General features: G+C 48.8%; 57 protein-coding genes and 1 pseudogene (2 of these 58 only partly in view). 33 read left to right on the top strand and 25 right to left on the bottom strand.

Annotation, left to right across the window (positions count from 1 at the left end; all coding sequences use genetic code 11):
• The 7 genes from H5336_RS05195 to H5336_RS05165 form a co-directional block, all read right to left on the bottom strand.
• Window positions 1-616, bottom strand: the start of a protein-coding gene (locus H5336_RS05195; protein WP_185232060.1) for a hypothetical protein. Its footprint begins 716 nt before the window's first position; 616 of the gene's 1332 nt are visible here — the first part of the coding sequence; its start codon is at window positions 614-616; its stop codon lies off the left edge, out of view.
• A 79-nt stretch (window positions 617-695) separates the two neighbouring features.
• Window positions 696-1271 (bottom strand): bactofilin family protein, encoded by a 576-nt coding sequence (locus H5336_RS05190; protein ID WP_185232058.1) that lies wholly within the window; start codon window positions 1269-1271, stop codon window positions 696-698.
• Between the two features lie 669 nt (window positions 1272-1940).
• Window positions 1941-2615 carry a flagellar brake protein gene (locus H5336_RS05185; RefSeq protein WP_185232056.1) on the bottom strand — a complete coding sequence of 225 codons (675 nt, stop codon included), beginning with the start codon at window positions 2613-2615 and terminating at the stop codon, window positions 1941-1943.
• A 166-nt stretch (window positions 2616-2781) separates the two neighbouring features.
• Window positions 2782-5424 (bottom strand): cellulase family glycosylhydrolase, encoded by a 2643-nt coding sequence (locus tag H5336_RS05180; protein ID WP_185232054.1) that lies wholly within the window; start codon window positions 5422-5424, stop codon window positions 2782-2784.
• Between the two features lie 36 nt (window positions 5425-5460).
• A complete protein-coding gene (locus tag H5336_RS05175) occupies window positions 5461-8622 on the bottom strand; it encodes a TonB-dependent receptor (protein ID WP_221627986.1) in 3162 nt (1053 codons plus the stop codon).
• Window positions 8623-9567: 945 nt separating this feature from the next.
• Window positions 9568-10029 (bottom strand): bacteriohemerythrin, encoded by a 462-nt coding sequence (locus H5336_RS05170; protein WP_185232050.1) that lies wholly within the window; start codon window positions 10027-10029, stop codon window positions 9568-9570.
• Between the two features lie 338 nt (window positions 10030-10367).
• The gene (locus tag H5336_RS05165; RefSeq protein ID WP_185232048.1) at window positions 10368-10625 is read right to left on the bottom strand and encodes a hemerythrin domain-containing protein; all 258 of its coding nucleotides are present in this window, start codon (window positions 10623-10625) and stop codon (window positions 10368-10370) included.
• Between the two features lie 247 nt (window positions 10626-10872).
• Between H5336_RS05165 and H5336_RS05160 the strand changes: the two genes are divergently transcribed.
• The 4 genes from H5336_RS05160 to H5336_RS05145 are packed head-to-tail and all read left to right on the top strand — an operon-like array spanning window position 10873 to window position 15162.
• Window positions 10873-12165, top strand: coding sequence for a hypothetical protein (locus H5336_RS05160; RefSeq protein WP_221627985.1), 1293 nt, complete (start codon window positions 10873-10875; stop codon window positions 12163-12165).
• A complete protein-coding gene (locus H5336_RS05155; RefSeq protein ID WP_185232044.1) occupies window positions 12162-13115 on the top strand; it encodes an HlyD family secretion protein in 954 nt (317 codons plus the stop codon). The genes H5336_RS05160 and H5336_RS05155 overlap by 4 nt, the downstream gene beginning before the upstream one ends.
• Window positions 13115-14056 (top strand): ABC transporter ATP-binding protein, encoded by a 942-nt coding sequence (locus tag H5336_RS23370; RefSeq protein ID WP_313556291.1) that lies wholly within the window; start codon window positions 13115-13117, stop codon window positions 14054-14056. The genes H5336_RS05155 and H5336_RS23370 overlap by 1 nt, the downstream gene beginning before the upstream one ends.
• Window positions 14056-15162, top strand: a complete 1107-nt coding sequence (locus H5336_RS05145) for an ABC transporter permease (protein ID WP_185232042.1) — start codon at window positions 14056-14058, stop codon at window positions 15160-15162. The genes H5336_RS23370 and H5336_RS05145 overlap by 1 nt, the downstream gene beginning before the upstream one ends.
• A gap of 23 nt (window positions 15163-15185) precedes the next feature.
• Here the strand turns inward: H5336_RS05145 and H5336_RS05140 are convergent, their stop codons facing one another.
• The 6 genes from H5336_RS05140 to H5336_RS05115 all read right to left on the bottom strand — a co-directional run bounded on the left by H5336_RS05140 (window position 15186) and on the right by H5336_RS05115 (window position 19520).
• Window positions 15186-15434, bottom strand: a complete 249-nt coding sequence (locus H5336_RS05140) for a hypothetical protein (protein ID WP_185232040.1) — start codon at window positions 15432-15434, stop codon at window positions 15186-15188.
• Window positions 15435-15529: 95 nt separating this feature from the next.
• Window positions 15530-16063 carry a DUF2058 domain-containing protein gene (locus tag H5336_RS05135; protein ID WP_185232038.1) on the bottom strand — a complete coding sequence of 178 codons (534 nt, stop codon included), beginning with the start codon at window positions 16061-16063 and terminating at the stop codon, window positions 15530-15532.
• Window positions 16064-16090: 27 nt separating this feature from the next.
• Entirely contained in the window at window positions 16091-16930 is an 840-nt protein-coding gene (locus H5336_RS05130; RefSeq protein WP_185232036.1) for a CPBP family intramembrane glutamic endopeptidase, read from the bottom strand.
• Window positions 16927-17694: a sulfite exporter TauE/SafE family protein gene (locus tag H5336_RS05125; protein WP_185232034.1), complete on the bottom strand. Its 768-nt coding sequence runs from the start codon at window positions 17692-17694 to the stop codon at window positions 16927-16929. The genes H5336_RS05130 and H5336_RS05125 overlap by 4 nt, the downstream gene beginning before the upstream one ends.
• On the bottom strand, window positions 17691-18923 hold the full coding sequence (locus H5336_RS05120) for a glycosyltransferase family 2 protein (RefSeq protein ID WP_185232033.1): 1233 nt from the start codon (window positions 18921-18923) through the stop codon (window positions 17691-17693). The genes H5336_RS05125 and H5336_RS05120 overlap by 4 nt, the downstream gene beginning before the upstream one ends.
• Window positions 18924-18947: 24 nt before the next feature.
• Window positions 18948-19520 (bottom strand): MiaE family protein, encoded by a 573-nt coding sequence (locus tag H5336_RS05115; protein WP_185232031.1) that lies wholly within the window; start codon window positions 19518-19520, stop codon window positions 18948-18950.
• Window positions 19521-19632: 112 nt separating this feature from the next.
• On the opposite strand from H5336_RS05115, the gene fabV reads away from it, so the two are divergent.
• The 6 genes from fabV to H5336_RS05085 all read left to right on the top strand — a co-directional run bounded on the left by fabV (window position 19633) and on the right by H5336_RS05085 (window position 25651).
• On the top strand, window positions 19633-20823 hold the full coding sequence (gene fabV / locus H5336_RS05110) for an enoyl-ACP reductase FabV (protein WP_185232029.1): 1191 nt from the start codon (window positions 19633-19635) through the stop codon (window positions 20821-20823).
• Between the two features lie 29 nt (window positions 20824-20852).
• Entirely contained in the window at window positions 20853-21890 is a 1038-nt protein-coding gene (locus tag H5336_RS05105; RefSeq protein ID WP_185232027.1) for an NADP(H)-dependent aldo-keto reductase, read from the top strand.
• A gap of 96 nt (window positions 21891-21986) precedes the next feature.
• Window positions 21987-22871, top strand: a complete 885-nt coding sequence (gene dapA, locus H5336_RS05100; RefSeq protein WP_185232025.1) for a 4-hydroxy-tetrahydrodipicolinate synthase — start codon at window positions 21987-21989, stop codon at window positions 22869-22871.
• A gap of 22 nt (window positions 22872-22893) precedes the next feature.
• Window positions 22894-24099: an NlpB/DapX family lipoprotein gene (locus H5336_RS05095; protein WP_246439035.1), complete on the top strand. Its 1206-nt coding sequence runs from the start codon at window positions 22894-22896 to the stop codon at window positions 24097-24099.
• A gap of 9 nt (window positions 24100-24108) precedes the next feature.
• Window positions 24109-24873 carry an MBL fold metallo-hydrolase gene (locus H5336_RS05090; RefSeq protein WP_185232023.1) on the top strand — a complete coding sequence of 255 codons (765 nt, stop codon included), beginning with the start codon at window positions 24109-24111 and terminating at the stop codon, window positions 24871-24873.
• A 511-nt stretch (window positions 24874-25384) separates the two neighbouring features.
• Window positions 25385-25651, top strand: coding sequence for a PilZ domain-containing protein (locus tag H5336_RS05085; protein ID WP_185232020.1), 267 nt, complete (start codon window positions 25385-25387; stop codon window positions 25649-25651).
• Window positions 25652-25755: 104 nt separating this feature from the next.
• Here H5336_RS05085 and H5336_RS05080 read toward each other — a convergent pair whose 3' ends face one another.
• Window positions 25756-26298, bottom strand: coding sequence for a leucine-rich repeat domain-containing protein (locus tag H5336_RS05080; protein WP_185232018.1), 543 nt, complete (start codon window positions 26296-26298; stop codon window positions 25756-25758).
• A gap of 88 nt (window positions 26299-26386) precedes the next feature.
• Between H5336_RS05080 and H5336_RS05075 the strand changes: the two genes are divergently transcribed.
• The 10 genes and pseudogenes from H5336_RS05075 to H5336_RS05030 all read left to right on the top strand — a co-directional run bounded on the left by H5336_RS05075 (window position 26387) and on the right by H5336_RS05030 (window position 34706).
• Window positions 26387-27037, top strand: coding sequence for a YiaD family glycine zipper/OmpA-like lipoprotein (locus H5336_RS05075; protein ID WP_185232015.1), 651 nt, complete (start codon window positions 26387-26389; stop codon window positions 27035-27037).
• 31 nt (window positions 27038-27068) lie between these two features.
• Window positions 27069-27380: a hypothetical protein gene (locus tag H5336_RS05070; RefSeq protein WP_185232013.1), complete on the top strand. Its 312-nt coding sequence runs from the start codon at window positions 27069-27071 to the stop codon at window positions 27378-27380.
• Between the two features lie 340 nt (window positions 27381-27720).
• On the top strand, window positions 27721-28254 hold the full coding sequence (locus H5336_RS05065; RefSeq protein ID WP_185232011.1) for a DUF805 domain-containing protein: 534 nt from the start codon (window positions 27721-27723) through the stop codon (window positions 28252-28254).
• 438 nt (window positions 28255-28692) lie between these two features.
• Window positions 28693-30026: pseudogene (locus H5336_RS23725) on the top strand (glycoside hydrolase family 3 protein).
• A gap of 127 nt (window positions 30027-30153) precedes the next feature.
• Window positions 30154-30453, top strand: a complete 300-nt coding sequence (locus H5336_RS05055) for a hypothetical protein (RefSeq protein WP_185232009.1) — start codon at window positions 30154-30156, stop codon at window positions 30451-30453.
• A 172-nt stretch (window positions 30454-30625) separates the two neighbouring features.
• Complete coding sequence (locus tag H5336_RS05050) at window positions 30626-31027, top strand: BlaI/MecI/CopY family transcriptional regulator (protein ID WP_185232007.1); 402 nt, start codon at window positions 30626-30628, stop codon at window positions 31025-31027.
• 2 nt (window positions 31028-31029) lie between these two features.
• Complete coding sequence (locus H5336_RS05045) at window positions 31030-32607, top strand: M56 family metallopeptidase (RefSeq protein ID WP_185232005.1); 1578 nt, start codon at window positions 31030-31032, stop codon at window positions 32605-32607.
• Between the two features lie 48 nt (window positions 32608-32655).
• Entirely contained in the window at window positions 32656-33312 is a 657-nt protein-coding gene (locus tag H5336_RS05040; RefSeq protein ID WP_185232003.1) for an energy transducer TonB, read from the top strand.
• A 201-nt stretch (window positions 33313-33513) separates the two neighbouring features.
• Entirely contained in the window at window positions 33514-33915 is a 402-nt protein-coding gene (locus H5336_RS05035; RefSeq protein WP_185232001.1) for an ExbD/TolR family protein, read from the top strand.
• Window positions 33916-33920: 5 nt separating this feature from the next.
• Window positions 33921-34706 (top strand): class I SAM-dependent methyltransferase, encoded by a 786-nt coding sequence (locus tag H5336_RS05030; protein WP_185231999.1) that lies wholly within the window; start codon window positions 33921-33923, stop codon window positions 34704-34706.
• 3 nt (window positions 34707-34709) lie between these two features.
• Here H5336_RS05030 and H5336_RS05025 read toward each other — a convergent pair whose 3' ends face one another.
• From H5336_RS05025 to map, 11 genes are all read right to left on the bottom strand, one after another.
• A complete protein-coding gene (locus H5336_RS05025) occupies window positions 34710-34988 on the bottom strand; it encodes a hypothetical protein (RefSeq protein WP_313556276.1) in 279 nt (92 codons plus the stop codon).
• Between the two features lie 4 nt (window positions 34989-34992).
• On the bottom strand, window positions 34993-35442 hold the full coding sequence (locus tag H5336_RS05020; RefSeq protein ID WP_185231997.1) for a molybdenum cofactor biosynthesis protein MoaE: 450 nt from the start codon (window positions 35440-35442) through the stop codon (window positions 34993-34995).
• 1 nt (window position 35443) lies between these two features.
• Entirely contained in the window at window positions 35444-35713 is a 270-nt protein-coding gene (gene moaD / locus H5336_RS05015; protein WP_185231995.1) for a molybdopterin converting factor subunit 1, read from the bottom strand.
• The gene (gene moaC, locus H5336_RS05010; RefSeq protein WP_185231993.1) at window positions 35706-36185 is read right to left on the bottom strand and encodes a cyclic pyranopterin monophosphate synthase MoaC; all 480 of its coding nucleotides are present in this window, start codon (window positions 36183-36185) and stop codon (window positions 35706-35708) included. The genes moaD and moaC overlap by 8 nt, the downstream gene beginning before the upstream one ends.
• Before the next feature lie 6 nt (window positions 36186-36191).
• On the bottom strand, window positions 36192-37322 hold the full coding sequence (dapE, locus tag H5336_RS05005) for a succinyl-diaminopimelate desuccinylase (RefSeq protein ID WP_185231991.1): 1131 nt from the start codon (window positions 37320-37322) through the stop codon (window positions 36192-36194).
• A gap of 126 nt (window positions 37323-37448) precedes the next feature.
• Window positions 37449-38483, bottom strand: a complete 1035-nt coding sequence (gene dapD, locus H5336_RS05000; protein WP_185231989.1) for a 2,3,4,5-tetrahydropyridine-2,6-dicarboxylate N-succinyltransferase — start codon at window positions 38481-38483, stop codon at window positions 37449-37451.
• A gap of 54 nt (window positions 38484-38537) precedes the next feature.
• Entirely contained in the window at window positions 38538-38888 is a 351-nt protein-coding gene (locus tag H5336_RS04995) for an ArsC family reductase (protein ID WP_185231987.1), read from the bottom strand.
• Window positions 38889-38988: 100 nt separating this feature from the next.
• Window positions 38989-39642, bottom strand: coding sequence for an endonuclease III (gene nth, locus H5336_RS04990; RefSeq protein WP_185231985.1), 654 nt, complete (start codon window positions 39640-39642; stop codon window positions 38989-38991).
• 4 nt (window positions 39643-39646) lie between these two features.
• The gene (dapC, locus tag H5336_RS04985; RefSeq protein ID WP_185231983.1) at window positions 39647-40846 is read right to left on the bottom strand and encodes a succinyldiaminopimelate transaminase; all 1200 of its coding nucleotides are present in this window, start codon (window positions 40844-40846) and stop codon (window positions 39647-39649) included.
• A 34-nt stretch (window positions 40847-40880) separates the two neighbouring features.
• A complete protein-coding gene (locus tag H5336_RS04980) occupies window positions 40881-43598 on the bottom strand; it encodes a [protein-PII] uridylyltransferase (protein WP_185231981.1) in 2718 nt (905 codons plus the stop codon).
• Window positions 43599-43600: 2 nt separating this feature from the next.
• Window positions 43601-44371 (bottom strand): type I methionyl aminopeptidase, encoded by a 771-nt coding sequence (map, locus tag H5336_RS04975; RefSeq protein ID WP_185231979.1) that lies wholly within the window; start codon window positions 44369-44371, stop codon window positions 43601-43603.
• A gap of 369 nt (window positions 44372-44740) precedes the next feature.
• Between map and rpsB the strand changes: the two genes are divergently transcribed.
• The 13 genes from rpsB to lpxA form a co-directional block, all read left to right on the top strand.
• Window positions 44741-45508 carry a 30S ribosomal protein S2 gene (gene rpsB / locus H5336_RS04970; protein WP_185231977.1) on the top strand — a complete coding sequence of 256 codons (768 nt, stop codon included), beginning with the start codon at window positions 44741-44743 and terminating at the stop codon, window positions 45506-45508.
• 111 nt (window positions 45509-45619) lie between these two features.
• Window positions 45620-46495, top strand: coding sequence for a translation elongation factor Ts (gene tsf / locus H5336_RS04965; protein ID WP_185231975.1), 876 nt, complete (start codon window positions 45620-45622; stop codon window positions 46493-46495).
• A 214-nt stretch (window positions 46496-46709) separates the two neighbouring features.
• Window positions 46710-47453 carry a UMP kinase gene (pyrH, locus tag H5336_RS04960; protein ID WP_185231974.1) on the top strand — a complete coding sequence of 248 codons (744 nt, stop codon included), beginning with the start codon at window positions 46710-46712 and terminating at the stop codon, window positions 47451-47453.
• 3 nt (window positions 47454-47456) lie between these two features.
• The gene (gene frr, locus H5336_RS04955; RefSeq protein WP_185231972.1) at window positions 47457-48014 is read left to right on the top strand and encodes a ribosome recycling factor; all 558 of its coding nucleotides are present in this window, start codon (window positions 47457-47459) and stop codon (window positions 48012-48014) included.
• Between the two features lie 41 nt (window positions 48015-48055).
• Entirely contained in the window at window positions 48056-48808 is a 753-nt protein-coding gene (gene uppS, locus H5336_RS04950; RefSeq protein ID WP_185231970.1) for a polyprenyl diphosphate synthase, read from the top strand.
• Window positions 48801-49634, top strand: coding sequence for a phosphatidate cytidylyltransferase (locus H5336_RS04945; RefSeq protein WP_185231967.1), 834 nt, complete (start codon window positions 48801-48803; stop codon window positions 49632-49634). The genes uppS and H5336_RS04945 overlap by 8 nt, the downstream gene beginning before the upstream one ends.
• A gap of 11 nt (window positions 49635-49645) precedes the next feature.
• Window positions 49646-50815 carry a 1-deoxy-D-xylulose-5-phosphate reductoisomerase gene (gene ispC, locus H5336_RS04940; protein WP_221628130.1) on the top strand — a complete coding sequence of 390 codons (1170 nt, stop codon included), beginning with the start codon at window positions 49646-49648 and terminating at the stop codon, window positions 50813-50815.
• Between the two features lie 38 nt (window positions 50816-50853).
• On the top strand, window positions 50854-52233 hold the full coding sequence (gene rseP, locus H5336_RS04935) for an RIP metalloprotease RseP (RefSeq protein WP_221627984.1): 1380 nt from the start codon (window positions 50854-50856) through the stop codon (window positions 52231-52233).
• A 54-nt stretch (window positions 52234-52287) separates the two neighbouring features.
• Window positions 52288-54933 carry an outer membrane protein assembly factor BamA gene (bamA, locus tag H5336_RS04930; protein ID WP_185231963.1) on the top strand — a complete coding sequence of 882 codons (2646 nt, stop codon included), beginning with the start codon at window positions 52288-52290 and terminating at the stop codon, window positions 54931-54933.
• A 21-nt stretch (window positions 54934-54954) separates the two neighbouring features.
• The gene (locus H5336_RS04925; protein ID WP_185231961.1) at window positions 54955-55461 is read left to right on the top strand and encodes an OmpH/Skp family outer membrane protein; all 507 of its coding nucleotides are present in this window, start codon (window positions 54955-54957) and stop codon (window positions 55459-55461) included.
• A gap of 46 nt (window positions 55462-55507) precedes the next feature.
• Complete coding sequence (gene lpxD / locus H5336_RS04920) at window positions 55508-56530, top strand: UDP-3-O-(3-hydroxymyristoyl)glucosamine N-acyltransferase (RefSeq protein WP_185231959.1); 1023 nt, start codon at window positions 55508-55510, stop codon at window positions 56528-56530.
• A gap of 83 nt (window positions 56531-56613) precedes the next feature.
• Window positions 56614-57054 (top strand): 3-hydroxyacyl-ACP dehydratase FabZ, encoded by a 441-nt coding sequence (fabZ, locus tag H5336_RS04915; protein WP_185231957.1) that lies wholly within the window; start codon window positions 56614-56616, stop codon window positions 57052-57054.
• A gap of 38 nt (window positions 57055-57092) precedes the next feature.
• Window positions 57093-57671: the 5' portion of an acyl-ACP--UDP-N-acetylglucosamine O-acyltransferase gene (gene lpxA / locus H5336_RS04910; protein ID WP_185231955.1), read on the top strand. 204 nt of this gene lie beyond the right edge of the window; only the first 579 of its 783 coding nucleotides appear in the window; it begins with the start codon at window positions 57093-57095; its stop codon lies off the right edge, out of view.

Below are 57671 nucleotides of genomic sequence, written 5' to 3'. Positions count from 1 at the left end.
TTCCTGTGCTGGAAATGTATTGCTTTCGTTGAGATTTTTCGGGCATATAGCGCAAAACCTGTTCGCCTATACCGGTCTCCATTCCAGCTTCGTTCATTAGGTTGTTGTGCAAAAAATACTGCGGTATATGCTTCAATAATGCAGCGGTTTTATGCAAAGGAAAACGCCTAGCGGTTATTGGGTAAGCGCTAATTTGGATATGGTACTGATCAATGATTTCAAATACGGCCGGCTGGCTAGAAATGTTGCTGTTTAAATATCGAACGGTGTGCAGCAGGGTGTTGGGGTGGCACCAATTATTAAGCTTGCCGAAGAGAGATTCGATTACCTCGACGGGAAGGTAATTCAACAAATCCCAGGCGAGTATTACATCAAATTTCTCTTCTGGCTCGTGTGATAACAAGAATTTGTTAAGCTTGAAAATAAGGTTGCCTGTAGACAATCTTGCATTATCTTCGACGAATTCATTCAGGTTTTCAAAGTGGATTTTACAGCTCAGCGAAGAAAAAAAATTGAAGTTGGAAACAGCCATAGAGCCGAGATCCAATATGCGGTTTCGTTTAGATTTTTTAATTTCGTTGTAAATGGCTGTTAGGCCTGGAGATCTGTGTAGCATTGTGTTTTTTGTCTCTTCTTCTACCACAGGTTTGTAGTAGAAGAGGAGAAGCTCCAGCCTGCGTCAGACACCCTAATAATTAGGCGTTTTGTGGGTCGGTTGATTTCGACTTGGTTTCCACGGTAGTGGGGGCCGAGGTTTTTGTTGGGCTAGGTACGGAGTTGCTAGTGAATTTTTGGAATTGATCTTTATGGGATTCTACATCCATATCAATAGAGCCGCGGAACTTGGCACCGTCTTCTAAGGTGACACGTTCGGCAACGATATTGCCTTTTACATTACTACTGGCCAGTATGGAGATTCGCTCCTGGCCAAATAAGTCACCTTCTACTGTACCTTCGATGGTTACTGTTTTTGCAAGTACATTGGCTCTTACTACACCCTGTTCACCAATGGTGAGGGTATGGTTTTTCAAATCGATGGTGCCATCGACCTGGCCCTGTATCAGTAGGTCTTCTTCACCCACCAATTCGCCTTTGAAACGAATTTTTGGGCCGATAATAGCGCTGGGAGTAGAGGTAGGTTTGATGGGCTCGGGCGTTGTGTTGCCAAAAGGGGGAGTAACGGGTACTTGCACTTTTTGGGTTGAACTCATGGTGTCACCTGCAAAATTGTCAGTGGAAGGTTTACTGTCACTGCTTTTAAATCCACGCATTAAAAATTTTCTCCTGTGTCAGGACTGGCAACTGGGGGAATCCCGATTCTTATCCGTGATTGCGAATGGGATGCAACCCAACCTATGCCAGCCTTGGCGAGAGGAATGTTTCCAGGTGTTTGGAATCCAGCTTTTGCCCTAACGAAACCTACAAATGTTGGTTAGTTGTGTGAAGCCTTTGTATACGTTGCTGCATACGTTTGTGCGCACCCATATGGGGGCATTTAACGCCCTAGTCGGTGGGCGGTTAAGTACAATAGTAATTCATTCGAGCAGAAATATGACAGGAAACTCAATTCAAAGTGCAAAAGTACGAACCAATTAACAACTCACTGTTAATTTTTATGGGTCGGACTCAATTAAATAGCAAAGTCATCCTAAGGGTTTAACTTTTAGATTGGCGCAGGGGCTTAGTGGGGGGGGCTTATAACAAATGTATTTTGTCGGGTGGCGCTTAAATCTCTATGCTGGGGTGGGGTCACATGCCATAAAGTTAACATGTTTGTTAATTTACTCTTGGTGAGGTATGCGTTTTAGTCGAGGGGCATGTGGTTTGGCTAGACTTCACTGGGTTCGGCGAATAGAGGTATACGGTGCGGAGGTGATCGATCTAAGGTGCCTATAGCACAATTATATTACGGGCTCTTAAGTGATAGGGCGTTCGATTGGCTATTGAATGATTTTGGCTTCGCCTACCGCCATGGCATTAAAAATATAGCCAAATAGAACAAGCAGCTTTTCTTCGTCGCGTTCGTCAAACTCCACACCGCAGCGGAACTTGCCATCGGGAAGGGCTTTCTTCATACGAATAACGGCCATAATTTTGGTGATGCGCTTAATATTGCCTACTTCGAATTTGCCTTTTATTTCGATGATGTCGCCTTTTGCGCCGCCATCCTTTTCTATTTCAATTTGAGCGCCACCCAAGCTTATATCAAGAATTTTTCCGGCGAGTGTGCCTTTGCCCGGTTGGGTTTGGTTGTGCAGTAGTACAGGCATGGCCACATCTACGCGGCTTGCGGTTCGGATCATGCGAAATTTTATGGATTTTGGAAAATCTAGAAAAACCAGATAGAGGGGTTCTTCGCTGATAAATAACACAACGGAAGGAAAAATCGCAACGCCATTGGCGCTCATTACCCGAATCGCGATTACATCGCCCTCCTTCAGCTGAGGAAACCGCCCAGAGGTGGGGGAGGTGATAATAACGGTTTCACCGGGAAGGCCGCCGACAAGTACGCAATCATAACGCTTGTCGCTATCTGCTGGGTCTGGGTGTATTTGGATCACCTGGCCCATTTTCAGATTGAGTTGGTCGAGAGTCAGTAGTTGCGCTTCAGCCATGGTGCAGTGGTTCTATGTCTCAAAGAATACTTCTCTATTGAGGTTAGACTAGGCGACAGATTCTTGCTGATTTTACCTACGGGTTAGACTCAAAAGCGGGGCGCATAAAAAAGCCGGTACAGTGGGAGCTGTACCGGCTTACGTTGGTCAAAAAGTGAGGTAGGGCTTAGTTTCCTTTGAGGCCACCTTTACCGTTAACGATATCTTCACCGCGCTCGGTGAGTGCTTCGGGGTCGTCGATGGTGAGGGTCATATCCCAATCCATTTCTTCCTGAATGTTACCGTACCAAGACCAAGCGATCCACGAGTAGGGTGCGCTGCGCTGCTCAGCGGCGAGGAATGTTTCCTGCAGGGTATCGGCATCGAGTGAGCCTTCCACATAGTCGATCATGAGGTTTTCGAAGTGGCTTAGGTAGAAGAAATCGATTTGGTCGAGGATAACTTCTACTTTTTCAACGGGTACCAGGCCTTCAACGATGAAGTAGTCTAGGAGTATGGGGTCAACGGTGCCCATCGGTGTTGTGCCATCGGTTAAGCAGTCGGCGTCGGAGCAGAAATCGAAACCGAAGTGCTGGGGTGTGCCGCCGGCAAAGGCGTCAGGCAGTGCTGCTCTGGCGTCGATTTCAATATCCATCCATTCGCCAAACAAAAAGTCTCCTTCCGAGGCGTTGAGGGTGAGAATATTGGTATGGTTGCCCCAACCGCTGTCTTGCATGAATACCTGAAATAGCATATCGGTGAGGCCAGCATAGCTTTCTGGGATCATCATGCGCATTTTGATCACGAATGGGTCAGATGTTACATCCAAGAGTGGAACTTGATTCCAGGTGGTTTTGGATATGGTCAGGCGACTGTCGGTAGCCGTCGTGAGGGCCATGGTCAGGTTGCCACTGTCGGCCACTACGTTACCCGAGTTACCCCAGCTAAGAACACCCCAGCCATCTTCGCCATCGTTGAAATCACCGTTGTACTGAATGCCTTCGACATAGTCGTTCAGTACTATCCCGGAGATCATGAAGTTATCGATCAGTACGGGGGCGTTAGAACCGCTGAGTCCACCCAATTGAATGCCCACCGAGGATGCAGAGGTAGGGAAAGATTTGTCTTCATTTTCATCGGGGGTAGCGGGGTCGTCTTCTGTATAAACCGGTGTGGTTAGTGTTATTTCCGACCATTCACCGGCGGTAAACTGGTCTGCACCAACATAGGCAGTCGATTTCCACTCACCTTCGTTACTGAAGAAGGTGAAATAAGCGTTGCTGCTGTCATAGTCGGCTGGGATTAGCACGCTAACAGTAATAGGCGTTTCAGGTGTAAACCCTTTCAGGTCGCCGAGACTATTTAGCTGTAGTACAAACTCAGCCCCGTTTGGAGTAACGGCGAGCGCACCTGCACCAGCATCATGAGTGATAGTGGCATCACCCCAGGGCACAACCCAATCGTTAATGTCGTCGGTGAAGTCGTCGTTAACCAATTCAACCGGCCCGGTGCCTTCAATAATTTTGAACCCATCAATAGCAATGGCGCCAGCGACTTCTAAAGGCTTGCCGTTTGCAACTAGCTCAATACCGATAGTGGCCACCTGGGTGATGTCGAATGCATCGGAAGCCCAGCCGAAATCTGCTTTGCTGTTAACCGTGTGTTTAATGGTATTCCACTTTTCTTTCTCAAACGACCATGCACCCAGCCAGGCGAGGTTAGCGTATTCATCGTTTACATCGCGCAGGTACACCTGAACGCCCAAGGTGCCATCGTCTACGTAGGCGTCATCAACTTTAATGTCGAAGAAGATATCGGTATTGGTAACATCCACCGGCGCATTCTCCAGCGCAATGTTGATGGCCGCTTTGTCGGCATCGCTACCCCAAGGAATAGTGAGGTTAGCGGCATAGTCGCCAGCACCTTTTTCGATAAGCTCTTTATGGCGCACGGGGAATTCACCTATACCAGAGCCTCCGAACTCACTCATGACGACAGGCACGTCTTGTGCGGTGAGCTGTTCGATTGCGGCAACGGCGTCGGTGCCTCTTTTCCAGTGGTTACCGTAGCCGTGAACGGAGAGAATTAAATTCTTTTCTTCGTCGGCCGCCATTAGTTCCAGCGCGCGACCACTCACAAAGGCATGGTAGTCGGCACCGCAACCCGGTGCATCAATAACCAATGGCACGCGGAACCCGGCTTTACGGAAAGCGCGAATTGCGGTTTTGTAGTTATCGATATAGGTGCGGTAGCCAGTGCTGTAGCCATCGAAAATCATTTCGGGGCCCCAGCCATCGGCAATGTTAATCATGATGAAGGGCTGAAAGCGATCCTGCGCGATGACGTTGAGAAATTCATTTAGCCAAATATCGTTAACGGCATCGAGGAAGGCTTCGCCATCGTCGGAGCACTCAAGTGAGTCGTCGTGGAGGCTCAGTACCGCCGCCATATCGTTTTCGACGATTTTGTTCAGTGCGGCCTCTAGGTTGGCCGGCGCTGTGTCGAGGAACAGCTGCAGGCGAACCACATTCGCGCCCGTGGCGGCAATCGCGTCAATTGCGTCGATCTGGGTGAGTGGGTCTTCTGCGAACTGCACGTTAATGCCGCGTAGAAGTAATTGATTGCCTTGGGGTGTATAGATACCGGTACCTTCCGTGTAAGCAAAGGGGGCACTTTCGGAAGGGCGTGACTTTGTAAGGTCTTCGGTGACGACATCGGGGGTGAGCTTGTAGTCTTCGGCATCAGAGGTGCCGAGCATGCTACCGCCGCCACAGCCTTGAAGAATTGCTGCTCCGGTGAGCAGCGCGATCGTGTGTAATGTATTTTTCATTTTAAACTCCACAATTTCGTTTCTTTTGCACTGCACTTAGAAGGAAAGGTTTACGCCAAGGGTGTAGCGCGCTTCTTGAACCCAAAGCGAATGGAACTGGTCTTCGAACTGGGTGTAGCTTTTGCGGCTTTCCTCGGTGAGGTTGGTACCGTTGAGGAAGACACTGACGTAATCGTTGAACCAGTAGCTGGTAGAAATATCCAGGTAACCGGTGGATTCCGCCCATTGTCCAAGTTCCAGTACGGCGGCGTTGGAGTTAACCGCTGCACGGCCAACGTACTCTTCGCTACGCCAGTTGTAGGCGACACGCACGTTAAAGCCCGCGTTGTCGTACCACAGAATAAGGTTGGACTGATGCTCGGAGTTGGAAGGGAGTGGGAAGGCATTGCCTTGAATATCTTCGCTGCCGGAATCGCTCTGCGAGTAGGTGTAGTTAAATTCAACACCGGTAGAACTTAGGAAGGCGCCGGGTAGCATGGTGAAGGGTTGCTTGTAGCCCAGCTCCATACCATAAAGGTCGGAAGCGCCTGCGTTGCGGGTTGTCCAGATATTGGCGTAACGGTTACGGTTAATACCGTCCATATCGGAGAAGTTACGCTGTTCCTGCAGCTCTTCGACTGATGAGTCTACTTGAATCAGGAAAATGCCAAGGCCAAGGATGGCGTTATCGGCAAAGTACCATTCCGCCGAGGTGTTATACACGTTGGCGATCCAAGGTTTGATGTCGGGCACACCGCGGTCGTCACCGCCGCCGACACAACCAACGGTATCTTGTACAGATTGTGATGTTGCCGGGTTAAGTACCATCACGGGGTCGCCATTGGCATCGGTTTTCGGGCATTGACTAACCCATAGGCTCAAGCTGGCGCCTACATTTTCCAGATCGTTACGGGTCATGGTGCGGCTGGCGCCAAAGCGTACCACCACATCATCGTGCGGGAAGAGGTTTAGGTTGGCCGACGGTAGATACTCTGTGTCGCTGTTCTTAATAGTGTCTACGTCTGATACATAAGCGATTTTTTGCCAGTCGTCGTAGCCGAGGGAGTTAAAGGAATCTAATACCTCGGGCACAATACTCTTTTCCACCGTACGGTCGGTTATAACCGCCTGTAAGCCGACATTGGCGCGGAAGGGTATACCGAATAAGCCCTGTTCATCATTACTAAAGTTCAACTGCGCGTAGACATTAGTGGATGCTTCTTCAACACCGTAGGTGTAGCCGGGGTCGTTCACCGTGCGGGTGCCGGGATAAAGGCTGTTCATAAATGCGTAGGGGTTGTCCCACTTTTTGGGGTCGAGAGAGGCAACGCCGTTCTCAAAGCCTTTTATCGGGCCAAAGTCAGAGAACGCGACGGTATCAGCGGCGGAAAAGCCGTTATCCCGCAGACCGCCTACATCGATCAGGCTGGAATTGGTTTCACTGTAATCAAATTTCAGCCAGTTGGGGAATTTTTGCCAAACTAGGTTGCCTGGTAGCAGCTGGTAGCGCTTGTCGGCGGGTACGCGAGGGTCTTCCCAGTCGGTGTATCGGCCTGTGGGGCTGACATAGAAAAACTTGTTGTAATCGGCTGAGCGCACACCGTAACGAACGCCGCCTTCAATTGAGCTGACATAGTTGTGTTCAAAATCGAACTTGATGTCGGCACGAATGGCGCTGAGGTCGGCCTCGGTATTGGCTCCCTCAGCAAAGCCCTGATACTGCTTCAGTAGGTTGGCGTCAGACAGGTCATCGGTGTAGTTGAACGACGGATAGTCGCCGGTGTAGTCCACGGAGACCCTGTAGCCATCAACCGGGTCTTTACCTGGGGTACCATTTTCGTCCACCCATAACCACGCGGGTGTTCCCTGCTGAAAGGTCGCTTTACGATATTGTTTTTCGGCGTTGGCGTGAATAACGCGGAAGCTGGCTTCGAGGTTGTCGTTGTTGGTGTAAGTGAGCTCGATATTGCTGTTAATGGCGGCTGTTTTATTGATTTCGTTACTGGAGGTGGTTTGGAAGTCTGCCGCCCAAATATTGGCGACTTGCAGCGTGTGTAGCTCGGGTGACTGGGTATTGCCGTCGGCATCGGTGTAGGTGATGGTTGTACCTGGCCCTACTCTGGAGCCTGGTTGCAGGGTGTCGTAGAGACCGCTTGCGCGAGGTGGATTGGGTTCACCATCCTCTACATCGTCACGGGCGAAGGACAACGGTGTTTCCTTGGAGTTAAACGCCGCTTTCACACCCCGGTCATACTGTTCCATTTCGTTGTAGAACACATCACCCCGAATGGCCCAGTTGTCGTTGAAATCAAATTTGGCACTTATCGAACCGCCCATGCGGTCGCGTTCCATAAAGTTACTGCCAGCACCGTATTGCTCGGGCACCATATACCAGTCGTTTATCAGGTCGCCGTCACCGTCTAGGTCTAGCGGGTCGGTTGGGGTTTCGCCGGGTTCGTCGAGGAACGCCAGTCTTTGGTTGTCCCACATGGAGTAATTTGCGGCGTAGGTATTGGAGACATAGGCGCTGCCTACAACGGCGAAGTTCTCATTATTGTTAAAGCCCGCGACTGCGGAGAGATTGAGGTCGGGGTCGCGGCGAGAGGTCGATCCGTCGGCATTCACTTCTTCGTTAGAGAGTGAGCCCATACCCAACTCGGCGCGTAAGCGGCCGGTAAAGCCGACATCAAGGCTGGTAGGGTCGAGGGTTTTAAGGTCGACAACCCCAGAAATACCACCCGCTAATGTATTGGCCGACTGAGATTTGTACACATCGACACCGCTAATCATACCCGCGGGTACGTCGGAAAAATTGGCTTGAACTTCGGTAATAGACCAGGGGCTAAGGAACTGCTCACCGTTGAGGGTGGTCAGCACCTGTGGCATGCCACGTACGTTGAGAGAGGTGCCTTCACCGGCTACGCGAGTGATTTGTACACCCGTTACCCGCTGTAGTGAGTCGGTAATAGTGGTATCGGGCAGCTTGCCAATGTCTTCCGCAACAATGGAGTCCACCATGTTGTCGGATTGGCGCTTGATATCAATGGATTTTGCCTGAGAGGCTCGAACACCGGTAACAATAACCTCTTCTTCGAGGATAGCGTTTTCGATCTCGGTATTGGGTGTGTCCTGGGCGTAGGCACCTGAGCCGCTAATAGCGCACCCTATGGCGAACGCCAGCGCGCTCTTTCTCGCTGTGAATTTGCTGGGTCTGGTCATATCGAGCATCCTCGTGTTGTTATCGTTGTGTAGATCTTGCAGCTCTTGTGCTGTTAGGGGCGATAATCCCTGGGCGGTGGTAAGTGCTGCTGGGGCCGTATACCGGGGTTTACAGCCTAATATTGTTATATGTATGCCCGGTAACCGGTTACATCTTTGGTGACGCCTCTTTTGAGATGTTATTGTCGAGGAGGCTATACCGAAATTTTGTAACAATGTGAGCGGGATTTCAGCCGATTGTAACCGGTTACTTTGCGTTTTGCACAGTAAAAATGGCACGTAAGCATACAAATATGTTCTGTTATGGCGCAGGGGGGTGGTTAAGGCTGTAGATGGCAGGGTAGGGGGCGTTGAAATCTTGTCGTCAGGTCGGGGATCGAGGGAAGGGAGAGCCCGGGCGCTCCCCTATATGTGGAATTTATTACGTGGCTCTGCGACTTCTGTTGTCGAGCAGTTGAGCGTACATAGATCGGTTGTTTTATCCATGTTGCGCCGGGGAAGGCTTGGCTGTCCTTCTAGGGGAGTCAACGACCTAATGCAGTTTGCTAGGCCGTACCTTTCTGGCAATGTGTGCGATTTGTGGACGTCGTTTAAATTTCCCGCCAAGCCACCAGTATGCCTGTACATTTTGCCGTGCACATGAACCACACACAAAGCCAAGGGCAAATAGCGATTAATAGAGGTGCCTCTTAGTAGGCGTCAGACCAATTGTTGTTGGAGTTGCACATTTATAGCGAAATTACGATGGCATTGGTGCCGGATGATTTGAATGATTCTTAGTGTGTTGATTTAGTTACACACTTAAACAGCGGTATTTGCTATATCTGAGCAAATATGACGCATGCGTGAGGTTGTGCCGGTTTGTACAATAAATATTGTAGGGCTGGCGGCATGGTAGGCGTTGTATCAAAACGACAACCGTAAATAGCCTCCAGCCCAGAAAAATTACCAGCGTTTAAAGTAGCGTTCTGTCGCGTTTTTAACCCAATTTTGGTGAACCTGTGGCGGGCGCTCCAAAATGTTGTGCTTAACGCAATCGGCGTAACTGGAATCGTCCTCTTTAATGTGTTCCAGTAGCCAGTTCAGCAGCATTTCTGACAGCAGTTTTGCGATATCTTCGCCGTTGTTAAAAAGTTGTTGCAGGTGATCGAGTTCTTTCTTAAAAAGGAGATGACTTTTTTTATGTGCTTCTATTGCCGGGTAGTCAGCTTCTTCCATTAATTCTTCTTCAAATTCAAAGTGAGAAAGGGTGTAATCCACCAATAAATTTAATATTTCTGATATTTGCTGATTGCTTTTGTCGCTGTCATCCAGCGTTTTAAGAAGGTTAATGTATTCGACGATCCGTTTGTGTTGACCGTCAATGACAGGAATGCCAATTTCATATTTTTCAGACCAAGTGATCATAGTCGTTACCTTTTATTTATTTTAATTTTGATAGCTCTGACGGCCTGTCTCTACACTTTACTCTGCGGTTTTTCGTGGCGTTTGCCGTAATAACAGGTTGGCAAAAGCGTTCTACCTGCAACAACAGGGGTTGGTTAAAAGCAATAAGTAGCCTTAGCTAAATAACCGGGAAAACCAGCCGTATTTCTGATTCATAATTTTTCGTGTAACATTTAATAATGTTGGCGCGAGCGATGTTGTCATGGTCGCGATCATTGTATTTGTCTGCCAAGTTTTGCGAATAATTAAACGTTCTTTTGTAATATTATCGTCGTATTGGGCTCTCTGCTAAAAATCACTCACCCAGCGAGTAAATAGCTACCCATTTTCTTGTGTCCATGGGTGAGGGGGTGCCGGGCATTTTCCATAAGACTTTGTTTAAACGCAAATTGCGAGAGCGAGTACTCCCTCCGGCCGTCGAGAGCGCTGGGAATATCGTCATTATTGTGCTCTTGTTGGGCATGAGCGACTGCGTTAATGTGTTCAATACTGCGCTGATGCGGGGAGCCAATAACCGGTATTCCCAGTTCAAATACTGAGCTGCGCCTTACCGCCATTGATGTTTCTCCCGAATCAGGTTGGAGTTCCTTGCGAATAGACTAGAGGCCGGTTGTTGGTACTGCTTAGATACAGATCAATTATTGCCCGTTTAAAATGCGTCGGTGTACCTCAAAGGGTAGAGGGTGGCGGCTGTTTTATTTTTTGGTTTGGAATGCAGTTTGCCCCCGGCGGGTTTGATAGGGGTACAATTTGGCTTCATATATAAAATAACCCTTTTTTTCAAAGCAGGGTGGTTCCGATTTGATGCGAATAAGACATTATGCAGTCTTGCTTCTAACGCCGTTTTTTTGTTGTTGCGCGATACATGCCGAGACTAAACCGCTAGCGGAGCCTTTGCAGTATGCGCTTGAGTATCGTTTTAAGCCCCGGCCTGAAGAGAAAAGTATCGACGTCACGCTTTCGGTCGAGCACGCCGAATTAGTTCGGAAGCTGGATTTCAATCTTAAGAATAGCCGCTGTTATGATTTCCGCAGCCAGGCAGGGTTGACGCGAGTAGGTGATCGGTTGGCTTGGCTGCCCGAGGGGTCCACGGCGGTGCTTAAGTATCGTTGTTCGGTGAATAGCGAGCGAGAATCGAATGGCGGCTCTAAAGCCTATGACGCCATCATTACGCCAAATTACACGCTGTTTCGTGGTGATGATATGGTTCCTTCGGTACGCAGTTTCACTCGAAAAGGGGCTAAGTCCAGCGCGACACTTGTGTTTGACCTGCCCGAGGGGTGGTCAGTAAATACCGGTTGGACGCGGACAAAGCCCACTGACAAGGGCGGGAAAGCGCCCACCTTTAAAATTGAGAATGGCGAGCGCAATTTTGATCGCCCCACAGGGTGGATGCTTGCAGGTAAAATTGCCACACGGCGTGAAGTTATTCTGCTTTCCGGAGACCGTCGTTCTCGTGTAGCGGTGAGTGCCCCCGAGGGGTCTGGCATGCGACGTATGGATATTCTGGTGTATGCTCAAATTCTTTGGCCGAAAATGGAGGCTGCTTTTGGCCGCATGCCTGAAAAAGTGCTAATTGTAGGGGGCGATGACCCACTATGGCGTGGAGGACTTTCTGCGCCCAATTCTTTCTACATGCACGCAGCGCGACCCATTGTCAGTGAAAATGGCACTAGCGCGCTGGCGCACGAATTTGTCCATATGGTGACCCGGATCCGTGGCAAGAAAAACTTTGATTGGATTGCCGAGGGTATTGCCGAGTTCTATTCTGTTGAGTTGTTGTACCGTGCAGGGGGTATCAGCAGTAACCGACGTGAACGTATCCTAGAGGCACAAAAAAAACGCGCGGCCCATATCCGCACGTTAAGTGCTCACGAATCTTCAGGCGCTAACACTGCTGCCGCATACGTCCTGTTTTATACGTTAGATGCTGAAGTTCGGGCCGTAAGCCAAGGCAAATATACGCTTGACGATATTGTCCGCGAATTAATGGTGCGACGTAAAGTGGATACCAGAGACTTAGTTAACACGTTTACATTCATTACCGGGGGAGTTTCGAAAGTGCTTCAGAGCGAACGGGTGCGAGGGTCAGAATGAAATTAACCAGACGGCTATTTAAACTCTCGCTATTACTGCTGTTAAGTGCCTGTGACCGTAGTGGTGAACTGAGCGCATTGGGAACTATTGAGCGAGATCGCATTATTCATAAAGCAACCGCTGCGGAAATTATTCTTGAGCAGCCGGTGAAAGAAGGCCGTTATGTTCAGCAGGGCACGTTGCTGGTGAAGCTGGATAACCGGCGTCAGCTTGCGCGAACAGCCAAAGCCGAGGCGGATGTTGCTCGAATGGCCGCGATATGGGAGAAATTGCGCAATGGCGCACGAGTCGAAGATATCGACGTTGCAAAAGCTCAGGTGAATGGTGCTATGGCGGCACTGACGGTGGCCGAAAAAAATTACCAACGTGCACGTGAATTAAGCCTTAAAAAATTAAATACACAGGCGCAGATGGATGCCGCCGTCGCACGGCGAGATTCCGCCGAAGCAGAGCTGGAGAGTGCGCGTAAGCATCTGTTGGTGCTAACGAACGGTACACGTAAGGAAGACCTAGAAGAGGCCGAAGCGACCTATAAATCGGCGCAGGCACAGTTGACCCTAGAACAAATTCAACTCGGTGAGTTAAACGTTGTTGCTACCAGAGATGGGCTACTGGATAGCTTGCCGTGGAATACTGGTGAGCGAGTAGCCGCGGGTTCAGCTGTGGCTATTGTGCTTGCGGGCGACGCGCCTTACGCTCGGGTGTATGTGCCTGAACCGGCGCGTGCCAGCTTAAAGGTTGGCGCTAAGCGCTCAGTGATTATTGACGGTATGGAAGAAACGTTTGAAGGCCAGCTGAGGTGGATCTCTTCCGACCCAGCCTTTACGCCTTATTATGCGATGAATGAGCGTGATCGTTCTCGGTTGGTCTACCTAGCGGAATTTGAGCTACCAACAGGTACTGATCTCGCTTCTGGTGTACCAGCTGAAGTTTTATTGAAGGCACCATAGTGGTAAGCGAATCTTCACCCAATGCCATCGCCATTGAGGCCAATCAGCTCACCCGACGCTTTGGTGAATTTGTGGCCGTAGACCGGCTTAGCTTAAGGGTGCCTCGCGCTTCCATATATGGCTTTTTAGGCCCCAACGGTTGTGGCAAATCTACCACAATTCGCATGCTATGCGGGTTGCTTTCTCCCAGCGAGGGTAGTGTTAACGTGCTTGGGTTGGAGGTGCCAAAACAGGCTGAAGCATTGCGTTTACGTATTGGCTATATGACCCAAAAGTTTTCGTTATATGAAGATTTAACCGCAGCCGAAAATTTAAAATTCATGGGCAAAATTTATCGCCTGCCAAAAAAGCAATTGCAAGCAAGGATTCAGTGGTTGCTCGAGCGTTATTCTCTTCTCGACATAGCTAAGCAGCGAACGGGGAGCATGAGTGGCGGCCAGCGACAGCGGTTAGCGTTGGCAGCAGCAACTTTACATGAGCCGGATTTACTTTTTTTAGATGAGCCAACATCGGCGGTAGATCCTGAAAACCGTCGGAATTTTTGGGAAATGCTATTCGACCTATGTGATGCGGGAACCACTATTTTAGTCTCAACCCACTACATGGACGAAGCCGAGCGTTGCCATCGGCTTGCTATTTTGGATGAGGGGCGCCTTTGTGCTGAGGGTTCACCGCAAGCACTTATGAATGAAATCGGTGCAACGGTTGTTGAGGTAGAAGCCACTAATTTACGCGAACTCAAAGCAAAACTTGTGGCCCTGCCGGATGTTAAATCGGTGGCTCAACAGGGGGTTAGGCTTAGGGTTTTAGTTGCTGATTCTATTGCACAACCAATTCCCTACCTGAAAACCACATTGGAAAATGATTCGTTGGTGTGCACTAAAGTCTATCCAAGTCTGGAGGATGTTTTTGTAACCGTCACCGGGGGGCCAACGGCATAATGCTTTCGCAGCGAAGAATTTTGGCGGTAATCTTTAAGGAGTTTGTTCAGCTGCGTCGAGATCGTATGACGTTTGGCATGGTTGTTATGATCCCGCTGGTACAGCTATTACTTTTTGGTTACGCCATTAATACCGATGTACGGCATATCCCTATAGGCGTTGTTGACCTGAGTGGTAGTGGTGCCGCTCGCATCATTGAACAGGCGGTGAAGGCTACCCAAGTGGTAAGGGTCCACCAGCGCTTTAACACACCGCAGGAAGCAGAAGAAGCGATTGTGCGAGGTGATATTCGTGCGGCAATGATCTTCCCTGCGGATTTGACCGCGCGCATTGTGCGTGAAGATATATTGGCGCAATGGCTGGTGGATGCATCGGATACTATGGTGAGTTCCGCGTTGTTGCAGTTGCGGCAAATGTCGCTGGACCAACTTATAGTTGAGCCGAATTTAAAGCGTGCTGTTCATAAGCCTACATTTGAGGTCGCGCTTTTCTTTAATCCTACGCGTCGATCTGCGGTCAATATTGTACCGGGGCTTACCGCCGTGATCTTAACCATGACCATGATTTTGTTTACCTCAACGGCCATTGTGCGTGAACGTGAGCGTGGCAACTTGGAATTGCTCATTACCACACCGATCAAACCCATTGAATTGATGATCGGTAAAATAGTGCCTTATATTTTTATAGGCTTGTTGCAGGTAAGTATTATTCTGTTGTTGGGTTACTGGGTTTTTGATGTGCCTATTAACGGGTCTTTACTGCATATTTATATGGCGACATTGCTCTTTATTGCCGCAAGCTTAACCTTGGGTTTGATTATTTCTACCGTAGCGAAAACACAACTCCAGGCCATGCAAATGACTGTTTTTGTATTGCTGCCGTCGATTTTATTAAGCGGTTTTATGTTTCCCTACGAGGCGATGCCGACAGTCGCACAGTACATTGCCGAAGCATTACCGGCAACGCATTTTATGAGAATGATCCGTGCTGTTGTTCTGCGTGGAGCCGAAGTGCAGGTGTTACTGGTCGACTCATTATGGCTGATTGGGTTTAGTGTGCTGGGCTTGGTGGTAGCCTCTATGCGCTTCAGCAAGCGCCTAGATTGATATAGGTCGTATCAAGGCGTGCTTTAAGCACTCTTGTTGTCGCAGGTACACATTCTCTCGCCATCAGGGGTTTGCCATTCTCGGTAAAATTGCTCTTGGCACTCTACCTGTAACAAATTACAGTGAGACCCCCTGTTCATTTTTCCATCCATCACTTCCGGAATTATGATATTGGCTGCGGTATCTTTGGTGAAGCTACAGCCTGTTGTGGCAAGCATATATGCCGCAAATGGACATAATAACCAGCGAAGAGATGACTGAAAAGTACCCATGCAAACCTCCGTGCGGTGATTCTGTGTGGAAAAACTTAGTTGTTAGAATCGCAGGTGCTAATTTTGTTCCTTAGGTAATCGAATTTACTGAAGTATTACCACATTAAATCATCTGGAATTTGATAATCTGCGTAGGGATCATCGTCTTCCACATTGTGTGCTTTGTCGGCTAGGGCGATAATGGTTTCCGTACTGCGCTGTTCTATTTTGGCCGCAACAGCTGCGGGGATTAAAGAGTAGTTTTCGCCCAGTTTGGCTACGGCTAGTTGCCCTCTTGACAGCTCACCTTGTTGCTTAGCGGAGACTAGAATCTTTTTGATGGTGGTGCCGTCTTTAAAGTTATAGGCGATGTCACCATCACGGGAGATGGCGTTAATGGTGACCAGCTGGCGGATCTGCGCGAGTATGGCTTTCTTCTCGGCTTCGGCATTTCGCTGCGCATTTAACTGGCGGTCGCGTTCGGCTTTTTCGGCCATAGCGCGCTTTGAGGCTTCTTTGGTTTCGTCGATAACGGGTTGAGATGATTTTCGCTCAACCTTTTTTTGTTTGGCTTTTTGTTTTTTAACCTGCTTAGCTTTTTTGGAATCTACCAAACCGGCTTTTAACAGTTGGTCTTGTAGGTTGCTCATAATTATTTTCTCGCTGTAACTGAATTTTTATGGCCATAGATGTGTGGGGATGGTGCCCTGCCGTAATAGCGATGCCACATCCATCCCTACTGCCACACCTGCGTGTACAAAAAAACCACCCCAAATGGAGCGTGAGCGTAGGGCGAGTATGCCTAAAAACAACCCAAACAAAATTGCGCCAGTGGCTTCCATCCAGAGTTTGGGGAAGTGGATCATTAAGTAGGGTACACACATCATCCATACGGCATTGGCGCCCATGGCGGGCCTTAAGGCATTGATGATAAAACCTCGAAAGAAGAATTCCAGACAAATAAATTGCGTTAGGTAAAGTATTTCCCAAGTTATGAAATCAAACCAGCTTCTGCCTGCTTTTTTGTAAAAGGGATAGTGGTTAATAAAGTCTTCGCGAAAACTTACGAGAAATATAAAAAACAAAATGGGCGTAAGCAGTAATAAATAGCCCTTCCAGTGTTTGCGGGTATCGTTAAATCGCCAACCCATATCCGTAAAGCTGGTTTTTAATGCATAGCGAATAATAAAGAACGGGATTACGACATAACCGATTATATGCCATAGCGTCCACCAACCGTAGGCCGCTAAGTGGATGAATTCATGGTGCCTTAATTGGATTTCCCAGTAGTTACTTTGCTTACCTTGCCATTTAGAGAGCATTTCTAAGGTGGCCGAGAAAGCAGAGAAGTACTTCAAATAGTGGATGAGCAGCAGGCAAACGCATACGCAGGCGAGTGTCCAGAAGATTCGTCGCAGGCTATCGTGTCGGTTGAGCGTATAGGAGGGCGCCTGCTGGTCTATTTCGTCCAGTGCTACAAAAATATTACGGGGGTCTAAAGCAAAAAGTTTTTTCATGGTAATGTGCTGATAATCAGTGAAAGGCCCACCAGTATGGTGACCACTTCGAATACGCGTTTAATGAGCGGGTTGCCGTATTTAACCGCAATATGGGCGCCGCTGTAACCCCCAATTAGAGAACCGAGCAGCAGCATCGGTAGCCACTCCCATTTTACCGTGGTTAACAGCGCTAGAGTAAGGGCGCCGGTACCGTTCCAGAATAAGCCTACTAAAATCATGGTATAGGCGGTTGCTCGCTTGTAGTCAAAGCCAAACCATGTAACTAACCACATGGTGACAAAAAGTCCGGTGCCAGAGGTTAGCGATCCGTTGAAAAAACCGAGAATAAATAGACCGAATGCGCCGCCAATATACCCGCCTAGGGTGCGGTTTTTAGTGTTTTGGGTTTTACCCAATTGCTTTTTGAAATAGGAGTATACGCCCAGGGCAATGGTGAGCATGCCAAGGGATGCTTTAGCGATGTGCTCAGGAATACTCAGAATGACATTCGCGCCTATGATCACGCCAGGGATTCCGGCCGTTAGCATGAGCAATGCAAAGGCTAAGTGGGTGTTTCGTTGTTGCGCATGCTTAAGTGTTGCGCCAGCACCAAGAGCAACGGTTGCAATTTTGTGTGTTGCCAAGGCCATAGAAAATGGTAGGCCAAGGAATATCAGTGCAGGCAATTGCAGTAAACCGGCACCACCGCCAGCCATTGCCGACACTAAGTTTGAAATAAGGGCTACCACCAGTAGCATTGACTGCTCGGCTAGGTCCGTCATAGTGAACTTTCTTGTATGCTTTGAAACTCTTCAATGGCTGATTGTAGCGGCTGGGGCGGGAAGGTCGTTTCTTGAAGTGCGTGAATTAATTTAAGCGTTAAAAAGGCGTCAAACCACTGATGGAATTGGGTCTCGAACGCCGTGAGGGAGCTGCAGTGTGATTGCGAGTGCGTAAAAAATTTATCGATACCTAATTGTTTCAGAGGCATACGCAAAATATTGGGTAGTGTCTGCAGGGGATCGTTTCCGTTACGGAGGGCTGCCCACATTTTCTCAATGGATTCCAACAAGCTTCGAAGGTAGGGATATATTGCAGCATTGTAATAGCAGTATTCTTGGCGGTCGGGATCTAGCGCCATTATTTTGGCTACGGCGGGCCCTGTTCCAAAAGGAACCCTGTTTGATTCCCTTGCGGCAATTTTAACCGAGATATTTCCGCAAAATTCTACTTGCCCTAGCTTTGCAAGTTTATTTAAAAGGTAGAAATCTTCACCGCCGGCTCGCTTAGGAAAGCCTCTAGCCTGACAGTAGTGCTCAATAGAAAATGCAAGCGTACTACCAAGCGTGTAAAACGCGTAGGGGGAGCCAGACCACTGAAGCGCTCTGTGGAAGTACTTTAGGGCCTGTTCGTATAATTGTGTAGCATGCCAACATGCTACTGTGGGCTGGGGTTCCACCTTATTGGTATGTTCGAAACTAAAAACCAATGCACTGTTGTTTTTATCTGTTGTTGCCGCGGAGCTAAAATAGTTTGACGGAAGGTAGGCATCGGCATCGGTTGAGTAAACCCATTGCTTGGTTAGCTTTTTCTGCTGGTAAAGCTCGCAGGCCATGTCGCTGGCGATTTTCCTTGCTAGGCCCACGCCTTGCTTAGGGGGTATGGGGTGCGCTTTATGTCGATCAACGAGAAATAAATAACAATTGTGTTGTTGGTACAGGCTGAGGTTGCCATTTTGCCAGAGAGCGCTGCCAAAAAACGTTAGCGCTTGCTGTTCCAGTGCCAGGTTTTCCTGATTGTCGGTTTGCGTGTCTGGGCGGTTTACCACTAATATGAGTAAACAGTTAGCTGTATAGCTAGCAGCGAGATCAAAAAACCGTTGAATGAAATCGCAGGATTCATTCCGTGCAGGAATCACTAAGCAGTGGTCGACACTGAACGGCGGTAGATCCGTAAGTAAGCGAATTTCGGCTTCGGCATATTGCTGAAGGTATTTTCTGATAGCACTCATTATTAGAGGCGCCCTTAATGCCTGCTAGTGCAGTGCGGCAATGATGGGTAGGTCGGCGACAATATCGGCTTCTGCTTCGAGTATTTCATTCAGTCGATCTTCAACTACGGATTGTTCAAAATAGTTTAACGCCAGTTTTTCGAATAGGTCTTCGTGACGAGCTTCGGATTCAGTAATAGCGATATAAAACGCTTTTAATTCGCCGGGCGGTAATGCCTCGGCGATCAAGCCAAATCTTTCACAACCTCGAGCTTCGATAACACTGCCTAGTAGCAAACGGTCGAGCAGGTACACATCGCTGCCCTTGCGCGTGAGTTTACGCAGGTTGTTGACGTAAGGGTCGCGGGTGTCGACACCTAATTGCAGGCCGCGTTTGCTCATAATTTTTACGACTTCACGAAAGTGCATCATTTCTTCGATGCTTAAGTCGATCATGGCTTCAACAATGTCGGGTTTGTCGGGGTAGTGCGACAACATGGATATGGCCATACCCGAAGCCTTTTTTTCGGCTGCGGCATGATCGATCAAAAAAGCATCAAGATTGGCGAGAACAGTATCTGTCCACGCCTGGGGAGTTTTGTAGCGTAATTTGCACATAATGTAGCGGCTTAACCGTCCTGAGGTATAATGCGCGGCCAGTATACCCTAGGAGCCTGTAGATGACCGGTTCCAGGCTGCTTAAAAGAACAACCGAATCAGGAAATCCAGCATGATTATCAAGCCAAAAGTTCGTGGTTTTATCTGCACTAATGCCCACCCAAAGGGCTGTGCTGCCAGCGTTTCGCATCAAATCGATTATATTAAGGCTCAGCCTTCGATCGAGAACGGCCCAAAAAGTGTTCTGGTGATTGGTGCTTCTACGGGCTACGGTTTGGCATCACGTATTTCGGCTGCTTTTGGCTGTGGTGCAAAAACGTTGGGTTTATTTTTCGAGAAAATAGGCACCGAGCGAAAGTCTGGTACAGCGGGTTATTACAATTCGGCTGCATTTCACGCGGCCGCTGAAGAGGCTGGCTTGTGGGCAAAAAGCATTAATGGCGATGCGTTCTCCCATGAAATTAAAGCCAAAGCGATTGATGTTATTAAAGCTGAAATGGGCAAAGTTGATTTGGTTGTCTACAGCCTTGCATCACCGCGACGTAAGGATCCCGATTCAGGTGAAGTGTATTCCTCTGTGCTCAAGCCTGTTGGAAAAACCTATACCTCTAAAGGCTTAAATACCGACACCCTGAAAATCTCTGAAACCACTATCGAGCCTGCCAATGAAGACGAAATAGCTCAAACCGTTAAGGTAATGGGCGGGGAAGACTGGGAGCTGTGGATGAAAGCGCTTAGCGATGCCGACGTTCTGGCCGATGGAGCGAAAACGGTTGCTTATACCTACCTTGGTGAAAAGCTCACCTGGCCGATTTATGGCCACGCAACCATTGGTAGAGCCAAAGAGGATTTGGATCGCGCCGCTACCGCCATTACTGCATCTCTTTCGGGAATCGGCGGCAGTGCTAATGTAGCGGTGCTGAAAGCGGTAGTAACGCAAGCTAGCTCCGCCATTCCTATCATGCCGCTGTACCTTTCTATTTTGTTTAAGGTGATGAAGGAGCAGGGCAGCCATGAAGGTTGTATAGAGCAGCTGCATCGCCTGTTCGCTGAGTGTTTATACACCGATAGCCCGCGTTTGGATGAGGGTAACCGCTTCCGTGTAGATGAGCTGGAGTTGGCTCTCGCTGTTCAGGCTAAGGTTGAAGAGATTTGGTCCGCGGTAACGGAAGAAAACCTTATGGATTTGACCGACTTTAAAGGCTACCAGACAGAATTTTTAAACCTCTTTGGTTTTTCTATTGAGGGTGTGGACTACGAAGCCGATGTCAGTAATGAGGCGGCACTTGAGTTGGTGGAGTAATACTTGCTTCTTTTATTTGGGGTGGTTCGTTGAAGTATCGATCGCTGGGTAATATTAATGTTAGCTTGATTTGCTTGGGTTCCATGACTTGGGGGGAGCAAAATAGCGAGCAGGACGCCTTCGCCCAAATGGACATGGCCGCTGATTATGGTGTGAATTTTATAGACACGGCGGAGATGTATGCCATACCTCCGCGCCCGGAAACCTATGGTTTATCCGAGAAAATCATCGGTAACTGGTTGCTTAGCCGCGGCAATCGCGAAAAGACTGTATTGGCCACAAAAGTGGTGGGGCGCGGTGATCACAATTCCGGTGTTGGTCATATTCGCGGTGGCCCGCGGCTTTCTCGGCAGCACATAGTAGAAGCGGCCGAAAGCTCGTTAAAGCGTTTAAAAACAGACTATATAGACCTCTATCAAGTGCACTGGCCAGAGAGACAGACCAATTTTTTTGGCGAGCTTGGTTATAAACATGGTGGCGACGACGGTTACAGCATAGAAGAAACTTTGGCGGCGCTCGAACAGTTGGTTGAGCAGGGTAAAGTGCGGCAGGTGGGTATTTCCAATGAAACGCCTTGGGGGATTCATCAGTATCTTCGTGTTGCCGAGCAAAAAGGCTGGCCGAAAATTGTCAGTATTCAAAACCCCTACAATTTACTGAATCGTACATTTGAAGTGGCCTCCGCTGAATTTGCCATGCGCGAGGGCGTGCAATTGCTGGCTTATTCACCTTTGGCGTTCGGCGTGCTTACCGGTAAGTACCTAGGAGGCAAAAAGCCCGAGGGTGCCCGGCTTACGTTATTTGAGCGTTTTACGCGATACGGGCAAGTGAATACCGAAGCGGCTGTTCAGGCGTATGTGGATCTCGCCAAAGAACAGGGCATTACCCCTGCTCAGCTGGCGATTGCTTTTGTGAACGGCCGGGAGTTTGTAGCGGCCAATATTATTGGAGCAACAAGCCTCGAGCAATTAAAAACCAATTTGGAGGCTGCTGAGTTGGTGCTTACTGAAGATGTGCTTTCATCTATAGAGATAATTCATCAGCGATACCCTAATCCGGCACCCTGATGCGCGCGAGGGCTGAATTGTTGCTTGAGTGTCAGCGCTCACGCCATTACCATTGACGCCCTTGTTAATACCCCCCTCAAAGTTTGGAGAAAGTTTATGTTTAAAGGCAGCATGGTCGCGCTAGTGACCCCGATGAAAGCGGATAATTCGCTCGATTGGGATGCCCTGCATAAGCTCGTGGAGTGGCATATTGAGCAGGGTACTCACGGCATTGTGGCGGTGGGCACTACCGGTGAGAGCGCTACCCTAAATATGGCCGAGCATGCGGAGGTTATCCGCAAAGTTGTAGATCAAGTCAATGGCCGTATTCCTGTTGTGGCAGGCACGGGGGCAAATTCTACTTCTGAAGCGCTGGAACTTACCGCCGCAGCCAAAGACGCCTGCGCTGACGCTTGTCTATTAGTAACGCCCTACTACAATAAGCCTCCCCAGGAAGGCCTTTACCAGCATTTTAAAGTTATTGCCGAAAGTGTTGCGATTCCCCAGTTGCTATACAACGTGCCGGGGCGCACAGCTGTGGATATGCAAGCCGATACGGTTGGTCGGTTAGCGGAGCTGCCCAATATTATTGGCATAAAAGAAGCCACAGGCAGCATGGAGCGTTTACAGGCTATTCAGGCGGTAACGCCAGATGAGTTTATTCTACTGTCGGGCGATGATGGCACCGCACTTGAATTTATGCGCCTTGGTGGGCACGGTGAAATATCGGTAACCGCCAACGTGGCGCCGGCTCTAACCGCAAAGTTGTGTGAACTGGCGCTGGCGGGAGATGTCGAAGAAGCTCAAATCATTGATGAACGCCTAATGCCTTTGCACAACACGCTATTTTTGGAAGCTAACCCTATTCCGGTTAAGTGGGCGCTGCACCGCATGGGGCTAATCGGCGATGCTATACGCTTGCCGTTGACGCCTTTGGCAGCAGAATACAGGCCCGCACTGGAGGCAGCCATTGAGTCTGCCGGTATCAGTCTTTCAAAATAATAAGATAAGCTTACAAACCAATATGATGTTTAATTCGATGTGCCGTACTTCTCTAATATTTAAAATTTTTCTACTTGTCTCGCTCGTCTGGCTAACAGGGTGTAGTGCCTTCTTTGGTAAACACGGTGTTTTTCGCAGTCGCGGCAACGATTATCTTGCAGCTTCAGCCATTGAGCCGTTGCAACTGCCAGCTGAGATTGAGAGCGTGCCAACTCAGCAGATGTATCGCATACCTAGTGTGCACTCGTTGGACGAGTTTGGCGACCCGGTTAATCTTCGAGAATACAAAGTGCCGCGCCCCTTACCGATGGGTGATAAAGGTGACGTCGGTGTAAAAATTCAAAAGCTTAGCGGTAGTCGCTGGATATACCTTAACGCCTCTACGGCCCAAGTATGGCCACGTACCCAGTACTTTCTTTCCCAGTTCGATCTGGCCGTGGCGGCTAGCAATGCTTCGGCAGGGCTGATTGAAACTGACTGGTTACAATTTAAAGACGACACAGAGACCGGTGTGCGTTTTCAGATTAAATTGTCTAAAGGCATGCACCCAGAAACCACCGAAATTCATGTGTTGCAGATGCAGCGCAGTCAGGCGTCTTTGCGCGCAGGAGAAGTGAATGTCGCCTGGCCGCAGGTCTCTGATGACCCGAAGCGCGAGGCTTGGTTACTGGAAGAGTTAGCGAACACACTAGCGGAGACCGTCGACAATAACGCGGCGTCGTTGCTAGGGCAGAATGTAGGCGGCGATCTAAAAGCCGGTTTTGTTCGCTTTGAAGATGAACCCACGCTACAGATCCGGTTAACGCAGGAGCGCGCCTGGGCAACGGTGGCTCATTCGGCCAATAAAGAAGGCTTTAAAACTTGGGAGGCCGATGCTAAGCGGGGCGTTATATACTTAGGTTATGCGCCTTACGATGAAGACGGTCCGGGTTTCTTTAGTAGCCTCAGCTTCTGGAGTTCTGATGAAGAGCTGCCCGAACAAGCTGCCCACTCTATGCAGGAAGTACTGTCCAACTTAAGTGCGAGCGCAACGGTTAAATCGCGTTTTTCCGAGATAGAAGGCGCAGCGTTTTCTGACTCCAAGCTAGAAGACCCACAAAGCTATTTGTTGGTTCTTTATCGACACCAGTCTGAAACGATGGTGAATATCCGTAATGCTCACGGCGAACGTCTGCCAGACGATATTGCTAAAGACTTTCTTCGGTTGTTAAGAAAGAACTTGATTTAAGGCGGCTATTTGGCTTTGCAGTTTGCAACGGTAGGCAGTGGCAGCAAGGGCAACGCCTGCCTGGTGAAAAGCCGTGAGAGCCTGATTTTAGTTGATTGCGGCTTCGCGGTTCGGGAGCTTGGCCGTCGGCTTGAGATCCTTGACGTATCTCTAGAGGACATTAGTGCCGTTCTCGTTACCCACGAACATTCAGATCATTGCAAGGGCGTTGGTGCTCTAGCTCGTCAGCTGAAGCTGCCGGTCTATATGACGCCTGGCACTCAGCTAGGTAGGGATTTCGGGCGTATTCCCAATATGAACCTCATTGTTGGCTACAGCCAGTTTACCGTGGGCGATATCACTGTATCTCCTGTAGCTGTGCCCCATGATGCTCGAGAGCCGGCACAATTTATATTTGAGTCTGGGGGCAGAAAGCTCGGCGTACTAACCGACCTAGGCAGTATTACGCCGCATATTCTGGCAGCCTATAGTCATTGCGACGGATTGTTGCTGGAGGCAAACCACGACTCTCAGTTGTTGGCGCAGGGACCCTACCCTTGGTCACTAAAGCAGCGAGTGGCCGGAGACTGGGGGCACTTGAATAATTCCCAGGCGGTAGAGTTTCTGGAAATGGCGAGTATGCCCACGCTGTCTACTTTGGTGGTTGGCCATATCAGCGAAAAAAATAACTGCCTTTCGGTTGTTCGAGAAGCCTTTGCGAGTACCTCTTTCCAGAAAAATATTCATTTTGCGGCTCAAGGTCATCCCTCCGAATGGTTTGAGCTTGGCGTATAAAGCTACTTTTCGGGAGCAGGTGTTACTGCGCCGTAATACATTTGTAACTGGGTCTCTGTAAAGGCTGGATTAATATGGAATTCAGAGTCGATATGGCGCTTTATCACTTGCGTAATGTGTCATAAATGTGAGTGAAAAATGAAAATGTTGCCAGAGTAAGTGGCCACTCTCTCTTCGCGCCGCTAAATAGGCTTAAAAATCTTTTCCACAAAGCGTTACAAATTGCAACACCAGAAACCGTGAAACGTATAAATCGTTGCCTGGCGCTTTTGATATAGCGTAACTCATTGAAAAATAAGCAATATTTCAAATTGGTTAAAATCCCGCCAACCTAAGGTGGAGTGAGAATGCTTGCCTTATAGAGGCAGGTGTAAAGAGATTTACCACAGAGTTATCCACAGGAATTGTGGATAAGAATAACGCCCTTAGCGAGCCAGAAGCTGTTAATCGGTTGCCTATGGACTAAGCTTAATGGGATACACAATGTTAATAAAATTAAGGAGATCACTGCGTGGACGAAAGACGACAATATGAGCGCAAAGCAACGTCTATTCGTGTTGAAATTATCCACCCCGCCTTTGGCACAATTATTGGTTTCGCGCGTGATATTTCAGATGGTGGAGCGCAGGTGAGCATTGAGAACAATCCACCACCGCCTGTGGGCACTATAGTCGCGGTTAAATTCCGTAAAGCCATTGGCCCCATCAACGAAGAGCCGGTGTCCATGAGGGTGATGCACTCCAATCGAAATACCGTTGGGTTGATGTTTACGGGCTAACGACCGAGTGCTGACCTTTTCACCGGTGTATTTGGCTGAAGCGTTTACCTACTTGCCTAATTGATATCAAACGGCTTTCAGTCTGCGCCCTATAGGCAGCGCTCTTACTCATCGAGTTTGCAGTGCTTTGGGCTATGGAGCTCTAGTTTGGTGTTGGCGTTGCTCCAATTTAGGCTGTTGCAACTGAGATTCAGATTTGCCTCTAGATTTAAATAGCTAAGGTGTTTGAGCTTTTTCAGGTGACTGGCGTCGATAATGTTGTTTGCAGCGAGGTTCAGTTGGCGCAATTGGGGCAGTTGGATGAGGGGGGCCAAATCTGTAATTTGATTTTGGCTTAGGCCTAGGCTTTCGAGTTCGCTAAAAATTTCTAGGCCGGCAAGTGATTGAATCTGACCGGGACCACACTGCAGCTGGCGTAGTTGTGTTGCGCGACTGACACGGCCTTCCCGTAGAGCACTTTTTACACAGTTATCCAATGCTTTGTCGGCCAAATTTACAGAGCGCCTGAACTCTGTCGGGTCATACATCGTCTTTTCGTTCAAAGTGACTTCGTACTGACTGCAGCTGGTGATGGCGATAAGCGCAATGCATTTCAATGACGTAAAGAATGGCGACTTAAAGCGCAGATAAGGGGATGATGTTGTCATAGAATGGTTATCCTGGGCCTGGGGTGTTGGTTAGAACTCAGAGGTTTCTTAAATTTTATCATTAACATGTTGTTGCTTCGGAGGAATTATGAACCGGTTGTATCTCGTTTGTCTGTTTGGCTTACTTTATGGTTGTACCAGTATTGACCCTTACACAGGTGAACAAAAGGCCAGTAATACGGCGAAAGGGGCGGGTATTGGCGCGGTTGCTGGTGCTGTTCTTGGTGCGGCCACTGCCGACAAAGACGATCGTGATAAGGCGATTTTAACCGGTGCTGTGGCGGGTGCGGCTGTGGGCGGCGGTATTGGCTACTATATGGACCGCCAAGAGGCGAAGCTTCGCCAAGAGCTGCAGGGCTCTGGTGTGCAGGTACGCCGTGAAGGCAATACAATTCACCTCGTCATGCCGGGTAATATTACCTTTGCCACTTCTCGATATGAGATTAAATCCCGGTTTTATCCGGTTTTGGATTCCGTAAGCAAGGTGCTTGTTGAGTTCAAAAAAACGGCCATTATGGTGTCTGGCCATACCGATTCCACCGGTTCTTTGGAGACGAACCAAACCTTGAGTGAGCAGCGTGCAAGCAGTGTTCGTCAATATTTAATCCAGCGCCAAATAGCCTCCGGTCGAATACATGCTGTTGGCTACGGCCCACGCTATCCCATGGATACCAACTCTACCGCTGCTGGGCGTGAGCAGAATCGACGAGTGGAGCTAAAGCTGGAAGCGCTTGAGTAAGAAGTAATGAACGTAGGCGGAGGGTAGGTGTGTGATAGGGTTAGCTGTTGGGGCTTTACTGATTTTGGTGGGCGTGTTTAATCTCAGTTTTCCTGAGTTGATACGTACGCTTAAAGCTAATGACCTTCCCCAATGGGAGGCCCTAGGTTCTCCGCCGCCATACGCATTTCACAAAACTGTTGGTGTTGTTAGTTGGGTGTTGGCGCATGGCTATAAAAATTCCTTCAGCGCAGAGATAGTGCATGAAGGTGAAAGCGCGTTGAAAAAAGCTGTTTTCGCCAAGTACGCGCTTATAACGGGTGTGCTCTGCTTGGGTTTGGGTTTTATCGGTATCCTTAGCTAGCAGGGTTGTGATCGCGGTATTGGAACTTTTTTCGTGAGCTTATGAATTCGAGCCAGTTGATGTTGCCGTCTCTATCTTCTATTGATGTTATGTTTGTTTCTACTGTACGGCCTTCCGTACACGGTTCAGTTTTCGCACGCGTTTTTTAGCTGTCGCTCTTGTTTCCTTTGTAGTTTTTCTTTGCGGTCAAAGGCTAGGGGCGCTTAGCAGCTCAGATGGTGCGATATTATGGCGTCTTGCCATATTGCCGTCGTCTGCGCTTCGTGTATTATCGCCTTGTCATTAAAAAACGCCTCACTAATTCAATGTCAAAACCAATAGACAAACGGCAGGACGACTCATGACAGAACACAACCCCTATTCAGCCCCGAATGCAGCACCAGAGTTAGGAGAGGAAAGCTACCAACCAAAAATTTTTAGTTTTGGAGGACGGATAGGCCGCTTGAGATACCTTACCTATTCCATGATTTACAACGTAGTGTTGTATTTTGTGGTGGGAATTGCAGCTGCTGTATTCCTTCCTATGCTTTCTGAGGGCAATATGGTTTTAGGTATTGCGCTAGTGTTATTTTATATTGCCGCTCTTGCGATGTTTGTTGTTCTGGCAAGCCGACGGTTGCACGATTTGGATAAATCGGCATGGTTGTTGTTGCTTTTTATTGTGCCACTGGCCAATTTAATTCTGGCTTTGTATATGATTTTTGCATCGGGTACGGAAGGATCGAATAAATTTGGTTTGGCACCAGTAAAAAACCATCCGGCCCTGTGGTTGGGTTTGCTCGGACCATTTGTCTTTATGGGCATTCTGGCTGCAGTCGCTGTGCCTGCCTACCAAGACTATGTTGAGCGCGCAAAAGCGGCGCAAATGCCTTAAATTCAGCTAGGTCATGCAAGTGCCCCACTCCTTCGAGTCTACGTTGGTGGCTGCGATGGTTTAGGTAAACGTTTCATGCAGAGTGAGATGCCTTAAGCGGTAAATTGTCTCACTCAAAGCTTCCAGTGCCTTCCCTTGTCGGGCCTAATTCGTACCCCTCCCGTGTTCTGATTGTTGTTATTTGCTAAGGGCGGGTGCTTTCATTTCCTAGCCGTCTCGATCTTTAGAGGCTGGTAAGCAGCTTAAATTCCCATTTTATGACGCGGCCCCTGTCGATCTCACCGATTCCCCAAGTACAACTTTCCGAAAAAGCGTGAATTGCTACTTTTTGAACCTATCTATTTCCGAATCTGGCATCTCTTTGAGTGAATCGTTTCTTACACTAGATATTGGGTTTGCGACGTTCTAAACGTGTATTGGCTATTATTTGGGATTTTTATGGATAGATATAACAACAAATACCGGGTGAGCGGCTGCTCTTTATTGGCCGCTATGCTTACGTTTCTTTTTCTTACGGCTTGCGAGCAACCGGATAGCGCTATTGTTGCGGAAGGACGTTTGGGTGAGAAAGAGGAGCGTAATCCCGAACGCTGGCCTCGCTTAAATTTGCCTGTACAAGACTTAGTCGAGATGGAGGAGAAATTTACCGAGCTGCTTACCACCATGAGTGTGGAGCAGAAAGTGGCCGAGGTCATTCAGCCGGAAATTCGTGATGTTACAGTCGATGACATGCGTAGCTATGGATTTGGGTCTTATTTTAATGGTGGTGGGTCCTTTGCAGGAAACAACAAACACGCAACCGTTGCGGACTGGGTGGCACTGGTCGAGGCTATGTACCAAGCATCAATCGATGATTCGCTAGACGGTATTGGTATTCCCACTATGTGGAGAACAGATGCTGTTCACGGTCACAACAATGTAATAGGCGCAACCATCTACCCAGACAACATTGGTCTGGGAGCGGCGCATAATTCGGAATTAATCAAAGAAATCGCGCTGGCCACAGCGGAAGAAGTGATGGCAACTGGAATTGATTGGGTTTTTGCGCCGACGTTGCCGTTGTGCGTGACGACCGCTGGGGTAGAACCTATGAGGGATATTCAGAGGACCCGGAGATAGTGCGTGCCTATTCTCAAAGTATTGTGGAGGGCTTACAGTGCAAGCCGTGCGAGGGCTTTCTCGGTGAGGATAGGGTTATCTCAACAATCAAACATTTTGTTGGAGGCGGTGACACTACCAACGGTGATGATCAAGGAGACAATCAAAGCTCGGAAGCTAAGTTGATTTCAATACATGCTCAGGGGTATTTTTCTGGCCTGGAAGCTGGCGCGCAAACGGTCATGGCTTCATTTAACAGTTGGCAGGGTGAGGAAATGCACGGTAGTCACTATATGCTGACCGAAGTACTGAAAGAACGCATGGGTTTTGATGGTCTCGTTGTGGGCGACTGGAATGGCCATGGCCAAATTCCAGGCTGCAGCAACAGTTCTTGCCCGCAGGCGCTAAACGCTGGAATGGATATTTTAATGGCACCCACCGCCACCTGGAATCCACTTTACGAAAACACAGTAGCACAGGTACAAAATGGGGAGATTCCCATGGTGCGACTGAACGATGCGGTAACCCGTATCCTACGGGTAAAAATGAGAGCAGGCTTATTTGAAAAAAAATCGCCAGCCAAACGTCCTCTAGCCGGTCAGACTTCTCTTATCGGCTCAGAAAAACATCGAGAAATTGCTCAGCGGGCAGTACGTCAATCGTTGGTGCTATAAAAAACAACCAAAATATTTTGCCACTTGCTCCGAAGCAGCGGGTTTTTGTGACCGGCGACTCAACTGGAAGTACACAACGCCGGGCAGTTGGGCTGGGGCAGGTGTACTCTCTTGGCAGCCCCTGGATATGAATTTATTCGAGCAGGGAGAACTGCGCTTCCACATTAAAACCTCGGCTGATATTAGCTTCCGTGTAGGCATTATCGATACTTACAGGGATCAATGTTTTGTGAGTTTCCTCGCTGGGCAGTCTTCAATAATCAATCGAGCCATCCATTTAGCGGATATTCAACCGCATCTGTTTTGGCTCATTGGGGTTCGTTACACTCTTTCTCCCTGCCTGCGAGCATTACCTCTTGCAGGCAGGGAGAGAGTAACGGAACCCTATACTCTCCTCCAATATAGCCGCTTAAGCATAGCCAGTTAGTGATTGCTCACATCTCTTCTGTGCCTTTAAAATAAAGAGTACTTGGATAGCTGTTTAGAGGCAGTGCTAAAAAATTAGCAGAAAAAGCTTGTGCCAGGAAATAGCATATGCTACTTTTTTAGCATGATGCTAAAAAAGTAGCAGGCAATTTAAGCAAACCCTTGGAGCCACTATGCCACCGCTTTCACATACTAACCTCAGTCGACGTGAACGGCAGATAATGGATGTGCTGTACGAATCTGCAGAGGCTTCCGCTCACGATGTTCAAGACAAAATACCTGATGCTCCAGGCTATTCCGCTGTGAGAGCGCTAATCGCCCGCTTGGTAGAGAAAGGGCTAGTGAGCTTTCGCCAGGAAGGCGCTAAGTATATTTATTTCCCTACAGTAGCCCAGAGCAAGGCGAGTTTGTCGGCTATTGAGCGCATTGTGAAAACTTTCTTTAAAGGCTCGCGGGCGAAGGCAATGAATGCCTTATTGGATTTGGATGGTGACGATTTATCTGCGCGTGAGATCGAAGAATTGGAGCGTAATATTGCGCGGATTAAATCTTTGAAAAAAGGCGAGGGTAAATAATCGTGTATCTGGATCTACTGCCTCTCATCAGTGACTACTGGTTAAAGCCGATGCTTGGGCTGGGGTTGGTGTTGTTGGTCATGCGTCGGCCGGCCTTTAGATCCGCTGCCTATTTACACTGTATTTTTCTTCTTTCTCTATTTGCCGTTGTACTGGCAACACTGTGGATTCCGGCATTACCTGAACTGGAATTAAATATAGTGCCTGAAAGTTGGGTACAGCAAATGCGCTTGCCTTTAGTTGGCGGGCAGGTAGGGAAAACCGATATGCCCTGGTTGTACTCAATGGCAGCGGTTTATTTGCTCGGCTTAAGCTGGTGTGCCAGTTATACCTACGCCAGCTGGCGCGCGGCCGCGAAGCTAACCCAACGAGCGAAAACGCCCGAAAAAACTGACGAAAAGCAATTGAATACTATCGTTAGCGAGCTTGCACAGATATTTAGACTGAAGCGGAAAAGTATTTGCTTCGCATTGAGCGACGACATTCAGTCGCCGTTGGTATGGAAATGGCGCTCACCCATCATTGTGCTACCTGTAAGCTACCGCTTGTGGACGGCAGACAGGTTACGGCGGGTACTGGCTCATGAACTGGCTCATATCGAAAGAAACGATTGGATTAGTAAAATTGTTACGAGAATTATTTGTATTTTCGCTTGGCCGTTGCCTTTTGTATGGCTGATCAGCAAGAAAATTAATTGGTATGCCGAGGTTGCCTGCGATGATCGCGTAATTGAATTACTGAATTGTCGTGGAGAGTATGCTGACGACTTATTGAGCCTAGCAACTGATCAAAAACTGTCGGTATTTGCCTTAAGTTACCTGCGCTCATCCGAGCTCTACCAAAGAATCAATATGGTGCTGGATCCTTGCCGAATGAAGAACAGCCCCAATTTTTATCGCCGGGTGATGCTGTTTTTGGGGTTAACGCTGGGTTTTGTTCCCATTGCCGCCACCCAATTGCATGCCGTTTCGTCGGTATCAGATATCTGGTACCCCTATCCAATTCAGGTGCCGTTATTAGTCGTACCAACGGAGTCGCCTATTGCCGATGGCAATGATCGTTTTGCATGGAATATTCGTCAGCAATTTTTGCAATCGAGAGGGCAAAAAGCGAAGCCGGTGGTGAAAGATGAAAGCGCGAGTGATGAAATACCGAAATCAGTAGCGGAGGTTATGCTGGCGCCACCGGCGGTAAGAGCTGATGAGGAATTTGTGGTGACGGCACCCATTAGGCGAAAAAATGGTTTGGCCGATGGCGTGAATCAGACCGTTAAACAAAACTCGATCCACGTACTCTCCCCGGCTGTGAGTATTCGCGGTTATATTCCCACCAAGATTGTGACACCCCGATACCCTAATAAGGCGTTAAAACGCAATATTACCGGTAGAGTTGTTGTTCGCTTTGATGTGAATGAAGACGGACATGTGACCAACCCTGAAGTTGTCGAAACCACTTCAGGAAAAATATTTAATCGTACAGTATTGGAGGCGATAGCAGAATTCAGGTTTACTCCTTTATCGTTGGATGGTGTACCTGTTATTACAAAAAATGTTCATGAAACATTTGTATTTTCCATGTAGCACGTGCTGACAAAAAATAGAAAGCTAACCTACAAAAGGACAAACGCTATGCGTAATTACCCTGTAGATAAAAACCAAACGTCGCTACTCGTTGCAACTGAAACTACCGGTTCGTCTCTGTGGCGATGGTTGCAGGTTGTTCCTCTCGCTATTCTTGTGACTTGCTGCCTGCTCATTTTTATGGAGCGACTAATTGCCATGGCCGATGTGGCCATCGATGAGAGCGAAACTATTATTATTGAAGACATTTATTGGGAAGAGCCGATAATAGAAACCATAAAGGAAAACCCTGTGAAAAAACAGGAGCCGGTTGAGCGCGCGCCGAATCGTCCCACAGAAACTGAACGTATTGAAGAGCAAGTTGAGATCTCTATTCCGGGAGAGGGGTTTAAATTGGAACCGGTAACCGGTGTTAATTTTGCTATGGGTTTTAATGTGCCTATCGCGCAATACCTCGGGGCGGCGAAATACCCTGCCAACGCCTTGCGTAGAGGTATAGAGGGTTATGTGGATGTGCGTTTTGACGTAACCGAGTACGGCGGTACCGATAATATCGAAGTGCTTCACGCAGACCCTCTTGGAGTGTTTGAAAAAGCTGCGGTTAGAGCCGTGGAGCGCTGGCGTTACCAGCCCAAAACCCACGAAGAAAAGCCCGTTCGTTTCGAGGGGATGATGCAACGCGTTCGCTTCGAGATGCAAAAGTAATTTGTCAGCAGTGCGCTTTGCACCCTCTGCGGAGGGTGCGTTTTTTAGCTTTTGTCAGAGAGTGAAGTTGTGTCTGTGGAAGGTGATGTTTAACCACCATAAGCGAAGGTGGGAGTATTGCGCGGCGAGGTTTTGCGGATGGTCAATACCTTGAAGGGGTAAGCGTCGGCTTTAGAGCACAAAATATATAGAGGTAACGAAATGAAAAAACATGGAAATTTAAAAGATGATAGTAGTGGCGTGGACTTAACTCCCTTGATGGATGTGGTATTTATTATGTTGATCTTTTTTATTGTCACCGCCTCATTTGTAAAAGAACATTCAATGGCGGTTTCTGTGCCGCCAAAAACTGACGGAGCGCTTTCCGTGGTAGTGCCTACGGTATTTACTGTAAGCCGTAATAATGAGATATCTGCCGAGAATCGTAGAGTGGATATTCGCTCGGTTCGAGCGTTAATCGCCCAGCGGGGAGCCGCCAGTAATGGCACAGCGGCCGTTGTCATTAATGCGCACGAGGCCGCTGCAGTGATAACCTATGTTGCTATAGTGGATGCAGCCTGGCAGGAAAATATTCACTCGGTTCCGGTTCGGGTATTTAGGTAATTTTAATGTTATTGAATTTTGTTGTTAGTTCTCCTCGTGAATGTACGAGGTATGCGCAGGCGCAGGCTTTTGCAGATCGCTATGGCTATGGTTTTTCTGACGGCCAAGCCCCCGAAACCGTGGGGTATACGCTTAGGTTTGACGACGAAACTGTAAACCTCTGCCAACGGCAAGGTAAAAAAACGATTTTTAGTCAGGTAGACTTTGTGGGTGGCCCCAAGGCCCACCGCCGTAAGTTTGGCGGTGGCAAGGGGCAGGCTATTGCCAAGGCCGTTGGCTTAAACAAAACAAAACAGCTGACTGTTCTGGATGCAACCGCGGGTATGGGCGGCGATGCCTTTGTGTTGGCTTCGCTGGGCTGTGAGGTGACGCTAGTTGAGCGGTCTCCGGTGGTACGAGCATTGCTGGCAGATGGCATTAGTCGTGCGCTAGCCAGTGATGATGAGGAGCTACAGGTGATTGTTGCGCGTATGCATTTGATCGAGGGCGATAGCATTGATTATCTGCAGAGGTTAGAACCAGCCAGTTTTAATGTGGTTTATCTCGACCCTATGTTCCCACAGAGGAAAAAATCGGCGGAAGTAAAAAAGGAAATGCAGTTTTTTCACGATATTGTCGGTGACGATGCCGACGCCGATAGCTTATTGTCGCCAGCGCTCAACATTGCAGAGAACCGAGTGGTGATAAAACGGCCAAAGGTAGCACCTTTTTTGGCAGCGCACGAGCCGGGGTATCAGTTGTTGGGAAAAGCCAATCGATTTGATATTTACCCGTTAAAAGCGTTCGGGTGACATTTATTTTGAACGGAAAAACCTGTATAGGCGTGCGATAAGCATCCGTATGTGCGCGAGCATAGCAACAATAAAGCCGCCAATGGCTATAAAAAGCCCCAGTAGCACGATAATTTCTTGCTTGGTGGAAGGTGGTAGGGTGCTATTAGCGAGGTAGATAATAATTAGGCCAACGGCAAAAAAAGTGGCGCCTGTACGAAATTGTTTAAATACTTGGCTCAGCGGCGCTGAATAGTGCTTTGAAAGTAATTCCTTAACGGCGGGCCAGGTAATTTTTTGCACGGGTTTATTCTTCTCCGCTTTCCAGCCAGCGATCGGCTGCTGTTTGATCACTGCCTTTTGCGTCGACCCAGTTACCGTTTTCTTTTTTCCAAAAAGGTGCCTGGGTTTTAAGGGTGTCCATAATATAGGCACAGGCTTCAAAGGCTTCTTTGCGGTGTTTACTGCTTACCCCCACGAATACGATTTGGTCGCCGGGTGAAAGTTTTCCGACGCGGTGAATAATCATTACTTTTTCCAGTTTCCACTTTCTTCGTGCTGTACGCTCTATCGTGTCGAGTACTTTTTCCGTCATACCGAGATAGTGTTGCAGCTCAAAATCGTTCGGTGATTCTGTAGTGTTTGCAAAGTCTCTTACAAGCCCCGCAAAAGTGACGATCGCACCGCTAATACCTTGGTCACGTAATAGTTTATACTCATCGGTGTGGCTAAAGTCTTCGATTTGGACACGGATCATTTTACCCTCCGGTTACCGGTGGGAAGAAAGCAACTTCGTCTGTGGGTTTAAGTGCCGCAGTGTGGTTACACAGTGTGTGGTTCACGGCGCATTTAACTGTTGATGCGTTTAAGGCTTCAGACCAGATATCGCCGCGAGCGGCGAGAGCCTGTATAAGTTCTGCAATGGTGGTGCAATTTGGCGATAGCGGATACTGTTCTTTCTCTGTGCCAAGTTGCTCGCCGAGGCTTGCAAAATACAGAATCGATATGTCTTGCGTTTGTTCAGTCATCTGCTTGCCAGTCCCCCGATTTGCCACCGGTTTTTTTCAGCAGCCGGGTATCGACAATCACCATGCCTTTATCGACAGCTTTACACATGTCATAAATAGTCAGGGCCGCTATCGAAGCGGCTGTGAGAGCTTCCATTTCCACACCGGTTTTGCCATCGAGCTGACAGATGGCTTCTATTACAACTGAATGGTTGTCGGCATCAGGGCTAATTTCTACACTGATTTTAGTGAGCATTAAGGGGTGGCAAAGTGGTATTAAATCGCTGCATTTCTTGGCTGCTTGTATGCCCGCAATGCGCGCAACGGCAAATACATCACCTTTTTTGTGTTTGCCTTCGGTAATCATTTGCAGCGTTTCTGGCAGCATTTTTACGGTGCTGCGTGCGCTGGCAACACGGTGACTAACGGCTTTGCCGCCAACGTCCACCATATGCGCTTCGCCTTTGTCATTCAGGTGCGTGAGTGTGACCATGGTGCTTTACCCTAATAGTTCTACCAAAATTTGCTGGTACATGTTGCTTAGCTTATCCAGGTCTTCTGCTTTTACACATTCGTTAATTTGATGAATTGTGGCATTTACGGGGCCGAGTTCGAGTACTTGAGCGCCTGTTGGTGCAATAAAACGACCATCGGATGTGCCGCCGGCCGTGGATAGTTGGGTGTTGCGACCGGTCACTTTTTTAATGGCATTCACAGCGGCATCAACAAGTTCGCCAGCAGCGGTCAAGAAAGGTTGCCCCGAAAGAGACCAATTAATGTCGTACTCGAAGTTGTGTTTTTGTAAGATTGTTTCGGCGCGTTCGCGTAATTGTTCGTCGGTTGTTTCGGTGGAGAAACGAAAGTTAAATATTATTTTTGCTTCACCGGGTATGACGTTCGTTGCACCGGTACCACTGTTAAAGTTTGATACCTGAAAACTCGTGGCGGGGAAAAAGTCGTTGCCTTCGTCCCAGTTTTCCGCTGCGAGTTCTGCCAGTGCCGGCGATACCAGGTGAATGGGGTTTTTGGCTAGGTGTGGGTAGGCCACGTGCCCTTGAATACCTTTTACGGTTAGTTCGCAGCCTAGGGAGCCTCGGCGACCATTCTTAATGATGTCGCCAACGTCTTTAGTGCTGGAGGGTTCGCCAACCAGACACCAACTGATTTTTTCGTTACGGGATTCCAGCCATTCTATGACTTTAACGGTACCATTAATGGCAATACCTTCTTCGTCGCTGGTAATTAAAAAGGCGATACGGCCGCTGTGGTTCGGGTATTCCGCTACAAAATTCTCGCAGGCGGTAATCATGGCCGCAAGGCTGCCTTTCATGTCGGCTGCGCCGCGACCATAGAGCATACCGTCTTTAATCGTGGGTTCAAAAGGCGGTGTTTGCCACTGGCGCTCATCACCGGTGGGAACCACGTCGGTATGACCGGCAAAGGCGAGTATTGGACCGCTCTCGCCCCGTATCGCCCAAAAATTATCAACATCGCCAAATCGCAGATGTTCAACCGAAAAACCGATGGCTTCTAGCCGCGTGATCATTAGCGCCTGGCAGCCGACATCTTCCGGAGTAACAGAGGCTTTTTCGATAAGTTGGCAGGCGAGCTGTAGGGTAGGGCTGGTCATAAAGTAAGGAATTCCGGTTAGAATTATGGCGGTTGAGCCGTGTGGCTAGTAGCGGTGTAAGTAGGAATGTGCCGAATTGAGTTGCGTCGCGCTCTACCGCTACCTAGCGGCAGAGCGCCGGTTTGTCTAATTATTCTTGTGCAACTCGTCGTTTAGGGCAATGGCAGATTTGTTAGTTTTACATTCAACGCCGCCGGTAACAGAATTGCGGCGGAACAGCAGGTCGTTTTTACCGGCGAGATCACGGGCTTTTACGGTTTCCACTGCGTTGTTTTTGTCGTCGAGTAGGGTTAATTTCGTGCCTGCGGTAATGTAAAGGCCAGATTCGACAATACAACGGTCTCCCAGCGGAATACCGGTACCGGCGTTGGCGCCAATCAAGCATTCTTTCCCTACGGAAATAACGATGTTACCACCGCCAGAAAGGGTGCCCATGGTTGAGCAACCGCCCCCTAGGTCTGAGCCCTCACCTACGGTCACGCCGGAGGATATTCGCCCTTCTACCATGCTGGTGCCTAGAGTACCGGCATTGAAGTTAACAAAACCTTCGTGCATGACGGTGGTACCTTCACCTATATGGGCCCCGAGCCTAACGCGTGATGTATCGGCAATACGTACTCCCTTGGGGATCACGTAGTTGGTCATTTTGGGGAATTTGTCGATGCAATCTACATCTAATAGGCGGCCACGAGAGCGGGCCTTTAGCTGGCGTGCTGGCAGCTCTTCTATGTCGATGGCGCCGCGGTTTGTCCAGGCAACGTTAGGCAATACACCAAACAGGCCGGTAAGGTTGGTGCCGTGGGGCTTCACTAAGCGATGCGATAGCAGGTGCAATTTCAGGTAACCTTCAGGCACCGAGGTAGGGCCTTCGTCACTTTCCAGTAAAGTGGCGACAGCTGGGCGGATGCTGGAGCGCAGTGTTGCGCAAAGTTCTGCCAGTTCCTCTGCGCCAGCTTCATGCAGCGCACTCCCTAGGTTTGCGGTCATTTCCAGTGTTAGTTGGATGGCTTTGTTACCCCCGGTGTAATCCAGTGCTTTTACAGCGGCGTTTACAATACTTTCGCTGGGGTTGAGCAATGGTTGTGGGTAGAAAACTTCCAGCCATTCGCCTTTACTGTTCTGGGTGCCTATGCCCAGGCCGAGACTGTAGAGTTTGGTCATTTGAGATCCTTAGTCAGAGCATGTGTTTAAGTGGCTGAGGGCGCCTGTGCGCACTTAGCCCAATATTTCAGTATAGTTTTTATCACTGAAGCCGACCTGGGTGCCATTACTGTAGCTAAGCACTGGGCGTTTTATCAGTGTGGGATTTTGCAGCACAATATCTATGATATCACCACGCATAATTTGTGCCTTTTCGGCTTCACTTAGCTGTTTCCAGGTGGTGCTGCGCTTATTTATCAGTGTGTCTACGCCCTGTTCCGATAACCACGATTTCACCGTGGTTGCGGTTAACCCCTGTTCACGAAAATCGTGAAATTGGTACTCGAGGCCTTTGCCTTCTAGCCATTTGCGGGCTTTCTTAACGGTATCGCAGTTTTTAATCCCGTAAAGGGTGAGTGTAGCCATGGGTTACCTGCCAAAATTTGCGGGCGCATATGATAGCAAATTTGGCGCGCGGCTTCATTACCACTGGCAGGCTAGATGGCGGTTTGTTTGAGCGGCTTACTCAGGCTTTTTTGGTTACTTTTGCGTGTTTACGGTTCGGGTAGCAGGTTGTACAGATAGGGCACACTCTACCATCACAGCCGCGCGCGCTGCAGTACTCACGTCCATAGTAAATAATCTGCAGGTGCAGATCGTTCCAGGTTTCTACTGGAAATAGACGTTTAAGGTCCTTTTCTGTTTGGGTAACATTTTTTCCGTTAGTGAGCCCCCATCGTTGGGCGAGACGATGTATGTGGGTGTCGACAGGAAAGGAGGCTTCGCCAAAGGCCTGAGCCATAACAACACTGGCGGTTTTGTGGCCCACACCGGGAAGCTTCTCTAGCTCCTCCATGTCGCCGGGCACTTCGCCGTTGTGTTGTTGCACCAATATTTCGGATAGCTTCTGTATGGCTTTCGATTTTTGTGGCGATAAGCCGCAGGGGCGGATAATGGCCCTTATGTCATCAACCGTTTGTTTGGCCATGTCGTAACAGTTGTCGGCCAGCTGCCAAAGTTTGGGTGTTATTTGATTCACTCGTTCGTCGGTACATTGGGCCGAGAGTAAAACGGCTACCAACAGGGTGTAGGTGTCTACGTGATTCAGTGGAATGGGTGGGTTGGGGTAGAGTCTTTCAAGCTCTGCGGCTATGTAATTAACGCGTTCTTGTTTTAGCATGGTATTAAAATTGGTTACAGAAGCCCTTGATGCGCAGGGCGGCTTGTTCGCATTCCTGCAGAGACGCTACCAGCGCCATACGTATCCGGTTTTCACCGGGGTTGCCGGTTTCGGTATCACGTGCGAGGTAGCTGCCGGGGAGAACAGTAATATGGGTTTGCTCAAATAGTTGTTGCGTGAACGCCTTGTCGCAAATGGGTGTTTTTGGCCAAAGGTAAAAGCTGGCGTCGGGTGCCTGAACGGAAAGACAGCCATCGAGTATTTCCAGTACACGCGAAAATTTTTGCCGATATAAATCACGGTTGGCCATTACGTGGGTTTCGTCGTCCCAGGCGGCAATACTAGCGAGCTGGGTGTGCACGGGCATAGCAGAGCCGTGATAGGTACGGTATTTCAAAAAGTCACTGAGTATGTCGGCATCACCTGCGACAAAGCCAGACCGCAACCCCGGAAGGTTGGAGCGTTTTGATAAGCTGTGGAACACCACGCAGCGTTGGTAGTGGTGGCGACCCATTTCGGCGCAGGCCTGTAATAAACCTGGGGGTGGATTTCGCTCATCAAAATACAGTTCGGAATAGCATTCATCACTGGCAATAATAAAGTCGTATTTGTCGGCTAGTTTTATCAGCGCTTGAAGCTGTTCCACCGTCATTACCGCGCCTGTGGGGTTTCCTGGGGTGCAAATAAATAGCAACTGACAGTTTTGCCACGTTTGCTCGTCTACCTGGCTGTAATCTGCTAGGTAACCATTTTCTTCTGTGCAATTGAGGAATACAGGTTCAGCGCCGGCAAGTATGGCTGCGCCTTCGTAGATCTGATAGAAGGGGTTGGGCATTAATACCTTTGTCGCATCTTTTGTTTTGTCTACACATGTTTGCACGAACGCGAATAGCGCTTCTCGTGTTCCGTTCACCGGCAAAATATTTTTTTCTGGGCAGAGGCTTTGTGTCGGTAGCTGAAATCGCTGGCTTGCCCAGCAGCTAATGCTTTGGCGAAGCTCCGGCAGGCCTTTTGTTAAGGGGTAGTTTGCCACCCGGTGCAGTTGACTGCTGAGTGCCTGCAAAACGAAAGCCGGTGGCTTGTGTTTTGGCTCGCCGATAGAAAGGGCAATGGGTGCGAGTTCGGTCGGTGGTGTTATACCCCCTTTTAATTTGTTTAATTTCTCAAAGGGGTAGGGGTGTAGATTTTGCAGGCAAGGGTTCATGTTTGGTTCTCAATAATAGCACGAGCTTGGTTGGTTAGGACGCAAGCTCTTGCTCAACTCGCTGGTCGAGGCGGGTGCGAATATCTGCTTGTAACTTATTGCATAGTTCGGCATCGCCCAGAGGGTTACCTTGCTCGTCAGTAATAAAAAATACGTCCTCCACTCGCTCACCGAGCGTTGTGATTTTTGCATTTTGTAATTGGACATTGTTTGCCATAAACACTTCGCCGATGGTGGCGAGCAAACCGGTTCTGTCGGGGCTCATAACTTCTAATATGGTATAACCGCTGACGATGTCATTACTGATACTGGTTTGTGTTGGAATGGTAAATTGTTTCAAAGCTCTTGGTGTTCTATGGCGCACTATTTCCGAATAGTTGTCGAGCAGTGCAAACTCTTCCTGCAGTGCGTCAACAATCTGCTGGTAGCGCTCTGGATTATCGCCAATGGGTTGGTCATTCTCGTCGAGCAAATAAACTGTATCTACAGTATACCCATCGGCCGACGAGTAGAGGCGGGCGTCCTGAATGTTTAATCGCAGTGAAGCAAGGCAATTTACCACAGCGGTAAATATGTGTTGGGCGTCGCGTGTGCGTATAAAAATTTGTGTTGCACCCTCAAATTCGGACGAGGTTGTTTCGCGGATGATAATGAGCGGTTTGTCTTCAGTGTGCTGCAGAATAGCTTCTGTTTGCCAAGCGATGTCTACATGGGATTCTCGAACAAAATATTCGTCGCCAAAATCAGCCCAAATTTTATGCGCGGATTGCTCGTCAATTTGTTTATCGTTAAGCTTCGCCAGCGCCCACTGCTGAGTCTCTTCGATAGTCTCTTGCTTGTCGATGGTGTTTTCCAGCCCGCGGCGCAACATGCGCTTGGTCTCCATGTACAGTTGACGTAATAAGCTCGCTCGCCATGTATTCCATATGTCTGGGCTGGTGCCACACATGTCGGCTACGGTCAGTGCATAAAGGTAATCTAGGTGGCGCTGGTCGCCTACGTCCAGCGCAAAATCATGGATAACGTCTGGGTCGGAGATGTCCTTTTTCTGTGAAACGTAAGACATAAGCAAATGCTTTTCTACCAGCCAGGCGATTAGTCGAGTGTCTTTGCCGCGCAGGCCGTGCTGTTGGCCAAAGGCCACAGCATCTTCGGCACCGAGCGTCGAGTGGTCCCCACCACGACCCTTGGCTATATCGTGAAATAAGCCTGCGAGATAAAGCAAAGGCAGGTGCTGGCGATGCTTCATAATGTGTGCCGCAATCGGAAATTGTTTCTCGGCGTCTGGGTGCCTGAATTCTCTTAGGTTTTGGATGACCAGCAGGGAGTGGGCGTCGACGGTATAGCGATGGAATAGGTCGTGCTGCATTTGCCCGGTAATTCTTCCCCATTCGGGAAGGTAGCGTCCGAGAATACCGTAGCGGCTCATACGCCTTAACTGTTTAACTAGGCCGTGTTCAACCTTAAACAAGTCGAGAAACATAATGTTGTTAATCGGGTTGTGGCGAAAGGCTTCGTCAATCAAATACCTGCTCTCGCGCAGTAGGCGGATTGTTGGTGGGCGCACGCCGGCGATGTCGCGGTTTTTACCCATAATGAGAAAGATTTCTAGCAGTGCGGTCGGAGTTTCCTCAAATACGGTGTTTCGGGTGACTTCAATAGAATTATCGTGTAGCTGGAAGCGGTCGTTAATGGGAGTGATTTTGTGGCGTCTTTTTCGCGAGTGAATAACTTCGCCTAAGTGCTGTAGCAGTACATCGTTCAGTTCGCGCAGTGCAAGTACTGCGCGATAATAGTCATGCATAAATTTTTCGACGGCTAGTTTGCTGTCGTCATCTTCATAGCCAAAGAGTTTCGCTAGCTCGCGCTGGTATTCAAATAGTAGCCGCTCTTCTGCCCTCCCCGAAAGCATATGCACGCCATAGCGGACTTTCCACAGTAAGGTTTCGCCATTCTGCAAAATGCCGTATTCCTGTTCGGTAAAAAAATCCATACCGTGCAATTTTGACAGCGAAGGGACACCGAAAAAACGCTTGGCTACCCAGTGAATGGTTTGGATGTCGCGCAGCCCACCCGGGGCATTTTTAATGTTGGGCTCGAGGTTGTACTCGGTGTAATTGTGTTTTGCGTGGCGCTCCTGCTGTTCTTGCCACTTTGCTTCAAAGAATTCGTCGACCGGCCAGATATGATCGGGACCGGTTTTTAGTTGAAGTTCGTCACGGAGTTTATCGTTACCCGCTAGGCGGCGGGCTTCAACTAGGTTGGTGGCAACGGTGATATCTTTTTTAGCTATGTCCACACACTCTTTCATTGTGCGTACGCTGCAGCCAATTTCTAGGCCAATATCCCAGAGGAAAGTAACAAATTTTTGCAGCTGGTCGTCGTATTTTTTTTTCGCTTTGTTGGCCAGTAAAAGTAATATGTCGATGTCGGATTTTGGGTGGAGTTCGCCGCGACCATAGCCGCCTACGGCAATGAGTACGATATCGTCATCCCATTGATACTGGTTCCAGGCGTAATGGAGGATGAGATCTATAAAGGTGGCCCGCTCAGCGATAAGGTGGCGAACATCATCACCTTCTCTAAAGCGGGTTTCAAAATGCTGGTTTATGCCAAAGATAGCGTCTTTGAATACGGTTATAGCCGGCCCCTGCTTCAGGTTTTTACGAAATTGCCGTTGGTTAAAAAAAAGTGGTTGGCAATGATAGTATGGAAGCGAAACACTTTTAGTGGCTACGTTGGAGCTTGGCATGGTTAAAACGATTCCTCGCTGCGGGCGGTCAGAACTTCAACGCCGTCTGGGGTTACTGCTAGGGTGTGTTCCCATTGTGCGGAAAGGCGGCCGTCGCGGGTTTCTACTGTCCAGCCGTCGCCCTTCAATTTTGTGTGATGCTTGCCTGCGTTGATCATCGGCTCAATGGTAAAGGTCATACCTTCGCGAAGCTCCATACCCGTTCCGGCGGTACCGTAATGCAGTACTTGTGGTTCTTCATGAAAGACTTTGCCTATGCCGTGGCCACAGTAATCTCTCACTACCGTGTAGTGGTTTTGTTCCGCCAGCTTTTGAATTGCTGCGCCTATGTCTCCTAGGCGACAACCAGGTTTTACGAGTTCAATACCTTTATATAGGCATTCTTGAGCGACCTTGCTCAGTCGGTGTGCGTGGGAGGCCACTTGGCCCACCATAAACATTTTACTAGTGTCGCCGTGGTAACCATTGGCAATGACGGTGATGTCGATATTGACGATATCACCGACTTTGAGTTTCTTTTTTTCTGAGGGGATACCGTGGCACACCACCTGGTTGACGGAGGTACAAATAGATTTTGGGAAGCCTTTGTAGTCGAGTGGCGCCGGTATAGCCTTTTGCACTTCAGTGATATGGGTGTGACAAATTTTGTCGAGCTCGGCAGTGGTAACGCCCGGAACTACGTACTCCCCAATCATCTCGAGGACTTCTGCGGCGAGTCGACCAGCGACGCGCATCTTTTGGATTTCTTCCGGTGTTTTAATGGTTACGGGCATGTTGTCCTGCTTTTTTGTCTCGGTGGTGGCTTTGGTGCCGTCATCTGCTACGGCAAAGGGCGCATTCTAAACCAAACGGGCGGATACGGCACGATTGATGACCGATTATACTCGGCCCTACCCGCAAGTATTGATACGGCGCGAGTTTCGATTTGGCGTTTAGCTTGACACCTTTTGAGTTTAATTTTATAGCCATTTGTGGTATAAAGCGCGCCCGGCTGGCTCGACCAAGGTCATGTCAGTCGGTTTTAACCATTAAACGTCGCACATATACCGTCACACCCGCCTGGGTGCTGCTTCAGTATTTAAGCTGGGGGCAGTTGGCTGGTGGGGTATATGGAGGCTCAACCCGAGATACAGGAAAATATTATGCCTACAGTAAGCATGCGCGATATGCTGCAAGCCGGTGTCCACTTTGGCCACCAGACCCGTTACTGGAACCCGAAAATGGGACAATACATTTTCGGCGCCCGCAATAAAATTCATATCATTAATCTTGAACACACTGTTCCAGCATTCAATGAATCGCTGGCAGTAATCAAGAAAATGGCCAGTCAGAAGAAGAAGGTGCTGTTTGTTGGTACTAAGCGCGCCGCTCAAAAAACGATTAAAGAGCAGGCAGAGCGTTCAGGTATGCCATACGTCAGCAATCGCTGGCTGGGTGGTATGCTCACCAACTACAAGACCATTCGTGCTTCAATTCGACGCTACCGTGAGCTGGAAGCCCAGAGTAAAGACGGTACTTTTGAAAAGTTGACCAAGAAAGAAGCTCTGATGCGTACCCGTATGATGGGTAAGTTGGAAAGCTCCATTGGCGGTATCAAAGACATGGGCGGCTTACCCGATGCGATGTTCGTGATCGACGTAGAGCACGAGCGCATTGCTATTCAAGAAGCGAACAAGCTGGGAATACCGGTTATCGCTGTTGTTGATACGAACAGTGACCCTGTAGGTGTTGACTATGTGATTCCGGGTAATGACGACGCGATTCGTGCCGTTAAGCTTTACGTATCGGCCGCTGCTGATGCGTGCATCGAAGGCGCCAAAGAAGGCGGTGTACCTGGAACCGGTGATGAATTCGTTGAAGTGCAGGCTGAAGCTGAAGCCGAAGGCGATGCTGCGGCTGCCGAGGGTTAATCTCGCTAGCAGTTGCGGGCAACCGATTGTTGCCTGACAGCAGTATTCGATAAAAGGGGGGCATTGCCCCCCTTTTTCAAAAATTAATTGTGAAAAATTGAGGAAAATGCAATGGCAGTATCTGCGAGTTTGGTAAAAGAGCTCCGTGAGCGTACCGGTCTTGGCATGATGGAGTGTAAAAAGGCTTTGGTCGAAACCGATGGTGACATCGATACGGCAATTGAAAATCTGCGTAAAGCGTCTGGCTTGAAGGCAGCAAAGAAAGCTGATCGTACCGCTGCTGAAGGTGTTGTTGTCGCTAAGATTGCCGAAGACGGCAGCTATGGCGTGGTATTGGAGATTAACAGTGAGACTGACTTTGTTGCTCGTGACGAAGGCTTTTTGGCTTTCGCAGGGTCGATAACCGATAAAGCGTTTGCCGCTAAAGCGGGTAGCCTTGAAGAGGTTATCGATGATGAGCTGGAAAGTGCTCGTCAGGCTTTGGTTCAAAAAATTGGCGAAAACCTTAACATTCGTCGCGTAGAGAAGGTTGAGGCGGCTAATGGGGTGGTGGGTGCCTATGTTCATTCCAATAACCGCATCGCCGTATTGGTCGAGTTGTCGGGCGGTACCGTTGAGCTTGCCAAAGATGTTGCCATGCACGTAGCCGCCGTGAACCCCCAAGTGGTAAATACTTCAGACATGTCTGAAGAGGTTGTAAACAAAGAAAAAGATATTATTAAGGCGCAGCCCGACATGGAAGGCAAGCCAGAGCAAATCGTCGAAAAAATGATGGTTGGCCGTATCAACAAGTTTCTCAAAGAGAACAGCCTTGTAGAGCAGGCGTTCGTAAAAGACCCAGAAGTGACTGTTGGTGGCTTGGTGAAAAAAGAGGGTGCTGAGGTGATTCGCTTTGTTCGCTTTGAAGTGGGCGAAGGTATAGAGAAGAAAGAAGAGGACTTCGCTGCAGAAGTTGCGGCACAGGTTGCGGCTTCTAAGTCTTCTTAGGTGACTCGGTTTGTTCGGGATCGCCGCTTTTGGCCGTCTAGGGCCTCTGCGGGATACTGTACATATTGAACAAAAAGGCGGGACGCAAATCCCGCCTTTTTTCTGTTAAACTCTCGCGAATTTATTTGCCCACTCAGGATGGGGGTGGGCGGCTAAATACGTAAATATACCTAAATAATGTACCCTTCATCGATTTCTCTGGAGAAACACTCGTATGTCACCAAGTGGGCGTGATCGGAAATACAAACGCATTTTGTTGAAACTCAGCGGCGAACAGCTGATGGGGGATGAAGGCTTTGGAATTGACCCTAAAGTCCTCGACAAGATGGCCCTGGAAATTGGTCAGCTCGTCGGCATAGGCGTACAGGTTGGCTTAGTGATTGGTGGTGGCAACCTGTTTCGCGGAGCAGCGCTTAGTCAAGCTGGCCTCGACCGGGTGACCGGTGACCATATGGGGATGCTGGCCACGGTAATGAATGCGCTGGCTATGCGCGACGCGCTGGAGCGGTCCAATATCTCTTCCTCGGTTATGTCGGCCATTCCGATGCCCGGTGTAACAGACCAGTACGACCGCCGCAAAGCTTTGCGCCTGCTGGAAAACGGAGAGGTTGTTATTTTTTCTGCTGGTACAGGCAACCCGTTTTTTACAACGGATTCCGCCGCCTGCTTACGCGCCATTGAGGTTGAAGCCGAAATCGTTCTAAAGGCTACCAAAGTAGACGGCGTGTATACGGCTGATCCAGTTAAAGACCCCTCTGCTACCCGTTATGACCGTTTAAGCTACGACAAAGTGCTGCAAGACAAACTGGGTGTGATGGATCTAACGGCAATCTGCCTGTGTCAGGACCACTCCATGCCTGTTCGTGTGTTCCAGATGAGTAAGCCGGGCGCTTTGTTGAGCATTGTAGTTGGTGAAGACGAAGGAACATTAATCGAAGATACGACACAAGAGGCGTAACACATGTTGAATGATATTAAACAAGATGCCGAAGAGCGTATGCACAAAAGCGTCGATGTACTTGGAGCAAATTTTAATAAAATTCGTACTGGGCGGGCCCACCCGAGTCTGCTCGATGGGGTTACCGTTAATTACTACGGCAATCCAACTCCCTTGTCACAGGTAGCTAACGTGTCTGTACTGGATGCCCGTACCCTGTCGCTCAGTCCTTGGGAAAGGGCCATGGTGCCAGAAATTGAGAAGGCGATCATGAAGTCCGATTTGGGCTTGAACCCGGTAACTACTGGTGAGCTGATACGTGTGCCTATGCCGATGCTCACTGAAGAGTCGCGTAAGGGTTATATCAAGCAAGCGCGTAACGAAGCTGAGAATGCGCGTATATCCATTCGAAATATTCGTCGCGACGCTATCTCCCATGTGAAAGATTTACTCAAGGAGAAAGAAATTGGCGAAGACGATGAACGTCGTTCACAGGATGAAATCCAGAAGATTACCGACAAGTACATCGCTGAAGTTGACAAAGCGCTTGCGGTAAAAGAAAAGGATTTGATGGAAATATAAATCGCAATTGCTCGCGTAAGAGCGTGTAGATGTACCCAACTATGATAGTTACTGATAACCAGAACGACCACCCTCTGCGCCATGTTGCCATCATAATGGATGGTAATAATCGTTGGGCAAAACAGCGGGGCAAAACCGGCATTGCCGGGCACCGAGCGGGCGTAGAGCGGATCCGGGATGTGCTGTCAGCCTGCCGTGAAACGCATATAGACACCTTGACAGTTTTCGCTTTCAGCAGCGAAAACTGGCGGCGACCGCCAAAGGAGGTCGAGGCGCTGATGGGGCTGTTTTACAGCTATCTAAAAAAAGAGGCGCGTAAGCTGGCGAGTGAGGGCGTACGCCTTAAGGTGATAGGCAACCGCAACCGTTTTGATACCAAGCTGCGCAGGGCAATTGACGAGGCAGAAGCCATTGCCGATAACGGTGATGCTGCATTGGTTATTGCAGCAGACTACGGTGGTTGTTGGGATATTGTTCAGTCTGTGCAAAAAGTTGCGCAAAAAGTCGCGATGGGGCAATTGAAGCCCGCCGATATCAGCGAGCAAATGCTGTCATCTCATATTAGTACGGCGGATTTACCCCCGCTGGATCTATTGATTCGTACCGGTGGGGAGTATCGCATCAGCAATTTTTTATTGTGGCAGGCCGCTTACGCCGAGCTGTATTTCTCGGAGCTGCTGTGGCCGGAGTTTGACGGTGATGCACTTAAGCGTGCAGCAGACGACTATTATCGTCGTCAGCGCCGTTTCGGCAAAACCGGAGATCAGGTAGCAAGTGAGGCTGCCCGTGCTTAAATTACGCGTTTATACAGCGGTTGCGCTGGTTCTGCCTTTTTTGGGTATTCTCTTTTTTGGGAGTTGGCTCTACTTCGCCGTTATGGCTGGGTTGGTGGTGAGCCTTGCCGCCTGGGAGTGGGCCGGTTTGGCTGGAGTGAAGCAAGTGCTTGCTCGCCTATTTTACACCCTTGTTATTGCCCTCTCGGGCATACTGATGGGTTGGTTTCTGTATTTAGCGTCCAATCACCAATATCTGCTTAGTTTGTTTACCTCGGCGGCAATTTGGTGGGCTGTTGCGCTGCTGTGGGTTCAGGGCTACCCCTCAAGTGCCGTTATTTGGGGTTCTGTTCCTGTTCGTTTGTTGATGGGTTGGTTTGTGCTGGTTCCTGCTTGGCTGGCGTTACTTTACTTACGGGCAGAGCCTAGCGGTAGCTGGTTAGTCCTTATGGTTGTGGCTACTGTGGCGGCGGCGGACATTGGCGCCTATTTTACCGGAAAGGCTTTTGGGCGAACCAAGCTCGCGAAGAGCGTGAGCCCTGGAAAAACCTGGGAGGGTGTTGTCGGAGGTTTGTTCTTCGCGCTTGTTCTGGGCGCTATTGCCAATGTGCTGATTATTCAAGGCAGCTGGATAGGGTTAATCGCTATTATTGTGCCGACCGCGTTCGTTTCGGTGCTTGGCGACTTGCTGGAAAGCATGGTTAAGCGTCACCAAGGGGTGAAAGATAGTGGTAGTTTACTTCCCGGTCACGGTGGCTTTATGGATCGCATTGACGGTTTAGTCGCCGCAGCCCCTATTTTTGCACTGGCCGTTCTCGCGACGCAGTGGTCTGTGAAGGTGGCCTAGTGGCGAAACATATGCAAGTTTCTGTGTTGGGCTCCACTGGCTCGATTGGTGTTAACACTCTCGATGTTATTCGTACTCATCCCGACAAATATCAAGTTTTTGCGCTGGGAGCTAATCGCAGCGTGGAAGCGCTTCATCAGCAATGTATGGAATTTAGGCCTCGCTACGCTGTTTTGCGTGATACCGCAGCAGCAGCCTTACTGCGAGAATCGTTAGCGGCCTGTAGCAGTGATACTGAAGTGTTGGAGGGTGAGCAGGGGTTGATTGATATAGCCGCTGCAGCGGAGGTTGATACGGTAATGGCCGCAATAGTCGGTGCAGCCGGTTTGGATTCAACGCTGTCCGCGGTGACGTCAGGAAAGCGAGTGCTCCTAGCCAATAAAGAATCTTTGGTTATGTGCGGCAAGTTATTTACGGATGCGGTTGAAACCCACGGAGCGCAATTACTGCCTATCGACAGCGAGCACAATGCGATCTTCCAATGCTTACCAGAGCGATTTAATGGCCTGCGAGAGGCGGGTATTCGGAAAATACTACTGACAGGTTCCGGCGGCCCTTTTCGGCAAACACCGGTTACCGAGTTGGCGAATAAAACACCTGCAGAGGCCGTTGCTCATCCAAATTGGTCGATGGGGCAAAAAATCTCGGTGGATTCCGCCACCATGATGAATAAGGGTTTGGAGTTTATCGAAGCCTGCTGGCTATTTAAGGCGCGGCCTGAGGATATTGAAGTGGTCATTCATCCGCAGAGCATTGTTCATTCGATGGTGGAGTATGTGGATGGCTCGGTTTTGGCGCAGATGGGGATGCCCGATATGCGTACACCCATTGCCAATTGCCTTGGTTGGCCCGCTAGAATTGAATCCAAGGTAGAGTCTTTGAACTTTTACCGGCTAGGGTCTCTCGAATTCAGCGCACCGGATTTTGAACGATTTCCGGGTTTAGGTCTATCGATTGAGGCTATGCGGGTGGGCGGCGACTATCCCGTAGCATTGAATGCCGCGAATGAGGTTGCAGTAGAGGCATTTTTGGCGGGCCGTATAGGTTTTACCCAGATCGCCGAACTAATAGCCCGCGTTTTAGATGTTTGGAAAAGCAGCGAACCAGATTCGCTTGCTGCGGTCAAAGACGCAGACTTAAAAGCCAGAAAATTAAGTGAACACTGGCTGCTGAGTCAGTGAGTGTATTGAGTATTAGCGTAGTTTAGGGGAAGTAGAGTTTGACGGTTTTCGAATTTGTCACCAATACAATAGCCATTTTAATAGCCATAACCTTGTTGGTGGGTATTCATGAATTTGGCCATTTTTACGTTGCCCGCCGCTGTGGTGTTAAAGTGCTGCGCTTTTCTATTGGTTTTGGTCGCCGATTATTTGGCTGGCACGACAAATATGGAACTGAATTTACAGTGTCGACCATTCCTCTTGGAGGCTACGTCAAGATGGTCGACGAGCGTGAAGGCGAAGTGTCTCCGGAAGATCTGCCCTACGCCTTTACCCAGAAGCCGCCTTGGCAACGAATTGCTATAGCGCTGGCGGGGCCGTTAGCCAATCTGATTTTGGCTGTATTGCTTTATTGGCTGTTGGCCACGGTACAAGGAAGCTTTAGTGTGTCGCCAGTGATTGGCGACGTTGAGCAGGGCTCCATTGCTGAATTTGCGCGTTTGGAATCTGGGCAGGAAATTGTTGCCGTTGATGGACACTCAACACCAACTCGCCGTGCGCTAGAACTTTATTTGATTTCTCGCTTGGGGGAGACTGGCGAGATCACCTTTACGGTGAAATACCCCGGAGAGGCATTGGTATACGAGTCTCAGGCTACCCTAGACAACTGGTTGCGCAGTGTTGAAGCACCGGACGTGATCAGTGGTTTAGGTCTTAGTTTTTACATGCCTCCCAGTTCTCTCAATATTGGCCATGTGTACCCGGGCTCACCGGCAGCAGAGAGCGGCCTGAAGGTAGGAGACAGAATTGTTTCCATCGACGGTGAAGTCAAAGATTCAGGCCAACAGTGGTCGGGGTATACCGCGCAGCGGGAAGGGCAGCCGCTAGAGGTATTGGTTGAGCGCCAAACAGCCGACGGCGATCAAGAATTTCTCACGCTGGTGGTTACCCCCAGAAAAATGGCAGTACCCCAGGGCGAAAAAGTGCTTATGGGTATTGCCTGGAAGCAGGGTACTTGGCCTGAAGGCATGGTACGAAAACACACTTATGGGCCGATTGACGGGTTCACTAAGGCGGTACACGAGGTCGGTGATGTTGTCTCGATGGTGTTCTTGTCACTGAAGAAGCTTATTTTGGGCGAAATCTCACCCAAGAACTTGAGTGGGCCCATCGGCATTGCTAAAGTTGTCGCCCATTCGGCGGAGGCCGGAATTTGGACCTTCGTGAATGTGCTCGCTTATATCAGTGTTCTTCTCGGAGTGTTTAATCTTTTGCCGATCCCCGTGCTTGACGGTGGTCACATACTGTATGGCTTGATCGAGTGGGTTAAAGGCAGTCCTGTTTCTGAAAAGATACAGATAATGGGTTTTCAGGTGGGGGTGGCGATGTTACTGGGTTTAACAGTGATCGCTCTATATAACGACATACTGCGCTTTTAGAGCCGCAATATTCATAACAAATAAGAAGATATTTTTTTGAGTTTCCCAACGAGTATGAAACGATTTTTGGTTCTTTTTGTGCTGCTTGTTATAGCAGCACCCAGTTTGGCTCAAAGTTTCCGAGTTGACGACATTCGCCTTGAAGGTTTGCAGAGAGTTTCGGCAAGTCCGGTGTTTGCCGCGCTGCCGGTGCAAGTTGGTGAGGTGATTGACCGAGAGGGCATTCGAGAAACCATTCGGTCCCTATTTGCTACGGGCTTTTTCTCAGGCATTCAAATAGCCCGGGAAGGTAATGTACTTATTATTGTGCTGAAGGAGCGCCCCTCGATTAAATCGATCAATATCGATGGTAATAAGGCGATTAAAACTGAGCAGCTCACTGAAGTTATGGAAGAGAACGATATGCGTGAGGGTGAAATCCTGCAGCAGGATTTACTTCAGGGCATAACCCGAGAGCTGGAGCGCCAATATGTTTCGCGGGCACGCTACGGTGCATCCGTTGAAGCTGAAGTAAGCGATGAACCCAACAATATGGTGACTATCGATATTCAGGTTGATGAAGGCAAGTCTGCACGTATCAAGCACCTGAATATTGTTGGCAATAAAGTCTTTTCTGATAAAGAACTGTTCAGCTTTTTTGAGCTAACGACCTCTGAGTGGAACTCCTTCTTCACCAGCAGTGATCAATACGCAAAAGAAAAACTTACCGGTGATATTGAAACGTTGGAATCGTATTACCTGAATCGTGGTTACTTAGACTTCGAAGTGCTGTCTAGTCAGGTATCCATCAGCCCCGACAAAACACAGGTATTTATCACACTGAACGTTAAAGAGGGTGAGGTGTACCGGGTTAAATCTATTGATATTGCCGGCGACCCTATTATTCCCGAGAGCCGTTTACGACGAGTGGTGTTGCTGCGAGACGGAGAAATTTTTTCTCAGAAAGACATGACCGATACCTCGGAATATGTCACTACCATGATGGGTAACTCGGGTTACACCAATGCCAAAGTAGACGGTATACCCGCTAAAAACGAAGAAGATCATACTGTTGATGTTACGTTTTTTGTCGATCCCGGTCAGCGCGTTTATGTGCGCCGTATCAATTTCCGCGGTAATACTAAAACCAGTGATGAAGTACTGCGCCGCGAAATGCGCCAGCTGGAAGGTGCATCAGCCTCCAACTCGCGTATTGAACAGTCAAAGGTTCGATTGGAGCGCCTTGGTTACTTTAAAGAAATACAGGTTGAGACAACCGATGTTCCCGGCACCGACGATTTAATCGATGTTGACTACAACGTAGAGGAGCAAGCTTCTGGGACCATTCAGGCCAGCGTTGGGTATGCCCAAACCACTGGCCTTAACCTTGGCGTGAGTGTGCAGCAAAACAATTGGTTGGGTACGGGTAAGCAGGTTAGTTTTGGCGTTAACAAAAACAATTACCAAACCCTCTACAACTACAGCTATCAGGACCCATACTTTACGCCAGATGGCGTAAGTCGCGGTTTCAGCGCTTATTATCGGACACGTGACTATTCGCGGATTAATGTATCTAGCTATAGTACTGATGCCTATGGGGTTGACGTTAATTTCGGTTACCCCATTTCTGAAATTTCGCGCGTTGGTTTTGGTGTGGGCTTTATCAACCAAAAATTACGTACCGGCAGCTATGCGCCGCAGGAGATTATCAGTAGCCCGAAGCTTGATGACTTTACTTCGATGAATTATATCTTGCAGTCAGACAACGTACCCTTTGATTCCAGCCAGCCAGTCGAGTTTTCTATTCCGACCTATGCTCTGACAGATGACCAAATTCAGGAAACTGTTCCTGGTTTTATCGATCGCTATGGTGACGAATTCAGTAGTGCCACCATGTCGTTCAATTGGAGCCGGGTTACCCTAAACCGCGGTATTCTCGCTACACGGGGAAGTTCACAGCGTGCCTTTTTTGAGGCCACGGTACCGGGCAGTGAAATGGAGTACTACAAACTTACCTACACCGGTCAGATATTTTTTCCTCTTACTAGGGCGTTCACCCTACGTTTAAGAACCAAGCTAGGTTATGGCGATGGCTACGGTGATATGGATGAGCTTCCATTCTTCGAGAATTATTACGCGGGTGGTTTTGGTTCTGTGCGCGGGTTTGAGCGCTCGACATTGGGTCCACGTGGTTCCCCCCCTTGGGCTTACTCTACAACTTCAGAGCCAACCGGTTGGACAGATTTAAACCGCGACGGACAAGTTCAGCCTGTCGAGCTGAGCGGATTAGTGCCGAGTTATGTAGTGTGTGAGGACCCAACGTGGCAGGGATCTGTTAGCGGTGGTTTACAACGCTGTGAGCCCGGTAAGATTATGTCCAGTGCAACCCAAGCCTACCTACGCTCAATTGGAGGCAACATTATTTCTGAGTTCAGTGCCGAAATTATTCTGCCCATTCCATTCATTGAAGATACACGTTCTATGCAGTTGGTTACCTTCGTTGATGCCGGTAATGCATTTTCCGGTTATTGCCGACCAGATGATTTTGAGCAGTTAAATTGTCACGAATTTGGAACAGAGCACCTCAGTTCCTCCGCAGGTATTGGTTTTACTTGGATTTCGGGCTTTGGCCCTATGACATTCAGTTATTCGGTTCCCCTGCATAGAAATGAGAATGATCAAACAGAGGCATTTCAGTTCTCATTCGGTACCGGTTTTTAATTCTTAACGAGAGAAAAAATTATGACTATTAAAAAATTACTTGCAGTTGTGGCACTTATGGCCACTGCCAATCTGGCTTTTGCAGGAAAGATTGCTATTTTTAATCACGAAAGTGCGATGATGGGTACCAAGCTGGCGGCTCAAACGGTAGAGCAACTAAAAGCTAATGCTGAGTACGCCAAGATGACGGCGCAAATCGAAAGCCTGCAGGCCGATTTAAAAGCGCTAGCTAAAGAGTCCGAAACTAAGGGTATGACTTGGTCACAAGAGCAGGGTGCTGCACACCGTAAAAAAATGGAGTATGTCCAAGCCGATTTGCAATTGGCGGTTAAAAAAATTCAAGCGGAAAACGCAGCTGTTATGAAAAAATTGGCTGACGAGTTGGAACCCAAGCTGAAAGGTGTTTTGGATAGCATTATGAAAGAAGACGGCATCGATATTATTTTACGCCCTCAGTCCGTATATCTCGTTCAACCTTCGCTCGATATCACCGCAAAAGTTGTTGAAGGTCTCGACAAGGCTAAGTAACTAATAATAGCTTTTTAGTATTTTGGAATTGGCAAGGAGAACGTCAGTGGCCGCGCAGCAATATTCGCTACAACAGCTCGCTGAATTTTTACAGTGTGAGTTTTCAGGTGATGTAGATGCAACGGTTAGTGCAATTGCTACTCTTGAGCAGGCGCAGCCGCTGCATTTGACGTTCCTCGCCCAGGAAAAGTTCGAAAAATATTTGCCCGAATGTGAAGCCGGGATTTTGGTGCTTAAGCCAGCCCAGCAAACGCTTTTTGATGGCAACAAGTTGCTGGTTGAAGACCCTTATATGGCCTATGCGCAGCTCAGTCATTTGTTTGACCCTCGACAACGGCTAGCCGAGGGTATTCACCCAACGGCTGTTGTGGCCAAAACGGCGAATATCTCTAAATCTGCTCGCATTGGTGCCGGTGTTGTCATTGGTGAAAATACACAGGTGGGAGCCAATTCAGAAATTTCAGCCGGGTGTGTCATTGGTGATACCAGCGTTATTGGTGATGACTGTGTATTGCACGCAAACGTCACTGTCTACGCGGGCGTTTCCATTGGCCATCAGGTGGTTGTCCACAGTGGCACGGTGTTGGGCTCCGATGGTTTTGGTTTTGCCCCCTCCAAAGATGGCTGGGTTAAAATTCATCAGATAGCCGGCGTCCAAATTGGTAACCGGGTTGAGATTGGTTCCAATACTTCTATTGATCGGGGCGCGCTAACTGATACGGTGATAGAAGACGGGGTCATTATCGACAACTTGGTTCATATAGCCCACGGCGTGCATATTGGCCAAGGTACGGCAATTGCGGGGTGTGTTGGTATTGCGGGTAGTACCACTATCGGTAAAAACTGCCAGATTGCGGGTGCTGTTGCAATTAACGGTCATATCGAAATTGCCGATAACACCTATTTTCATGGTGGCACTATCGTTACCAAAGGTATCTCTGAACCTGGAGCTTACGCATCCATACTCCCGGTTCAGAATGTAAAAAAATGGCGTCGTAACTCTGTGCGTTACACACAGCTGGACGATATTGCCACCCGCCTTAAAAATCTTGAGAAAGCTGTAAAATAACGCCTTTCTTCGTTTTAACTGTATTGACTAAATAATCGCCTTTCTCTTAAGTGGGAGGTGCTGTAAGCATTGAGGACCCATATATGCTAGATATCCAGGAAATTCGTAAATACCTACCACATCGTTATCCGTTTTTATTCATTGATCGGGTTACCGAGTTGGTGGAGGGGGAATCCATTGTCGCTTATAAAAACGTTTCAATTAACGAGGAAGTTTTTCAGGGTCACTTTCCAAATTACCCCGTGTTTCCCGGCGTCCTTTTACTTGAAGCCATGGCCCAAGCGTGTGGAGTGCTTGGTTTTAAAACTATGAATAAAACGCCAGACGAAGGCTCGATATACCTTTATGCGGGCGTTGATAAAGTGCGTTTTAAGCGGCCGGTAATTCCGGGCGACCGAGTGTTTTTTGAGGCTAAGATTGTTTCGGTGAAACGAGGTATATGGAAGTTTGAATGTTTAGCCAAGGTTGACGGTCACCTAGTAACCAGCGCTATCATAATGTGTGCCGACCGCGCTGTGGCATAATGCCTATACCCCTCTAAATTATTGCTGCGAACTTTAATATGGCCGAAACCAAGATTCACTCACAGGCAATTGTTGACCCGAAAGCCGATATAGCACCCGGTGTTGAGGTTGGTCCATGGACAACCATTGGGCCAGATGTTGTGATCGAGGAGGGCACCGTTGTGGCCTCCCATGTGGTGATAAAAGGGCCAACACATATTGGTAAAAACAATAAAATTTATCAGTTTTCTTCTGTTGGTGAGGATACGCCAGATCTAAAATATCAGGGTGAGATTACTCGTTTAATCATTGGCGACAACAATGTTATTCGAGAGGGCGCGACATTGCACCGTGGAACCATTCAAGATCGTGGTGAGACGGTAATAGGCAATGATAACCTGCTAATGGCTTATGTCCATATTGGTCATGACAGTGTTGTCGGTAATCACTGTATTTTGGTTAATAATGCTGCGCTGGCCGGGCACGTTATTGTTGGTGATTGGGCTATTCTCAGTGGATTTACTCTGGTACATCAGTTTTGTCATCTGGGTGAGCATTGTTTTACCGGTATGGGCAGTGCGGTAGGTAAAGACATTCCTGCCTACATGACGGTTGCAGGTGCTCCTGCAGCTGCTCGC

Source organism: Teredinibacter franksiae (assembly GCF_014218805.1).
In the GTDB taxonomy this organism is placed as follows: domain Bacteria; phylum Pseudomonadota; class Gammaproteobacteria; order Pseudomonadales; family Cellvibrionaceae; genus Teredinibacter; species Teredinibacter franksiae.
The sequence above is the reverse complement of the archived record's forward strand: the minus strand, read 5'-3'. Positions and strand labels throughout refer to the sequence as shown.

Excerpts from the sequence above, each read along its gene's own strand:
- H5336_RS05190 (WP_185232058.1), bottom strand. The coding sequence starts at position 1,271 with ATGCGTGGATTTAAAAGCAGTGACAGTAAACCTTCCACTGACAATTTT.
- H5336_RS05185 (WP_185232056.1), bottom strand. The coding sequence starts at position 2,615 with ATGGCTGAAGCGCAACTACTGACTCTCGACCAACTCAATCTGAAAATG.
- H5336_RS05180 (WP_185232054.1), bottom strand. The coding sequence starts at position 5,424 with ATGAAAAATACATTACACACGATCGCGCTGCTCACCGGAGCAGCAATT.
- H5336_RS05175 (WP_221627986.1), bottom strand. The coding sequence starts at position 8,622 with ATGACCAGACCCAGCAAATTCACAGCGAGAAAGAGCGCGCTGGCGTTC.
- H5336_RS05170 (WP_185232050.1), bottom strand. The coding sequence starts at position 10,029 with ATGATCACTTGGTCTGAAAAATATGAAATTGGCATTCCTGTCATTGAC.
- H5336_RS05165 (WP_185232048.1), bottom strand. The coding sequence starts at position 10,625 with ATGGCGGTAAGGCGCAGCTCAGTATTTGAACTGGGAATACCGGTTATT.
- H5336_RS05160 (WP_221627985.1), top strand. The coding sequence starts at position 10,873 with ATGCGAATAAGACATTATGCAGTCTTGCTTCTAACGCCGTTTTTTTGT.
- H5336_RS05155 (WP_185232044.1), top strand. The coding sequence starts at position 12,162 with ATGAAATTAACCAGACGGCTATTTAAACTCTCGCTATTACTGCTGTTA.
- H5336_RS05145 (WP_185232042.1), top strand. The coding sequence starts at position 14,056 with ATGCTTTCGCAGCGAAGAATTTTGGCGGTAATCTTTAAGGAGTTTGTT.
- H5336_RS05140 (WP_185232040.1), bottom strand. The coding sequence starts at position 15,434 with ATGGGTACTTTTCAGTCATCTCTTCGCTGGTTATTATGTCCATTTGCG.
- H5336_RS05135 (WP_185232038.1), bottom strand. The coding sequence starts at position 16,063 with ATGAGCAACCTACAAGACCAACTGTTAAAAGCCGGTTTGGTAGATTCC.
- H5336_RS05130 (WP_185232036.1), bottom strand. The coding sequence starts at position 16,930 with ATGAAAAAACTTTTTGCTTTAGACCCCCGTAATATTTTTGTAGCACTG.
- H5336_RS05125 (WP_185232034.1), bottom strand. The coding sequence starts at position 17,694 with ATGACGGACCTAGCCGAGCAGTCAATGCTACTGGTGGTAGCCCTTATT.
- H5336_RS05120 (WP_185232033.1), bottom strand. The coding sequence starts at position 18,923 with ATGAGTGCTATCAGAAAATACCTTCAGCAATATGCCGAAGCCGAAATT.
- H5336_RS05115 (WP_185232031.1), bottom strand. The coding sequence starts at position 19,520 with ATGTGCAAATTACGCTACAAAACTCCCCAGGCGTGGACAGATACTGTT.
- fabV (WP_185232029.1), top strand. The coding sequence starts at position 19,633 with ATGATTATCAAGCCAAAAGTTCGTGGTTTTATCTGCACTAATGCCCAC.
- dapA (WP_185232025.1), top strand. The coding sequence starts at position 21,987 with ATGTTTAAAGGCAGCATGGTCGCGCTAGTGACCCCGATGAAAGCGGAT.
- H5336_RS05095 (WP_246439035.1), top strand. The coding sequence starts at position 22,894 with ATGATGTTTAATTCGATGTGCCGTACTTCTCTAATATTTAAAATTTTT.
- H5336_RS05080 (WP_185232018.1), bottom strand. The coding sequence starts at position 26,298 with ATGACAACATCATCCCCTTATCTGCGCTTTAAGTCGCCATTCTTTACG.
- H5336_RS05075 (WP_185232015.1), top strand. The coding sequence starts at position 26,387 with ATGAACCGGTTGTATCTCGTTTGTCTGTTTGGCTTACTTTATGGTTGT.
- H5336_RS05065 (WP_185232011.1), top strand. The coding sequence starts at position 27,721 with ATGACAGAACACAACCCCTATTCAGCCCCGAATGCAGCACCAGAGTTA.
- H5336_RS05055 (WP_185232009.1), top strand. The coding sequence starts at position 30,154 with ATGAATTTATTCGAGCAGGGAGAACTGCGCTTCCACATTAAAACCTCG.
- H5336_RS05050 (WP_185232007.1), top strand. The coding sequence starts at position 30,626 with ATGCCACCGCTTTCACATACTAACCTCAGTCGACGTGAACGGCAGATA.
- H5336_RS05040 (WP_185232003.1), top strand. The coding sequence starts at position 32,656 with ATGCGTAATTACCCTGTAGATAAAAACCAAACGTCGCTACTCGTTGCA.
- H5336_RS05035 (WP_185232001.1), top strand. The coding sequence starts at position 33,514 with ATGAAAAAACATGGAAATTTAAAAGATGATAGTAGTGGCGTGGACTTA.
- H5336_RS05030 (WP_185231999.1), top strand. The coding sequence starts at position 33,921 with ATGTTATTGAATTTTGTTGTTAGTTCTCCTCGTGAATGTACGAGGTAT.
- H5336_RS05020 (WP_185231997.1), bottom strand. The coding sequence starts at position 35,442 with ATGATCCGTGTCCAAATCGAAGACTTTAGCCACACCGATGAGTATAAA.
- moaD (WP_185231995.1), bottom strand. The coding sequence starts at position 35,713 with ATGACTGAACAAACGCAAGACATATCGATTCTGTATTTTGCAAGCCTC.
- moaC (WP_185231993.1), bottom strand. The coding sequence starts at position 36,185 with ATGGTCACACTCACGCACCTGAATGACAAAGGCGAAGCGCATATGGTG.
- dapE (WP_185231991.1), bottom strand. The coding sequence starts at position 37,322 with ATGACCAGCCCTACCCTACAGCTCGCCTGCCAACTTATCGAAAAAGCC.
- dapD (WP_185231989.1), bottom strand. The coding sequence starts at position 38,483 with ATGACCAAACTCTACAGTCTCGGCCTGGGCATAGGCACCCAGAACAGT.
- H5336_RS04995 (WP_185231987.1), bottom strand. The coding sequence starts at position 38,888 with ATGGCTACACTCACCCTTTACGGGATTAAAAACTGCGATACCGTTAAG.
- nth (WP_185231985.1), bottom strand. The coding sequence starts at position 39,642 with ATGCTAAAACAAGAACGCGTTAATTACATAGCCGCAGAGCTTGAAAGA.
- dapC (WP_185231983.1), bottom strand. The coding sequence starts at position 40,846 with ATGAACCCTTGCCTGCAAAATCTACACCCCTACCCCTTTGAGAAATTA.
- H5336_RS04980 (WP_185231981.1), bottom strand. The coding sequence starts at position 43,598 with ATGCCAAGCTCCAACGTAGCCACTAAAAGTGTTTCGCTTCCATACTAT.
- map (WP_185231979.1), bottom strand. The coding sequence starts at position 44,371 with ATGCCCGTAACCATTAAAACACCGGAAGAAATCCAAAAGATGCGCGTC.
- rpsB (WP_185231977.1), top strand. The coding sequence starts at position 44,741 with ATGCCTACAGTAAGCATGCGCGATATGCTGCAAGCCGGTGTCCACTTT.
- tsf (WP_185231975.1), top strand. The coding sequence starts at position 45,620 with ATGGCAGTATCTGCGAGTTTGGTAAAAGAGCTCCGTGAGCGTACCGGT.
- pyrH (WP_185231974.1), top strand. The coding sequence starts at position 46,710 with ATGTCACCAAGTGGGCGTGATCGGAAATACAAACGCATTTTGTTGAAA.
- frr (WP_185231972.1), top strand. The coding sequence starts at position 47,457 with ATGTTGAATGATATTAAACAAGATGCCGAAGAGCGTATGCACAAAAGC.
- uppS (WP_185231970.1), top strand. The coding sequence starts at position 48,056 with ATGATAGTTACTGATAACCAGAACGACCACCCTCTGCGCCATGTTGCC.
- ispC (WP_221628130.1), top strand. The coding sequence starts at position 49,646 with ATGCAAGTTTCTGTGTTGGGCTCCACTGGCTCGATTGGTGTTAACACT.
- bamA (WP_185231963.1), top strand. The coding sequence starts at position 52,288 with ATGAAACGATTTTTGGTTCTTTTTGTGCTGCTTGTTATAGCAGCACCC.
- H5336_RS04925 (WP_185231961.1), top strand. The coding sequence starts at position 54,955 with ATGACTATTAAAAAATTACTTGCAGTTGTGGCACTTATGGCCACTGCC.
- fabZ (WP_185231957.1), top strand. The coding sequence starts at position 56,614 with ATGCTAGATATCCAGGAAATTCGTAAATACCTACCACATCGTTATCCG.